We start from the raw sequence: 57671 nt of genomic DNA, 5'->3' as shown, positions 1-57671 counted from the left end.
GGATGATAATCAACGGAAATGAAGAAAGACGTTCTTACTCTATTTGTAATGCTCCAAGTGAAAAAGGCAATACACTGGAGGTACTGGTGAAATTATTGGAGGGTGGAAAGGTATCTGGCTATTTCAATGAGCATCTTCATATGGATGAAGTGCTGGAAGTAATGCCTCCGATGGGTGGTTTTAATACCTCTTATCACCCAAGCAATGTAAAAACTTATGTCGGACTGGCTGCAGGTAGCGGAATTACACCTGTATTATCCAATATTAAAGAAAGTCTTTATCAGGAACCTAACAGTAATGCTTATCTGTTCTACAGCAACAGAAGCATGAATCATGTTTTAAGAAAAGCAGAGATCGATAAGCTGGTTGAGCACTTCAATGGCAGGCTTAAAGTAGTTTATTTAGTGAGCCGTGAGAAACATGAAGATCCGGTTTTTGAAGGAAGGATTTCATCAGAAAAATTAGAACAGCTGTTTGAAAGATATACAGATATTGATGTAAAAGAAGCTACTTATTTTATTTGTGGTCCGTCAGAAATGATCAAAGGGATTGCAGATTATCTGAAAAAAGATAAAAAAGTACCTGCTATTCAGGTATTATTTGAATATTTCACTGCTCCGGATGAAGAAAATACGGAGGAAATGAGTGATGAATTCAAGGCGATTGCCAATATTGAAAGTATGGTAACGGTAATTATTGATGATGATGAATATTCATTCCATCTTAATTCTAAAAAAGAGAGTATCTTAGATAAAGCATTGAAAGACAATCTTCCTGTACCTTTTGCATGTAAAGGAGGTGTTTGTTGTACGTGTAAAGCACAGGTTTTGGAAGGAGAAGTTTTCATGGAGAAAAACTATGCGCTTACCGAAGAAGAAGTAGCCAGAGGCTATGTTCTTACCTGCCAATGTCACCCGACAACGAATGTGGTGATGCTTAATTATGATGTTTAAAAATTAATGTAACAATATAACAATGTACCAATATAACAATCATTGGTACATTGCTAGACTAATACATTGTTAAATTGAAAAAATTATGGACTTAGAAAAATTTGTTCAATACGTTCACGAAGAAAATAAAGTAGAACCAAAAGATGTAATGCCTGATGATTACAGGAAATTATTGGTTCGTCAGATTTCACAGCACGCCCATTCCGAAATTGTAGGAATGCTGCCGGAAGCCAACTGGATTTCCAGAGCACCATCATTGAGAAGAAAAATGGCTCTTTTAGCGAAAGTTCAGGATGAGGCTGGTCACGGCTTATATCTTTATTCTGCCACTGAAACATTAGGAGACGGAAGCATCCGAGCAGACCGAGATGCTACCTATGATGATATGCTGGAAGGAAAAGCAAAATATTCAAGTATTTTCAATTATCCTACCCTAAGTTGGGCAGATATCGGTGCCATCGGTTGGTTAGTAGATGGTGCGGCTATTATGAACCAGGTAATGCTGATGGGGAATTCTTACGGTCCTTATTCAAGAGCGATGGTGAAAATCTGTAAAGAAGAATCATTCCACCAAAGACAAGGATATGAAATTCTTATGGCACTATGCCGTGGTACAAAACAACAGAAAGAAATGGCTCAGGCTTCATTAAACCGTTTCTGGTGGCCGGCTCTGATGATGTTCGGACCTAATGATGACAGCTCACCCAACTCTAAAATCTCTATGAACTACAGAGTAAAAAGAGAAAGTAATGACAGTCTTCGTCAGAGATTTATCGATGTTACCGTTTCTCAGGCTGAGTTCCTTGGATTAACTATTCCGGATAAAGACCTGAAATGGAATGAGGAAAGACAGCATTACGATTTCGGAGAACTTCCCTGGGATGAATTCATGGAAATCTTAAAAGGAAACGGACCTTGCAACAAAAAGCGTATCGAAACAAAGAGAAAAGCGCAAAGAGAGAATGCTTGGGTAAAAGAAGCTGCGGCGGCTTTTGCAGAAAAACAACAAAAAGAAGTAATATAATAATGTAACAATATACCAATGTAGAAATGTAACAATCATTGTCATGCTGAGCTTGTCGAAGCATTTCATTGTTAAACTGGTACATTGATACATTGTTAAATTAATTTGATTATGGCAAATTTAGATATGTGGGAAGTGTTTATTCAGACTAAACCGGGATTATCTCACAAACACGTTGGAATTGTACAGGCACCAACAGCAGAAATGGCTTTGCAGAACGCAAGAGACGTTTATACAAGAAGAAAAGAAGGAACTTCAGTTTGGGTTGTTCCAAGTAAATATATTGTGACTTCGGAAGGCGTGGATAAAGAAGCTTTCTTTGATCCGGCTGATGATAAACTATATCGTCATCCAACTTTCTACGAGATTCCAAACGACGTAAAAAATATGTAATAAGACTTTTGAGATGATAGACAGATAGATAAAAGACCTTAAGGTTTACTTGTCTATTTTCTATCCATCTATCATCTATCCGTCTTTAAATTGATTAAACAATGAATCCATTATATAATTATTTATTAAAACTAGCAGACGACAGTTTCATTATGGGACAGCGTCTGTCTGAATGGTGCGGTGAAGGTCCTTACTTAGAGGAAGATATTGCATTGACAAATATTGCGTTGGATGAACTAGGTCAGGCGAATAACTTTTACGTTTACGCTTCAAGAGTGATTGACAACGGAAAAAGTGAAGATGATATCGCATTTTTAAGATATGAACATGAATATGTGAATGCACATTGGGTAGAACTTCCCAACGAAGATTATGCGCAGACTATTCTTAAAGTATATGTATTGTCAGTATATCAGAAACTGATGTATGAGGCTTTATCAAACTCTGCTAACGAAGAACTGGCTGCCATTGCTCAAAAGTCATTGAAAGAAGTAAGATATCACTATACTCATGCTGCATCATGGATGAAAATCTTTGCTCAGGGAACAGAAGAAAGTAAGTCCCGTCTGGTAAAAGCTATAGAAAATATCTGGGAATATACGAAAGGTCTTTTTGCTAAAACAGAAGGTGAAGATGATCTTGTTGCCTTGAATATTGCTCCCAATTCAGATGCGCTTTATGAAGAATTTCTTGCGATTACCAAGAAAGATTTTGCAGATTTTGGTTTAGAATATCCGGGAAATCCTTTCATGCAGCCAAAATCAAGAACAGGATACCATACAGAGTATTTCGGATATATCCTTTGTGAGCTTCAGTATATGCAGAGAGCATATCCGGGGTGTACATGGTAAGAAGTCATGAAGAAATTGCTTCTGGGAATATTGGCTTTTTTTCTTGCGGTGTATGTGATATTATGTATTGGTCTTTATTTCTATCAGGAGAAAATTATTTTTTATCCGGAAAAGTTACCCGAAAATTACAAGTTTACATTTGAAGGTGATTTTGAAGAAGTACCCATTAAAACGCAGGATGGAAAGCATTTGAGTTCTGTTTTATTCAAAGCTCAAAATCCCAAAGGAGTCATCTTTTATCTTCATGGAAACGGAGGATCAATAAAAAGCTGGGGAGTAGTAGCTCAGCTGTATCAAAGTCTGAATTATGATACTTTGATACTTGATTACCGGGGTTACGGAAAAAATGAAGATAAAATTAACAGTAAAGATCAGCTTTTTTCGGATGTTGAGAATGCTTACAAAGAGCTTTTAAAACGATATCCTGAGAATAGAATTATTATTATGGGATATTCTGTAGGAACAGGCTTCGCTGCAAAATTAGCTTCAGAGCATCATGCAAAACTGCTTATTTTACAGGCACCTTATTACAGTATAGAAGATGAAATGAATCAGAAATTTTCATTCCTTCCGAAGTTTTTACTGAAATATAATTTTGAGACTTGTGAATATTTAAAAACCGTTAAGTCACCAGTCGTTATTTTTCACGGTGATAAAGATGAGGTTATTAACTATAAAGCCTCTTTAAAACTTAAAAATAACTTTAAAAAAGGTGATCGTCTGATTGTATTAAAAGATCAGTATCACAACGGCATAACAGATAATTTAGATTATCAGAAAGCAATGAAAATAATCCTTGATTCTGATAAAAAATAAAATATGAATCAGCTTTTAGATTTATTAAAAACAATTCCCGATCCGGAAATTCCGGTCATTGATATTGTGGAATTAGGAATTGTAAGAGATGCACAGATTACGGGTGAAAATACCTGTGAAGTGATCATTACACCTACTTATTCCGCTTGTCCTGCCATGTTTACCATAGAGGAGGATATTATCAAAATGATGAAAGAAAACGGATGGGATGCAAAAGTAGTCACCAAGATGTTTCCGATCTGGACAACAGACTGGATTACTGATGAAGCGAGAGAAAAGCTCCGTGTTTACGGAATCACTCCTCCCGAAAAAGGAGCAGACGAACACCACATCGGAAAACCGAAAAAATGTCCGCGCTGTGGTTCCGAGAATACCAAACAGATCAGCAGATTTGGGTCTACTTTGTGTAAGGCCTCTTATCAATGCTTAGACTGCCTGGAGCCATTTGATTATTTTAAATGTCATTGATGAATAATCAACCCATACACAACAAATTTTACGGCTATGCAAAGCATAACGAAGGAATTGTTAGAATGTTAAATTATTAGACCGTTACATTGATTTATATTGTTAAATTAGTGCGTTGTTAAATAATAAATTAATAAAAACTATGTATACACAACTTGATATTGAAACGCATTTTGACGGTAAGCTGAAAATCGCATATCTTAATCAACCGGAAACGATGAACGCCCTTACAAAACCGGCTTTATCAGATCTTAGAGACTTTGTTAAAGAGTGCAGCGAAGACGAAACGGTAAGATGTGTTGCCATTTCCGGAAGAGGAAGAGCATTCTGCTCAGGTCAGAATCTGGACGAAGCTTTTGTAGTAGGCAAAGAACACCATGATCATGATATCATCAGAAAAATTGTGGTAGACTATTACAATCCATTAGTAATGGAAGTTACCCGTTGCAAAAAACCGGTTATTGCTTTAGTAAACGGTCCTGCAGTAGGAGCTGGAGCAATGTTGGCGTTAATCTCTGACTTCGTTCTAGCGAATGAGGAAGCATATTTTGCTCAGGCATTTTCAAATATCGGTTTGATTCCTGATACCGGAGGAACTTACTTCTTACCGAAACTTCTAGGTAGACAATTAGCCAATTATTTAGCATTTACAGGTAAAAAATTATCTGCAGAAGAATCTAAAGCGCATGGCCTTGTAGCAGAAGTGTTCACTGAAGAAGAATTTGTTCCGAAATCTATGGAAATCCTTGAAAGAATGGCAAACATGCCAACAGCAGCCATCAAGCTTACGAAAAAAGCATTTGCCAATTCTTATAACAACACATTAAAAGAACAGCTTGAACTGGAAGGTGATCTTCAGCAGGAAGCTGCAGAAACAGAAGACTTCATAGAAGGTGTAAACGCCTTTTTACAGAAAAGAAAACCTAATTATAAAGGAAAATAAGAACTAATATAACAATGTACCAATGTAGCAGTTTATCAATGAGATGCTTCGACAAGCTCAGCATGACAATGATTGTTACATTGTTACATTGATACACTGTTACATTATGAAATATGTAGGAATTATCGGTGCCGGAACCATGGGAATCGGCATTGCACAAGTAGCCGCAACGAACGGATGCAAAGTATGGGTTTATGACGCCAACGCAAAACAAGTAGAAACGGCAACGGTAGGTTTGGAAAAAACCTTGACCAAATTGGTTGATAAACAAAAAATTTCGGCAGAGAAAATGACTGAAATTTTAGCTAATATTTCCATTGCTACCGAATTGAAAGATTTCAAAGATTGTGAGCTGATTATAGAAGCCATTATCGAAAACAAAGAGATCAAAACCAAGGTGTTTACAGAACTTGAAAATTATGTTTCAGAAAGCTGTATTCTCAGTTCCAATACCTCATCTATTTCTATCACCTCTCTTGGTGCAGAACTAAAGAAGCCGGAGCGTTTCATCGGAATTCACTTTTTCAATCCGGCTCCATTGATGCCTTTAGTGGAAGTTATTCCATCCTTATTAACAGAAAAAACATTAGCAGAAAAAATTTACAACCTCATGAAAGAATGGGGGAAAACTCCTGTTATTGCCAAAGATATTCCCGGGTTTATCGTCAACAGAATTGCCAGACCTTACTATGGGGAAGCCCTTAGGATTGTTGAAGAAAACATTGCAACACCTGAACAGGTTGATGAAGCCATGAAAACGCTGGGGAATTTCAAAATGGGACCTTTCGAACTGATGGATCTTATCGGAGTTGATGTGAATTTTGCGGTAACAACTACTGTGTACAAAGATTATTTCTACGATCCGAAATACAAGCCGTCTTTATTACAGCAAAGAATGTCTGAAGCCAAACTTCACGGCAGAAAAACAGGAAAAGGTTTTTACGATTACAGCGAAGGAGCAGAAAAACCTGTAGCTCGGAAAGACGAAGCTTTATATCAACAGATCTTTTTAAGAATCATTTCAATGCTGATCAATGAAGCTGTTGAAGCCAAAAGATTAGGCGTTGCCAATGACGAAGATATCGAGCTGGCCATGCAGAAAGGCGTCAACTATCCGAAAGGTTTATTAAGCTGGGGTAAAGAAATCGGATATGCAAAAATCTCCGAAACCCTTCAGAATCTTTACGAAGAATATCAGGAAGAAAGATACAGACAAAGTCCCTTGCTTCGTAAATTATAAAATATACCAATGTATCAGTTTATTAATGGAACAATCATTTTATAAACATTGCTAAACTTATAGATTGTTAAATTGCTACATTTAAAAAAATAATGAATATAGATGAATTCAGGGCAGAGCTGGAGACCAGACTTTTAATTGAGAAACAGTATTTAACTCAGGAAGCTTCCTCCGTTGATGAGCAGGAAAGACTTGAGCTTTTAGGAAAATTTAATGAGAAATATAAAGAGCTGATCAAAAGATTGGCCAACGAAAATGGAATTGATTTAAACGAATCCTATCCCTTTGAAAATTCATCAGACTCAGAAAACCTTTCATACGGGCAGATTATTCTTGGGAAAACCATGAGTGTTTACGACAGATTATCAGATGAGCTGTATGAGGAAATAACAAACATATAATTAATAGAAATGAATCCAAGACAAGTAGCAGATTATATGTTCAATCAGGATTATTTTTCCCAGTGGATGAATATCAAGATGATTGAAGTAAAAGAAAATTACTGTTTAATAGAAATGCCAATCAAGAAGGATATGCTGAACGGACTGAAAACAGTTCATGGGGGAGTTACCTTTGCGTTTGCAGACTCTGCGCTGGCATTTTCTTCCAACAATACCGGAGATGCTGCCGTAGCATTGAACTGTATCATCAATTTTACCAAAGCAGGAAAGGAAGGCGATGTTTTCAGAGCAGAAAGTGTTTTGGTCAATGATACGAGGAAAACAGCTGTTTATGATATTCAGATTACCAATCAAAACAAAGAGCTGATTGCAAAATTTGTAGGAACAGTTTACAAAATCGGGAAAAAAGTAACCGAATTATAAAAAACTAATACCAGAAACCGGATTAAATAAAATGAAAAAAATATTAGTATTACTTTTCGGGATTTCAATCCTTGCAATCAATGCTCAGCAGAAAGTAAACGAATCTTTGAAAAATGAGCTTGACGAAATCATGAAGGTGGATCAGGGGTACAGAATGCTTTTTGATAACGAAACTACTTCGGAGAAAAAAGAACAGCTTTTGAAAGATCTGAATATTGACAAAGATGAATTCAAAAAGAAAAACTGGATGTTGGTGGCGGAACAGGATAGCCTGAACATGCAAAAAGTTGAAAGTATTATTGCTCAATATGGCTATCCCGGGAAGACACTAGTGGGAGAACCTACAAATCAGGCGGCCTGGTATGTCATCCAGCATTCTAATAAAATTGAAAAATACCTTCCTCTCATTAAAGAAGCAGGAAAAAAGAAAGAAATTCCGTTTACCTGGGTGGCCATGATGGAAGACCGGTATCTGATGGGTAAAGACAAGGAACAGATCTATGGAACTCAGGGAAAAGGCGAAATGACCAGAGATAAAGACGGAAAACAAATCTTTGTAAATTTTGTATGGCCTGTAAAAGATCTCAAGAATGTGGATAAAAGAAGAAAAGAAGCTGGCTTTGATTCTACTCTTGAGGAAAATGCCAAAAGAATGTTCGGAAAAGACTTCCAATATAAGCCCTACACTTTAAAACAGGCTTTAGAATTAAGAAATAAAAACAAATAAATCTGGTATTGTTACACTTTACTGGATTGTTATATTAAATAGCATTATGAACAACGTATACATCATAGACTATGTCAGAACTCCCATTTCAAAACTGCAGGGAGGATTATCAGAAGTAAGAGCCGATGATCTTGCTGCTATTGTTATTAAAGAAATAGTAGCAAGAAACCCTGAAGTTCCAGTTGAGGAAATTGAAGACGTTATTTTCGGATGTGCCAATCAGGCAGGTGAAGATAACAGAAACGTGGCCAGAATGGGGCTTTTACTGGCTGGTCTTCCTTACAAAATTGGAGGAGAAACAGTGAATAGGCTGTGTGCTTCAGGAATGTCTGCGGTAGCCAATGCATTCCGTTCCATTGCTGCAGGAGAAGGGGAAATTTATATTGCAGGAGGAGTAGAGCATATGACCCGTTCGCCTTACGTGATGTCAAAACCAAGTACTGCCTTCGGAAGAGACAGCCAGATGTTTGATACTACTTTCGGTTGGCGTTTCATCAATCCTAAAATGAAAGAAATGTACGGTGTTGACGGAATGGGGGAAACTGCAGAAAACTTAGCAGATATTCATAAGATCAACAGAGAAGATCAGGATAAATTTGCCCTTTGGTCTCAGCAGAAAGCAACTAAAGCTGAGGAAAGCGGAAGACTGGCAGAAGAAATTGTAAAAGTTGAAATTCCTCAGAGAAAAGGTGATCCGATCGTTTTCGAAAAAGATGAATTCATTAAACCAACTTCATCGATGGAAGGGTTGGCCAAACTTCGTCCCGCTTTCAGAAAAGAAGGAACGGTAACTGCCGGAAACGCCTCAGGAATGAATGACGGAGCCGCTGCTTTGATTTTAGCAAGTGAAGAAGCCGTTAAAAAATATGGGTTGAAACCCAAAGCAAAAATCCTGGGATCTTCTGTTGCAGGTGTAGAACCAAGAATCATGGGAATAGGACCTGTAGAAGCCACTCAGAAATTATTAAAAAGATTAAATCTTTCCCTTGAAGATATAGACATTATTGAACTAAACGAAGCATTTGCAGCACAGGCATTGGCTGTAACAAGAAGCTTAGGGTTGAAAGATGACGATGCAAGAATAAACCCGAACGGAGGTGCAATTGCAATCGGTCATCCACTTGGAGTTTCCGGGGCCAGAATCGTAGGTTCTGCAGCATTGGAACTTCAGAAGCAGGATAAAAAGTATGCATTGTGTACCCTTTGTATCGGTGTCGGACAAGGATATGCAATGGTCATTGAAAAAGTATAATTAATTTGAAAGTGAGCTAATTTGAAAATGTTGAAAGACATTATTAATTTTCAGATTATCTCATTCTCAGATTTTCAAATTAAAAAAATGAACATCTACTCATACCACGGGATTCGTCCCATTATAAAGCCCTCCGCCTACATTCATCCGCAGGCAGTCATTATCGGGAATGTTGAAATAGGAGAGGAAGTATATATTGGTCCCAATGCGGTCATTCGCGGTGACTGGGGTAAAATTATTATTAAAGACGGAGCCAATGTACAGGAAAACTGTACCCTTCATGTTTTCCCGAATATAGAAACGATCCTGGAAGAATCTGCACACATCGGACACGGAGCGATTATTCATTCCGGACATATTGGAAAAAACTGTCTGATTGGAATGAATTCCGTTGTAATGGACAAAGCCTATATCGGCGACGAAAGTATTGTCGGAGCATTAGCTTTTGTACCAGCCAATTTCACGTGTGAACCAAGAAAACTGGTGGTAGGAAGCCCCGCAAAAGTGATCCGTGATGTTTCTGATGAAATGATTCGCTGGAAAACAGAAGGAACAAAATTATATCAGGAGCTGGCAAGAGAAGGAAAGGAAGCAATTCTACCTTGCGAACCGTTTACAGAATATGTTCAGCAGATCCCAACTAAAATTGTTGATTACAGTATTTGGGATGATATAAAATAATAACCATTACAATTAAATATGATTAAAAAAATTGCGCTTGCATGCAGCATAATGTTTGCGGTGGGGTGTACGTTATCAGCACAGATTGTTGCTACAAAACCGCTTACAATAGGAGAAGTGAGGACCATTAAGTCCAAAACCTTAAATGAAGACAGAACGCTGAATATTTATCTTCCACAGGGATATGATAAAACAAAATCATACCCGGTAATCTATTTATTAGATGGAAGTATGAACGAAGATTTTATTCATGTTACAGGCTTAGTACAATTCTTTAATCAGATGTATTCCATGCCGGAAACCATTGTGGTGGGAGTTGCTAATGTAGACAGAAAAAGAGATTTTACCTTTCATACGGATTTGAAAGACTTACAAAAAGACTATCCTACAACAGGACATTCAGATAAGTTTATTGCATTCGTTGAAAAAGAACTAAAGCCTTACGTGGAAAGTCAGTTTAAAACTACAGATAAATACCTTTTCGGTCAGTCTTTGGGAGGACTTCTGGCAACGGAAATCCTTTTGAAAAAGCCGGAAATGTTTGATAACTATTTTATCATCAGTCCAAGTTTGTGGTGGGATGATGAAAGCCTTTTAAAACAGGCTCCACAACTACTTTCAAAATCTCCGGATACCAAAAAGTTTGTTTATGTTTCTGTAGGGAAAGGAGAACATCCGGTGATGGTAAAAGATGCTGAAGCTTTCTATGATGTTTTGAAAAAAGCAGGAAAGAAAAACTGGACGTTGGAATATAAAATGATGGAAACAGACAATCACGCAACCATTCTTCACAGAAGTTTATATGAAGGATTGGTGAAAATGTTTCCCTATCAGGAACCTAAATAGATGAGTTGCAGTTGATGAGCACTCTGAAAAAATATTGGATCATAATACTGATTGTCATAATCATTGTGAATGCTTTAGGGTTTCACTTTGCAAAAGAATCAATAGGAATTTCAGATGCTTTGGAACATGTTGAATCAGATGAGGCAATTGCTAAGCTAGAGCGTAAAGATTATTTCTATACGTTATTTGTTGAAATTGTCATCATTTTAGACGGCTGGCTGGCGCTTTTTATTCCTTATCTGATTATTAGAAACTTTATTAAAAAGATTAATCTAAGCAAAAAGTAAAAAACTATATGGAAAAGTTAAAAAACTATATCTGCGGACAATGGGTAGAAGGTACCGGAAACGGAATCCCCTTGTACAACGCCGTTACAGGAGAACAGGTAGCTGTTTCCGATACAGAAGGGCTTAATTTTGAACAGGCTCTTGACTACGGAAGAACCGTAGGATATAAAAACCTTTCTTCAATGACTTTCTACGATCGTGGAGAAATGTTGAAAAAAGTAGCACTTTACTTACTGGAAAGAAAGAAAAAATACTACGACTTATCATACAAGACGGGAGCTACCCACATAGATTCCTGGGTAGATATTGAAGGAGGGTTCGGAACTTTCTTTACTTATTCCGGATTGGCAAAAAGAATGCTTCCTAACACTTCATTTTGGGTAGATGGTGACACTCAGAAGATTTCTGCTAACGGAACATTCCTGGGAACACATATCTTAACGCCAAGTGAAGGAGTCTCAGTACAGATCAATGCTTATAACTTTCCGGTGTGGGGTATGTTGGAAAAATTATCCACTTCCTTATTGGCTGGAGTTCCTTCTATTGTAAAACCATCTCCTTTTGGATCTTACCTTACCAATGCAGTGTTCCAGGATATGATTGAAAGTGGAGTATTACCTGAAGGAGCTATTCAGTTAGTGTGCGGAGAACCTGGAAATATTTTAGATTTTGTTCAGGATGGAGATTCTGTATTGTTTACAGGTTCAGCAACTACAGGAAGAAAATTAAAATCACTTCCGTCTATTGCAGGAAATGCGGTTCGTTTCAATATGGAAGCAGATTCCCTGAACTGTTCAATTCTTGGATTGGAAGCAAAACCGGGAACACCTGAATTCGATCTGTTCATCAAAGAAGTTCGTAACGAAATGACGACAAAAGCAGGACAGAAATGTACTGCAATCAGAAGAATCATCGTTCCTGAGCATTTAATCGGTGATGTTCAGAATGCTTTGTCTAAAGCTTTAGATCAGACTAAAATCGGTAACCCACTAAGCAGAGAAACCAAAATGGGATCTTTGGTGGGAAGGCAGCAGTATGATGAAGTTTTAAGAAAAGTAAATCTATTAAAATCAGAAACAGAACTTGTCTATGACGGAAAACATGAACTGGTAGATGCCAACTACGAAAACGGTGCATTTATGAGTCCGAAACTATTCCTGAACGACAAGCCTTTCGAAAAAAATATCTCTCACGATGTAGAAGCTTTCGGGCCGGTATCCACATTAATGCCGTACAAAGATGCTGAAGAAGCTGCTGCACTGGCCAAAAGAGGAAAAGGAAGTCTGGTAGGATCTATCGTTTCCCATGACGAAAACTTTATCGCCGAAACTTCATGGAAAATGGCCTCTCAGCATGGAAGAATCTTTGTATTGAACAGAGATAACGCCAAAGAAAGCACAGGTCATGGTTCTCCACTTCCGACACTGATGCACGGAGGTCCTGGTAGAGCGGGAGGCGGTGAAGAAATGGGCGGTTTAAGCGGTCTTCATTTCTTCTTACAGAAAACAGCTATTCAGGGTTCACCGGATGTTCTGAAAGCAATAACTAAGATTTATCAGCAGGGAGCTGAGAAAAAATTCTCAGACAAACATCCTTTCCAGAAATATTTTGAGGAAGTGGAAGTAGGAGACTCTCTGGAAACAGCAGGAAGAACTGTTACTGATGCCGATATCGTTAATTTTTCCAATGTTTCATGGGACCATTTCTATGCCCATACAGATGCAACAAGTTTAACAGGTACTATTTTCGATAAGACTGTTGCTCACGGATATTTTATCCTTTCAGCAGCAGCAGGACTATTTGTTTCAGGTAAAAAAGGACCTGTAATTGCTAATTACGGATTGGAAGACTGCAGCTTCTTCAAGCCTGTATACGCCGGAGACACCATCACGGTTTATTTAACAGCAAAAGAAAAAATCAACAGAGGAGTAAAAGGAAGAAATATTCCTTCAGGTGTTGTAAAATGGCTGGTTGAAGTTGTAAACCAAAGAGATGAGGTAGTTTGCGTGGCAACAATTTTAACACTGGTAGCAAAACAATCTCCTTTCATTGATCTGAATTTGAAAAATATTCAGAAAATACTGAATGGATTAACAGAAAGTACACCTGCACTTTGGGGAAAAATGTCTCCTCAGCAGATGTTAGAACATCTTGAACAGGCAGTATTGGTAAGCTTTGGAGAGCCCGAAGCAGAAAAATGCTTTACTCCAGAAGAAAATCTTGAAAAATGGCAGGATTCTCTTTACAACCACAGAGCAATGCCAAAAGAATTTACAGCTCCATTCCTTCCGCAGGACGGTTCACTTCCGGAACCCAAACATAAAAATCTGGAAGCAGCAAAACTGTCATTCATGGATAACCTGAAGAAATTTGTGATCTACTATAAGGAAAACCCGCAGGCAGAGCACATGAATTACGTTTTCGGAAAACTGAATAAAGAAATGTGGGAACTGATGCACAAAAAGCATTTTACACACCACTTCCAGCAGTTTGGATTGATTTAATTCAAAATAAAATATAAATTTAGAGTCCCTTCCGGTTTAAACTGAAAGGGACTTTTTAATAACTCCTGCCAAGGTTTGAAACCTTGACAAGGGTAATATTATTTTATATTTTCAAAGTTCAAAAACACAAAATGAAAATGGCAGATATTAGAACAGCTCCAATTGAAGCAAATTGTTTTTACCACATTTATAATCGGGGTATTAATGGTGAAGTTATATTTAAATCAGATCGGAATTATTTGTACTTTCTCAATAAAGTGAGAGAATTTCTTACTCCTGTATGTGATGTGTATGCCTATTGTCTTATGTCTAATCATTTTCATATTTTGGTTAAGATCAAGTCTGATTTTGAATTGAGTAGTTTTGTTAAAGAACAGAATTTTGACAAGGTTATAAAAGGAGGTCTTCATTCTCCTCATAATATTTTCTCAAAACAGTTCGCTCGGATTTTCAATTCCTATTCCCAGGCTTTTAATAAAGAAAATAAAAGACATGGCGCTCTTATTGAATCTCCATTTAAAAGAAAGCTGATTACATCGAATAAATATTTAATTAATACAATGATTTATATCCATCAAAATCCACAAAATCATTTGGCTCTTCGATTTCCAGAATATGCTTTCTCTTCTTATCAATCTATTTTGAATAAGTCAAAAACATTATTAAAAAGGGATGAGGTTCTTGCATTATTTGACGATAGAGAAAATTTTATATTGTCACATCAAAAAGTGATTGATTTTGATGGCGAATTTTAGTTTAAAAGTCCAGCTCATCCTTGTCAAGGTTTAAAACCTTGACAAGGATGTTGGTTGATTGTAATGTGTTTTATTTCAGTTGGTTGTTTTGTTTTTATTTAAAAATTACTAACTTTAATAGGCGAAATCCGAAAAGCATACAGAGTAGGAGAGAACATCAAAACAAACCACTATGAAAAACTTAAAAAAACTTTCAAGACATGAGTTGAGATCTCTTAAAGGAGCCGGGCCAAACTGGTCTTGTACTCTTAACCCTTGTCCTCCCGGAACATGTTGTCTTCCCGGAAGATGGCCTAATATTGCCAGAGCATGTTATATATGTGCGGATTCTTAGATTTTTTTAACTTAAAACAATACACAAAGCTGCTACTATTCGTGATTGGCAGTTTTTTTTATATTTTTTCTTAAACTTAAAATATCCGTACATTAAAATGGGTAACGCGAATATCTGAAACAAAAAAACAAGCAGTGAGGGAATTCCTTCCAGATGATTTGCATTAGCTTTTATAAGGAGCTGCTTGCCAAGCGGTCCGTTCGAGAATATCAGAATATTAAACAAATTCCAGCCCAGATGAAGACCTATAGGAAGGTACAAAGATTTTGTCTTAGCAAAGGACACTGCGAGCATCCACCCAAAAATAGAGGTCATTACAAAAATAATTACCATCTGAAAAGGATTTCCGAATGCACTATAAGAAAACCAGTGGTAGACTCCGAAGCAGACAGCAGATAAAATGCAGGCTTTTGTTGTTCCCCATTTTTCAATAGCAAGATATAGCAAAGCCCCTCTGAAAAGTAATTCTTCAAACAAAACAGACTTTACAATCCACCATAAGCTCATCAATGCTGCAGAAAATGATATTGGCTTATTCAGTATCCAGCTGTTATTGATAAAGGATGTTGTCAAGATTTGATAAACGCTGCATACTACAGCTGCCAAAAGAAAACCTATGCTCAGGTTAATCAATCTTGCCTGGCTGGGTTTAAATCCTAAAACAGAAAGGTCCTTTTTTGCGATGAACCTCAGGAGAAGCCACGAAATGATAAGCTCAATAATGATTCCAATCATAGGTTAGAAGTTTTAATTGAATAAGTGTTATCTTATTGAAAACGAATATAATAAAAAACGGATGCGAAAAGTTTCTTTAAAATATTTATCGGTCAAGACTTTAAACCTTGACAGGATGATGATAAAAGGTTTGAGCAACAGGATAATTTTGTTACTTTACAATAAAAATGATTTCATGGATAGAACTTTTGCGGATCATGTGATAGATTTCAACAAAAACCTTAGTTACACAGGAAATCTTCCTGATGATTTTCAAGTCCTGAATCCTTATCTGGATAATCCTGAGACGTTGAAGGTGATGGAAGAGTTTTATCATAAATTCTACGATGATTCAGCTAAGAGGAAATTCATCATCGGAATCAATCCCAGCCGCCATGGTGCGGGAGTAACCGGAGTTCCGTTTACCGATACAAAAAGACTGGAAAATGTCTGCGGAATCAAAATGAAATCTGCCCGTACCCATGAAGTTTCTTCCGTTTTCATGTATGATATGATTGAAGACTATGGTGGTACTGATCTTTTCTATAAAGATATTTATATCAATTCTCCATTTCCGCTGGCTATTGTAAGAAAAACAAAAAATGGCTGGCTCAATGCTAACTATTATGATGATAAAAAACTCTTCAATTCAGTCAAAGACTTTATGATCGAATCTTTGAAGAAGCATATCAGCCTTAATCTGGATACCTCAGAAGTTTTTGTTCTGGGTAAAAAGAATGCCGAATTCATTTCAAAATTAAACAAAGAAACCCAACTCTTTGAGACGATGACCGTTCTGGAGCATCCAAGATATATCCAGCAGTACAAATCAAAAGAAAAACAGCTTTATATAGACAAATATATTTTAGCTCTGAAAAAATGACAAAATCCCTTCGTTAAAAGGGATTTGTCATTCATGAATTAGAATCTTTGTGGGATATGGAACTTATAAAATTTCCTGATATTAGTTTTTAATGACTTTGGTAGATTCTGTTGCTGTTTTAATAATATAAACCCCTTTTGGAATCTCTGAAATATTAACCTCATTATTTCCTTTTTGAGTTTGAATAGTTTTCAGCAATTTACCATCCAGGTTGTAGATCTTAGCTTCACTTGCTTTTTCTGTTGTAATAGAAAGAGGTCCGTTGGTTGGATTAGGATAAACAGTCAGGTCTTTTTTAATGCTTTTAGTTTCCGAAGTCCCCAGTACAAGATTGCTGTCTTTTACCCAGGTGAAAGCATCCAAACCTACATATCGGAAAGCTCCGTTCGCAGTGATTTGTAGCTCATCAATCACAATGTTTGAATAATTCTGACCATTTAAGTTGGTAAGATCAATTAAGGTGTATCCATTTGTGCTGCCTAAGCTGGTTGCAAATCCGGTAGTTTTTGTTTGCGTGAATTTTGTTACACCGCTTAGTTTTCCGGTTACAGTAAGTGTTCCTGCTACATTAAGATCCAGGTTCAATGCAGAAAGAAACATCCAGAATCTGTTTACTTTAAACAAATTAGATGTGGTTTTGATGCTGAATGTCGGCGGGGATTGTGAGTTATTCGAATTGTCGATGTACCTGTTATCATTTGCTGTTCCACTCCAGCCGGTTCCCGGGAAATTCCCCTGAATATCAAAAACACTTACATGTGAAATGATATTAAAGATGACTCCATTATCGGTGAAGCTGGTACTTCCGTGCGATTCCGTTTCAAATTGTTCTGTACTGGTCTGCCCGAATGAAAAAATTGAAATGAGCAGACTACAGATTGCTAAAAAAGTAGTGCTTTTCATGATATTTGGTTTTAAATGTTAGGTTATGGTGTGGATATTAATCCCTTGGCGGATAAATACCTTCAACACAAATGATATAATTTAAGCCTAGGTAAGGAGGCATATTATTCAACGGTAAGCCTTGCCCTGTATAAGAAATACTTAACGGATTGATAGTTGTATCAGGGTTGGCATCATTCACGAAACTCGGTACTGCATTGAAATCTCTTCCCACTTGCGTTCCTGAAATGGCAATTGTTGAGGTAGCTGTAGGAGTAGATGAATTAGCATTCTTATTCGCTACTTTAAGCTGAAATCCGGCCCCTATACTTGGGAGGTTCGATGATAAAAGAGTATTTTGTGTTGTACCGGATACGATTCCCAAAGGATAACTTTCGCCGGAGTTTACATTCCCTGCTCCCAAAGCCATACGTCCTTTTAAGTTAGGCAGGGCAAAAGTAGTGATACCGTCTCCACCGTAAGTTGTTCCTAAAATAGAAAATAAAGCAGAATTTCTTGAGATGCTTATTAAGCTTCCATCACAAAACATCCAGCCTCTAGGTGCGAAATTTCCTGCAAATAATTTTACGATTCCAATGTACTCGTCCATGATAATATGTTTTTAGTTTTTTAGATTTCTTACTCTTTTTACAGGCTTTTCAGATTCCGCCTTTTGGTTATTAATTCTTAGTTCAAAGGAACAATTAATAAAAGGCAGGTACTAGAGTAGAAAATACCAAATTAAAAACTCCGTATTTCTACGTAATAATGTCTTGAATTTTGCGGGTTCGGAAAAGAAAATTTATACTTTAAGTTTCTCTGAACGAGCTGTATTTCGTATTTTTGTAAGAATCCAATAAAAATAAAAATGAGCGAATTTGTAGCATCAGAAATTAAAAATAATATTGCCGAAATCAGTTTCGGAACACCTAAAAGTAATTCTCTTCCAGGAGCAATTTTGGAAAAACTGGCAGAAACTATCCTTGAAGAGGGGGCAAAAGAAGAAGTGAAAGCTATTTTAGTGAAAAGTGCAGGTGAGAAGGCTTTCTGTGCAGGAGCAAGTTTTGACGAGCTCTTAGCCATTGAGGAACTTGAAGCTTCAACACAATTTTTCGGAGGTTTTGCCAAAGTTTTAAATGCAATGAGAAACTGTGGGAAAATTGTTGTGGTAAGAGTACAGGGAAAAACTACCGGCGGCGGAGTAGGAATTGCCTGCGGGGCAGATTATTGTTTTGCTACTAAAGACTCGGCTCTTGCACTTACAGAAATCAATCTTGGAATTGGCCCTTTTGTAATCGGCCCTTATGTTGAAAGAAAAATAGGTAAGTCACAATTCTCCGCAATGGCCATTGATGCAGACTTCAGATCTGCTGAATGGGCTGAGCAGCATAATATTTATCATTCGGTTTCAGATACTATTGAAGAAATGGATGAAAAGCTGGAGAAATTTTTGCAGACTTTAGCATCCAGAAGCAGTGATGCTTTGGCATTAATTAAAAAAGTTTCATGGGAAGGAACAGATCATTTCAATGAATTGATGCCGGCAAGAATTCACATGAGTGCCAGTCTTATTCTTGAAGCTTCTGCAAAGAAAAATATTGAATCTATTAAAGAAAGGTTAAGGGCTAAATAAGGTATAAAAATAAAGGATTTTAATCCAAAAGCTATCCGTAGAAATTTTTGTTTTTACGGATTTTTTGTGCATTATTATATGTCAGGATACAGGTTTTAGCTTTTCCGCTGCTTATAAAACAATAAATAAATCGTGATGAGAATTATTTCCAGAATTTTAAAAAAAACTTGGAAAATTGAAAATAAATCATAACTTTGTAATTCAAAGTTCTTTTTATGGATTCAAAAAACTATCACGAAGACTTATCGCATATCCGTTCTATGATGGAGCGGTCCTCCAGATTTATTTCGCTAAGTGGTTTATCCGGAGTTGTTGCGGGCTTAACGGCTATTATCGGTGCTGTATATGTGTACTGCGTTTTTCAGAGGGAAGGAATCAGTTATTTTGATGGAGACAGAAACATTCTTGGGCCTGCCATGGTGAAAGAACTTGTGATGATTGGGATTGTTATTCTGGTAATTGCAATCCTCAGCGGTTATCTTTTTACAGCTCATAAAAGTAAAAAGAAAGGTTTGAAGATCTGGGATGCTACAACAAAGAGACTTTTGGTTACCTTTGCAGTGCCTTTGGCAGCAGGTGGTGTCTTTTGTCTCGCTCTGCTTTATCATCATCTTTTTGTTTTCATTGCTCCGGCTACTCTTATTTTTTATGGATTGGCTCTGGTAGCCGCAGAACGATATACATTAACGGACGTAAAGTATTTAGGATATCTTGAGATTATTTTAGGACTTGTTTCTTTGTTCTTTTTAGGATGGGGATTACTGTTTTGGGCCATTGGTTTCGGTGTTCTGCATATTGTGTATGGATTGATCATGCACAAGAAGTATAAATAATGAATGAGGTTTGATTTTGCTATTGAGTAGTGAAAATCGGAATAATAATCAAACATATTGCATTTTAGCAGTGTTTCAGAATAAATAAGATAAAGTAAAATGATCAAAATAAATCAGCTCAATAAAGAATTCGAAAGCCGTGTAAGACTGGGTATTATGTCCGTTCTTATGGTTAACGACTGGGTTGATTTTTCTGAAATGAAAAGCCTGCTCGAAATTACAGACGGAAATCTTGCCAGCCATAGCAATGCGCTGGAAAAAGCAGGCTATATCGAAGTAAAGAAGGAATTTGTCGGGAAGAAACCTAAAACGTCTTATCGTGTTACACAGAGCGGAAGGCAGGCGTTTAATGAGCATTTAGATGCACTTGAAAAATTATTGGGGCGATAGTCCTATATTTTTTTGAAAATTAACTTTGAATTACAAAGTACTTTATATATTTAAATTAAATAAAATGATGACACAGAAACAAAAAACAATCGCCATTTATGCCCTTCCATTGGCTATACTCTGTATTCCCTTGGTTGGAAATCTATTTTCTAAGGAAGTGAACTGGTCAGGAGCAGATTTTCTTATTGCAGGAGCTTTGCTTTTTACAACCGCTTTTCTCATCAATATAGTTAGAAATAAAATCAAAAAGCAAAATCAGAGAATGCTGGTCTGCATTTTTATATTACTAGCTCTGGTACTTATTTGGGTCGAATTAGCCGTAGGAATCTTCGGAAGTCCGTTTGCTGGAAGCTGATCAACCTTTTTTATTTATTAAACCTTGAAATAATGAAAGATCAAAAAATTATATACTTCGGAAGATTCATATTCGGATTATTCTTTTTAGCCGGAAATACCTGTCTTTTCGGGTACATTCTAACAAAAGAATATTGGTTTGCAGACTCAGGATTTCTACTGATTACTTATGGAACTATATTCAATATTATTGTCCTATCAGTTTTGTTGATATATGCTGCTGCAGACCGGTCTGCAAGTAAAGCCTGTTTACAGTCGGCGGGGTTAATTCTGATCAATATACCCATAGCTATACTTTATACCATAATAGGATGCAATCTTGTTATTTTTAATTAATTCACTATGAAAAAAATACGTGTTCAGTTTCTGCTTTTTGTGTATGATAAAACTCAAAAACTATACAGAAAATATTTCAAAAAGAAAAAAAGGCAGTGGCAGTTCAATGAAAAACAACTGCTGGAGTTTAAGGAAGATTCTTTAGGACGAAAACTGGGAGAATTTTATAGAAAACACGGTTTTTCGATGATCCCCAAAATGGAAAATCATGATGTACACCATCTGATTACAGGTTGTGGAACCAACTTCGAAGATGAAATTGCCATGCAGTATCTGCTCCTTGGAAACGGTAAACTCAATGCACATCTGCTGGCCGCAATCGTATTGGGAACAATTATACTGCCTGAGTATGCGAAAATTTATATCAAAGCGTATAAAAAGGGACAAAATATGAGAACCTTTCATCACTGGGATTTTGAAGAGCTGCTATGGCAGAATTATGAGCATGTGAAAGATTTTATTCAACAGAAAGAAACGATAGTTCTTCATTAAAATTAAAAATAATGGAAAAAATAAAATTCAGTCCACTAGGGGAGAAGACATTTTTAATCTCATTTTTGCTGGGTACCTCTTTGCTGCTTTTATTTTGGATTACAAAAGCTGAATTTCTCGTGATACTCGGATTTTACTATGTGGTGATCGCGGTAGTAGTGAATCTGTTAATCACTTTATATGAATTGATGGAATTCCTGAGTGATATTTCAGAAAAGAAAAGGAACGGAAACTCTGTCCTTCTATTGCTGCTCAATATCCCTGTTACTTTTTTATACCTCACCCTATTCTTTAATTTTTGCTAATCTCTATCTCTGTAAATTAAATCTTTCAATTCTTTCAATCTTTTAAATAATTAACCTCATGAAAACATATCATTATATATTTCTTACAGCCATTCTCTTTGTCATCGTCTTTTATGATCAGGAGTTGGGGCTTAATCTTGGAATTCTTGGAATTGTCTACGCATTATTAACACTTTTCAGGACACCTGCAAAAAATAAAACAGGAATACTATATGGTCTTTTTGCGACAAGTATTCTTTCCAGCATTGCATTTGCCTGGTTTGGAGATTTTACATCCTTTATTGCAGTAGTGAGCTCGTTGCTTTTGCTGGGATATAAATCAAAGAACAGAAGGCTGAAGATTCTCTTTTTAATTCCGGTTTTTATCGTGAATAGCTGTACTTCCTTCTGTCGTTTTTTTAGCTTTGATGAATGGCTGCCTAAGAAAAATTTTTCAGGATTTTGGCAAAAGACATTGGCTTTCTTTTTGATTCCGCTGGTGTTTGTTTCCGTTTTCTTTGGAATATATTCTGCAGGAAGCGACCATTTTGCAGCCCTTTTCACAGATTATGAGCTGGATATTAATCTATGGCAGGTATTCTGTCTCTCTGTGCTGGGATTCTTTATTGCCTTTAATTACTGGAATTATGCGGTGGAAAAGTTAATCTATAAAAACAATCATGTTCTGGATAACGAGTTCCGCAAAGAATCCCGGATTCCCAAGGCTACTTATTCTTTTCTTGATCTTGATGCAGAAAGAATAAGCGGAATCATTTCTTTTGTCTTGCTGAATGTTTTATTGGTATTCTTTATTATTACCTATAATTATGAACAGTTTTATGAAGTTGTAAAAACACCTGTTCAGCTTTCAGAAGAAACCCATGAGAGAGTAAACGCTGTTATTATGTCTATTGTCATGGCAATTCTTGTGATCATGTTCTACTTTAAATCAGGATTTAATTTTGATCCGAAAGCAGGTTCACTGAAAGTATTAGCCAAAATATGGATTTTCCTCAATGCTGTTCTTGTTGTTTCCGCAGCTCTTAAAAACTATGAGTATATTATTAATTATGGATTTACCTATAAAAGGCTGGGTGTTTTTGCTTTCCTGCTGTTATCATTAGTTGGTCTGGCGTTGACTTTTATTAAAATTCAAAAGCAAAAAAGAAATATTTTCCTTGTTAATACAATGATCTGGTATTTTTATGCAACTGTCCTTGTGTGCAGTTACTTCAACTGGGGTGGTTTTATTACTTCTCAGAATATGAAACGAAAGGATTTTGCGGTCAACTATCATGTAACTTCCATCAATTTCAGTGAAAAAGCACTTCTGAAATATGCGGATGAGAAAAATGATCAGAAACTTAAAAAGATCTTGCAGGATAAGGTGAAAAACAAAACATCCAAAAACTTTCTTTCAAAGATTTTATATTATCAGACTATAAAATAAAAGATCACGAAAAACTTTGTAGAACCATCAAGATTTAAAATTAATGTATTGTTGATAATGATGACCATATTCTGTTTCAGTCTTTCTGCTTTCAGATACTATATCAGTGATACAAAAGTGTTTTTGTTTCTCAACTGGAACCTCTTTTTGGCGTGGATTCCTTTATTATTAAGTTCTTTTGTTCTTGCTTTTAATATCAGAAGTAAAATCTCGCTGGTCTTTATTATTATAATCTGGATTTTGTTCTTTCCCAATTCTCCCTACATCCTGACAGATCTTTTTCATCTCAGAGCAAGAAATTCAATCCCGGTCTGGTATGATCTCATTGTGATTCTTTCTTATGCATGGACCGGCCTGATCTGCGGATTTATTAGCCTTAATGATATTGAAAAACGACTTTCTGATTATGGGAAAAAAAATAGTATCAATGGAATTATCGTATTTTTTCTTTTCATGAGCAGCTTTGGAGTTTATCTTGGCCGTTTTCTGAGATGGAACAGCTGGGACGTACTTAATAATCCTTTCGGCCTGTTCTCTGATATTGTAGTGAGATTTATTTATCCGATGGAATATACCAAAACATGGGGTGTTACTCTTTTGATGGGAATTATGCTCAACTTCATGTACTTTACATTTAAATGCGCTGGCATCAATGAAGAAAAAGAATTGAAGCCGGGAGACAAATCATTAAACGGATTGGAACAGTTTTAGCATTTAAATGAGCTCAGCATAATCAATGTTGATCCATTCTTAAAATAATTATTATGAAAAAAAGCTTATTGTTAATTCCTTTGATTATTGTTGCCTGTAAAAAAGATACTGCTGTGACAAACGTTCCGGAGAAGGATTCTACAGTGGTAACAGAAATGCCGGATTCTGTGGTAAAAACAGATTCTGCAGCATTAAGAAAGAAAGACTCCATTATTAACAATGCTCCGGCCACTAAGGAAGTTCTGCGAAAAGGGGTGATGAGAAATGAAAAAGACGGACAGATCATAAGAACGGCGGATGCTAATCAGCTGCCTTTTACCATTGGAGAAGAATTTACAAAAGATGATCAGGATTTTATTTTAAAACTGACCCACTACGACCGCCCGAACATCAAAGCAAAAATTTCTACCAAAGAAAAGGACTTCAATATCCGGTTCAATCAGATCAGACTTCCAAACGGAAATTATGATGGGCCTTTCGGAAGAGAAATCACCTATGATACTCCCGGAAAAGGTGAAGTATGGCTGATTATCGGGAAAAGTAACATGGCTTCCGGAAATACAAAAGGAAGTTTTACGGTAACGGTGGAATAAAATTCAATCAATTTGGTATAATTTCTGCAAACTAACCTTTAAGTTTAAAATTTTAAAATTATGAAAAATATAGTTCTAACAGCAATGGCCGCTTCAGCTGTACTCGTAAGTTGCGGAACCGTACAGTCGCTGGTTCAGAATACATTTCCATACACAACGAATGTTTTGGTGTCTACGGGAGTTCCTGCAGATAAAGAAGTTTCTTCCACTGCAACAGCTACCAATGTACAGACCTGGTTCGGAGGAAATAACAATGCAAAAATTAAAGACGTAAGAATTTCAGATGCGAAAATCTCTGTAGCTTCTCCTTCAGGAGGAAATCTGAGTGCTTTCAAAACTGTAAAAATATACGTTTCATCCAACGGAACAGGAGAAAGACTCATCGCTTCGCGTTCCAATATTTCCACCAATTCTTCCAGCTTAAATCTTGATCTTAATGATACCGGATTTTTGGATGAAATTGTAAAAAGTTCTGGTTTAACAGTAAGAACAGTGTACGAGCTGAAAAATCAGACCTCTTCAGATATGAACATCAAAGTAGCGCTGAATTTCAGCAGTGTTCCTGCGCAATAAGTGCAAAAAAAATACTATCTAAAAACCCTCTTGCAGTATTCTGTAAGAGGGTTTAATGTGAAGTAAAATGTATATAAAATCTTATTTTAGAGTTTTGTTAATTTCTCAACAACCCTTCTCTGTCCTTCATTAATATTAATAATATACTGACCTGTAGGCAATTGTGAAATGTCAATTTTTTCATTTGTTAAAACTGAATTTTTGATAACCGTACGACCCTGAAGATTAATAATCTCTACATCCAGTCTTTTATTTTCCTTGCTTTGAATAGCAATAGAGCTGCTGGACGGGTTAGGATAGATCTTAACTTCCAATGCCGGTAAAGCTGTAACAGGTGTTGCCAATTTACTTTCCAGCTGAAGAATCGCATTCTTCACATTGGGAAGAGGTCCGATCTTTTGGCCGGTCACAGTTCCTCCCTGAGGAATCCCCGTTGAAATTAAAAGGTTTTTCATCGCTGAAGGGGTTAAGTTCTGACCTGTAGTCTGACGATAGTAAGACTGGATCAAAATAGCCGCAGAAGATACCACCGGCGTAGCAGAACTGGTGCCGCTGAAATAATTATAGGTTCTGTTGTTATCATTGTCATATTTCGCATAAGACCCATAACCTGCTGCCATCACACTGCTTCCCCAGCCCTGTACATCCACTCTGTTTCCATAAGTACTGAAACTTAATTTTGAATGGGTAGTATTGGGAGATCCTGCTCCTACAATGATAGCTCCGCTGTTTCCTCTCGCAAGATACGTAGCATAAAAAGGGTCATCCAGGTTCTGATTCCCGTTACCTGCCGCTGCGATAATAATGATTCCTGAATCAGTAGCAGCTTTTGTAAGATCCCAGATTACTTTATCATATTCTGCAGGACAATATTGCCCGTCTTTTCCGCCAGTCTGCATTTCATATAAAATAATATCGCCCGCCTGAGAAGCGTTGATGGATCTGCTCACGGCAGAAGCTCTGTTATAACCTACTGTCGTCCATTCCATATATCCTTTTATTTCAGAAGTATTGTAGGCTGCTCCCGTAAGACCAATATTATCTTTTACAGAACCTAAAATACTTACTACTGCCGTTCCGTGATCTCGGTAATTATTATTGGCCAGTCCGGCATTCGGAGAATATCCCGGTTCCAGTTGTATGGAGTTTTGATTAGACAGCATCTCGTGAGTTTTATAGAAACCATATTCTACATCCCGCACACGGATATTCTGTCCTGTGATTCCTCTGGACCATGCATATTTGGCGTTGATTCCCGGATTGTCATTCAGGTAGGTTTGCAGGCTTTCCAGATCAGGAGTTGCTACAAAAGCATTTACCAAAGGTGGTTCGATAGGTTCGGCACTCATTACAGAAACATATTCTATTTCAGGAAACCTCTCCAGAGTATGGATGATTTTTTCTGAAGCTTCTTTATTTTGAAGGGGAATGTCAGCCTTATAAATTCTTTTCAGCTTTTCCACAGACTCCCCGGAATTACCAATGGCTTTGCTGCTTCTGGCCATCTCATCGAGTTTGCTGTCCGTAAAATCCAGATCATACTTAAATGAAATGTGGTTTTCTCTTGAAAATCTTTCGAGGTCAGCATTTCTGCTGAAAGCCGTTTTTTCAGAATTGATGCCTTTTGAAAAGCAGACGTAAATAATTGAATTGTGATCGTTAGCCATTTTGGGCTGGCTGTCCTGTCCGAAAGACAATGTAGAACAGAACGCAAACAATGCGAAAAGATTGATTTTTGTTTTCATATAATTTTGTTAAATGGTTGTGAATCAGTTTTGATTTACATCAAAAATAACAATAAAATAAAAACAAATCACATTTTTGTGAATTTAATTTTAAAATTTTCATTCTTTTCTTTTGTGTAAAGGATTTCTTTACTTACGAAAATAAACGTGACAGGTTTTCAAAACCAGTGAGGGTTAAGAGCGCATATTTTATACGTACTCATCAAAAAAATACGCTTCATAAATTGAAGCGTACCGAGTGTATTTTACACATTTGTTTTTCTCTGCTTAGTTTTTGGTGATAGAATCCATCACAATGGTAACCGGTCCGTCATTGACCAGGGAAACTTTCATATCTGCGCCAAAGATTCCGCTTTCTGTTTTTAATCCCGATTTGGCTATTTCTTCTTTAAAATAATCAAAAAGCGGTATAGCTTTATCCGGTTTTGCTGCCTTTATGAAAGAAGGTCTGTTACCTTTTTTATAATCTGCAATTAATGTAAACTGACTGATGCAAAGAATTTCTCCTGAAATATCCTTCACAGACAGATTGAGTTTGTCATTTTCATCTCCAAAGATTCTAAGATTTAAAAGCTTCTGTACAAGCCAGTCTGCATCAGCTTTTTCATCATTTTCATCTATACCTGTCAGCAGCATCAGTCCTTTCCCGATTTCACCCACAACTTTTCCGTCTACTTGTACGCTGGCTTCGGAGACTCTTTGTATAACGATCTTCATCTTATAATTTTAATAATAAACATTTAAGGTTTTACTTGCTGCATCATAACTGTAAGGATAAGTTTTAGGCGGCAGAGATGTTTTTGCACCTGATTCCGGCTGCCCGGTACTTAAAATCCATCTGGTATTATCCTCAGGACATATAATGGCAATATTATCTTTTACTTCAAGAGTTGTATTGTTACCAGGACATATATGCGGAGCATTTCTGTCATAGACTTTAAATCCGTTGGCTGTCCGGACAATAATCAACCCTCTGGTTCCTGACTGTTGCTCGTTCACATAAATCCAGCCGTTGATATTGTTCAAAACGTAGTAAGCAGGCAGGTTTAAATTAAGTGATACATTGATAGGAACATTGGGAAAGCAGTTGACGGTATCTTCTCTGCTTCCACATGAGTTTATAGTTAAATTACTGAAAATCAATAAACTGAAAATGGATAAGATTGAAAAAGTTTTTTTCATTTCAATTTAAATTTTTATATATTTGTAAAAATTAAACGATTACAACACGAAAACATTGTCCGGCAAATGTCGGATTATTTTTTTATACTAAAACTAAATTTTGAAAATTATGGCAAGCTATGTAACTAAGGAGGGCCTAGAGAAAATGAAAGCTGAGCTGGAACAGTTGGAAACTGTGGAGAGACCAAAAATTACTCAGCAGATCGCAGAAGCAAGAGATAAAGGAGATTTATCGGAAAATGCAGAATATGATGCGGCTAAAGAGGCTCAGGGGATGCTTGAAATGAGAATTTCCAAGCTGAAAGATGTTATTTCTACTTCTAAAATTATAGACGAAAGCCAATTAGATACTTCAAAAGTTTCAATCTTAACAACAGTGAAACTTAAAAATAATGCTACCAAGCAGGAGCAGGTATTTACATTGGTACCGGATAATGAAAGCGACCTGAAGACAGGGAAGATTTCTGTGAATACACCTATCGCAAAAGGCCTGTTAGGAAAAGCTATTGGTGAAACTGCTGAAATTACTTTACCCAACGGAAACAAACTGTCTTTCGAAGTATTAGACATTTCTTTATAGTCTGATATCCCTTTCTATTTCTAAACTTCTAAATATCTAACCCAAACTTCTGATAAAATGAGCACTATATTCACGAAAATCATTAATGGCGAAATTCCCTCTTATAAGATTGCAGAAAATGAAAACTTTATTGCATTCTTAGACGCAATGCCTTTGGTGAAAGGACATACTTTAGTTGTACCTAAAAAAGAAGTGGATCTGATTTTTGATCTTGAAAGTGAAGAATACAAAAACCTTTGGGGATTTGCCCAAGAGGTAGCCAAGAAGATCAAAACTGCAGTTCCATGTGTGAGAGTAGGAGTAGCAGTGGTGGGACTTGAAGTTCCTCATGCACACATCCATCTGATTCCTTTAAATAAGATGGAAGACATGAATTTCAGAAATGAAAGATTAAAATTAACGAACGAAGAATATACAGAGATTCAATACTCAATTATTAATTCTTAACAACCAGAAAATCGTAAAAAAGTAATTTTTTACGATTTTCTTTAACATATACATATATTATATCATATGAACTCAAACCAATGTTCTTTCTGCGGCAGAAAAAGAAATGAAGTACAGATGCTGATTTCCGGGCAGAATGGTTTTATTTGTGAAAATTGTATAGAGCAGGCACATGCGATCGTAAAAGATGGTGCATCCAAAACAGGATATTCACCTGCAGACAGCATGGATGAGCTTAAAAAACCAAAAGAGATCAAAGAATTTCTTGATCAGTATGTAATTGGACAGGATCAGGCAAAAAAACAGCTTTCAATCGCTGTATATAATCATTATAAAAGATTACTTCACGCCCAGGACGAAAACAGGGAGGTGGAGCTTGAAAAATCAAATATTATCATGATAGGGGAAACCGGAACAGGTAAAACCCTTTTGGCGAAAACGATTGCCAGAGAGCTTAATGTTCCTTTCTGTATCGTAGATGCTACTATTTTAACAGAAGCCGGATATGTAGGAGAAGATGTTGAAAGTATCCTTTCAAGACTTCTTATGGTGGCAGATTATGATGTGGAAAAAGCTGAAAAAGGAATCGTTTTCATTGATGAGATTGATAAAATTGCCAGAAAATCAGACAACCCAAGTATTACAAGAGACGTTTCCGGAGAAGGAGTACAGCAGGGATTGCTGAAACTGCTGGAAGGAAGTATTGTGAATGTTCCGCCGCAGGGAGGAAGAAAGCACCCGGATCAGAAATACATCCAGGTTAATACTCAGAATATCTTATTTATTGCAGGAGGGGCTTTTGACGGAATCAAAGAAATCATCGAAAGAAGAATGAACAAGCAGGCCATCGGGTTCAGCTCTGAAAAAATCAATAAAACTGACGAAGACGAATATATATTAACAAATATTAATGCAATTGATCTTCGTACTTTCGGATTAATTCCCGAACTTTTAGGAAGATTTCCAATTATCACTTACCTTGATAAACTCACCAAAGAGACCCTGGTAAGAATCATGAAGGAACCTAAAAACTCTATTGTGAATCAATTTGTGGAACTTTTCAAAATGGATGGCACAAATTTGGTTATTACAGACGGAGCCATTGAAAAAATCGTAGAGGAAACTATTGAAAAAGGACTAGGTGCAAGAGGTCTTAGAGGAACCACCGAAAAAGTTCTAGAAGACTACATGTTTTCAATAGGAGAGGAGAAAGAAATTATCCTAACTGAAGATAATGTTTTGATTAATAGATAAAAAATTTTTTTTTTAAGAAAAATAATAATACCTTTGCGGGTGAAGATTGTATTAACACACAAATAATTTATACAATGAGAAAAAGTTTATTTGCTATAGGTCTTTTAGCAATTAGTTATTCTGTTCAGGCGCAGATACTATGTCATGTTGACACTAATGCTAATATGTATGTGAGCGAAGGCACCCTAGTTTATAGCGGTGGAGGTGTACAAACAAAGGGTAATGGCCTTTTGGACGTGCATGGAAATATTATGGTTGTAGGATCTGGTACAGATGCTTTTAAGACAATTAATGCTGCCGGAACAGGTGATAAAACTGACGGCGGAAATATCATCTTAAGACTGAATACCCCTGCTTCTTTTGCTACTTCCACGTATGGCCAGCTGTACATCGATGGGCTATCCCAGTCCAACATTACTGGTATTGTAACCAAAGAGTACAGAACTACAAGTAATGGTAGTGGTAATTATTTCCAACAAGTTGCTTTGCCTTTCTATGGTAAAGCTTTAAGCTCATTATCTACTGAAGTTGGTAAGACTTTCAATACGGGTAGATACAGCAATCCGATTCTTAAGTGGGACAACGCTAATGCAGTTTCTGCACATTTTACAAATTTAGCAACTACAACTACTGATGGTCCGGGATATTATATGCTGAAAGTGACCAATAATGATTGGAACCCAAGCGCACCTGCAACCGGAACAGTATTCAATATTAACGGAAAGCCATATGCTCCGTTAGCTGGAACTGTAACATTGCAGAATGCCGGAAAGTCTAATGTGGGAGCTTCCAATGTTGTATTCGGAGCTGGTGGTAACGCTGTGAATTCTTATAACGAAAAGTACAACACTTATCTTGATGATATATTTGAAAGTACTAATGGGAATAATTGGACAGTAACATTTGGTCAAAATATCTATCAATTTGGTAATCCCTTCTTTACCAATTTAGATTTATCTAATATCGGATATACTGAAAGTGTTACCGGATCAGACGGAAATGCTGTAAAAAATATCTGGGGTGTTGAGTATGACCCGGGTACAGTTGTTACACTTTCTGGTGGTTCTACGTATGCTACAGGTTCTAAAATTGTTACTTTTGTTACTACAGGTGATGGGGTTGCTCCAGCTGTTGGAGATGTTGATAATGTAGTAATGAAACCTATGCAGTCATTTAAAATAAAGTTAAGAGACAATACAGCTCAGACTTTAGATTTTAATACACTGAGAAGATTCAAATCAACAGCAAGAGCAGCAGGTACTCCTAACGGTGTAAATGCAGCCAGAATGGCTGGTAAGGGTACAAACAGTACAGTGAAACAACTTGGGGTAATTGGTCTTGATGCTAATGGTAAGGAGATTGCCAGAACATACTATGCTGTTTCTCCATCTTTCACAACAGGACACCAGGTTTCTACAGCAACAACAGTTCAGGCTTCAGCAGGTGCCAGAATCATTGGTACTTACGAAGAAGCACTGAATGGTGGATATGATAACAATTATACTAATTATTGGTTATATATTAACGAAGCTAATGAGAGTAACTTCCAAGGTAAAAATGTTAAGTTAGTTAACTATAAACTTGATCAGGTTAAATCTTATAAGTTCGAGATCAGAGAAAATGCAGAACTTATTCCTGCTGGAACACACCAGCTATCTTCAGGAATTGGTTTCTACTATAAAGCGGAAAATGGAAATTTAGTACAGGTGAAACAAGGAGATGTTGTAGCGGTAACAAATGAAGAAGCTAACCTGTATTATGGTGAGCCAAGTAATATTACTTTGGCTGTTGATAAAACAGCTCCTAGTGTTTCCAGAACACTTGTTGTTTACGATCCATCAGTTACAAATTACATTGTTAGATTTGATCCAAAATGGAAAAAAGCGGACATTCAAGTTTATGATATGAGCGGTAAACTGGTAATCTCTAAAAAAGCGGTTGAAACATCCCGAGATTTTGTAATCGAGCTTGATGGCTCAGTTAAAAACTCTTACATTGTAAAAATCGTTTCTGATAAAGGAGAAACTGTTAACACTAAAATCTTAAAATAAGCACATATGAGAACTATTAATAAACTAGTCCTGGCGTTTTTCCTGTTTGCTGTATCATTAGCAAATGCCGCTCCACCACAACCAGCAATCCCAATTGGAGGTGGTACCGGAGGAAATGGTACAGGATCGCCCGCCTCACCAATTGATATGTATGTATATGTACTTGGTATCGTAGCAATTGGATTTATTGTTTACTTTACAAAAAAGTACAAAAGCGTAAAAGCATAAAATTTTATTAAAATAATATTAAACTCTCTGATTAGTCAGGGAGTTTTTTTATTTTTACTATATGAAAAAAATTTATATGCTATCTGCAGTTTTAACTGCATTTGCTCTGCAGGCTCAATTTACTGTTACAATTCAGACTCCGGCAGATTTTAAAGATCAGGACGCTATTTTATATACATTAAACGGATCAAAAGACATTATTGTTACTAAAGAACAGAGTAAGAATAGTACGTGGACTTTTAAATATCCGGGCCATTATATGGGGATGATGAAAGTCTATTTCCCTGGCTCCAATAATACCGTAAGCTTTATTTCTGAAAATAAAAATGTCAACTTTAAACTGGATATTCAAAATAATAAAGTGAAGGATGTTATCTATCTGGATGAAACCAATAATCTGATGAGTAAACAACAGGAGGGCTCCCAAAAGAAAGAGCTTATTTTACCGGCTTTAGCGCAGATTAAAGAATACTATAAAGATAATACCGACTTTGGAAAAGCGTTGAAAACAGAAATTGACAGGCTTTCCGGTGCATCAAACTCTATTGATGCAGCGCAACACCCGTTTATTGCTTATTACAATACGAATTACAACAAGTTCCTTTCCAATTCTCCTGATTCCGTGAAAAAAGCAGATCAGGAAGAAATAATCAACTTTCTGGACAAATCCGGTGATATGCTTGAAAGCTCATCATTACTAAGACCTTTGTTGGTCGCTTATCTGAATTCAGGAGGGAATACAAACGTTACGGCGTCTGTTGATAAGTTATTGGATCGTTTAAAAGTAGAAACTCCAAGAGGGCAGACTGTATTGTCAGAATTGATTGATATTTTTGATGTCTATCAGATGGATGAATATAAGAGTAGATATCTGTCTCTTGCCAAAAATCTTAAGTGTACCATTAACGATAGACTTGCTTCTACGTTGAAATCGAACGCCAACATTGAAATGGGGGCGGTTTTCCCTAATTATAAGTTCCAGTCACCTGTTAATACCACTGCCAAATCATTACATGATATTAAAGCAGATAAAAAGGTTGTTGTCTTCTGGTCGTCCACATGTTCACACTGTGAAAGTGAACTTCCGAAACTTCTGGAAAAATACAATGACCTGAAATCAAAAAATATCCAGATTGTAGGACTGTCTTTGGATGTGGATAAGAATTCATATACCAAAAAAATCGCTGCATTTCCCTGGGTGAATGATTCAGAATTGAGAGGATGGAACAGCAGTTACACAGATTTGTATAATATTCATGCAACTCCGACGTATTTTATTTTGGATGCTAACAATAAGATAATCAGCAAACCAGATCATGTTGGAGATGTTTTAGAATATTTTAAGGTAAAATAATTTTGGAGGTAAAGAAATATTTTCTATATTTGCACCACCAAAACGGCGAGGTAGCTCAGTTGGTTAGAGCGCAGGATTCATAACCCTGAGGTCACGGGTTCAATTCCCGTCTTCGCTACAATAAACCGCAATCATTGATGTAGTGATTGCGGTTTTTACTTTTAAAAGAATTAATACTTTACTCTTTAATTCTTTCAACTCAATTTTATTTTTAATAATTTAAGTCTTCTGATGGAGTATTAAGGGAATAATTATACTTTTCAGCGCTGGTACTGAGATCATTTATTCGTCTGACGTTATTATCTCTTTTATATTCGCCTTTTTGCTGTCTTTTTTTGATGATCTTATTGTCAGTAATAGGAAATCCTTTGTTTCGCTGAATTATGGCTGTAATGGCCTGTATAAAAGGAAAAGTATATTGCGTTTCCGGAAAATAGGATCATAGAAGTGGGCATCTTAAAAATAAAGAATAAAAAACCGTCTTACGCATCTGTAAAACGGTTTTAATGTTTTTTAAAAGCTTATCAAACCTGATATCCGAGCAGCTTTCTGATCTGATAGAAGAATCTTTCAATCAGTCGCAGATCCTGTGTGACAATCTCTGCACTGCCTCTAAGCTCTTTATCGAATGTAAGTGTTTTATTGTAGCTCGTTTTTAATCCTTTTGGCAAAATCACATCTACATAGTAGTTTCCTTTATCATCAGGAATCAGGGAGATGTTCTGTACTTTTCCTTCGATGATACCGTACTCCTGGAATCTGTAGTTATCCAGTTTAATCAGAACTTTTTCACCTGGAGTTATTTTTCCTGAGTTTGTTGTAGGTACGGACATTCTGCCCACCAACTGCTCTTTATTTTTAGGAAGAATAGAAAGGATAGGTTCACCTACCTTTACGAATTGATTCTCGCCAAAAAACTGCTGAAAACTGGCAACACCGTCTGTGGATGAGATCACCAGATAGTTCAGCTCCCACTGTTTCAAAGATTTTCGCAGCTGTTCAAGAAGCTGCAGGGTTTGTGACGAGTAGGTAATTCTGTCTTTTTCTGTGTTAATGGCAGTTCCGCTTTTGGTTTTATTCAGGTTGGAGATCCCTTCATCCATTTGTGATATGGAAATTTTAATATTCTCAAGATTTTGCTGAGCCTGAAGATATTTAATTTTTTCGTTTTCAAGTTCCATAGCAGAGATAACACCCTGATTAAATAGTTCCTGAGACCTGTTGAAATTTTTCTTAGTCAGATCATACTTTATAGACTCCAGGTTTTTCTGCTGTTTTAACGTGGCAATTCTTACTTTATATTCTGAAATACTCTGATTGGCCGCCAGATTTTCGGGAGCGTATGGCTGTAATCTTGTAAAAAGGGCTTCGTCCTGAAATGCTTTTGCGAAACTGTTGTACTCACCCTGTAATTCACCAAGCTTAAATCTTGAAGCCTGGGCAATAGGGAAGGAGTATAATTGATCGGGGGTGATGGAGTCTACCAGCTTTTTAAGCTCTAAAATATCCTTATAGTTGGCTGCAGACTGCATCACCATCAGGACATCATTTTTTTTAACTTGCTGGTGGTCTTTTATGAATATTTTTTCAATTTTAGAGCTGGTTCGTGCTTCTATTTTCTCCGGAGGATTCTGAGAAGTTACAATAATAGGAGCTGGCACAAATTCCGGATATTTTATAATGTAGCTCATTAAGAGAATCAACAGCAGGATAATAAATATCACCGTATTTCCCCAGCGGATCATCCAATGCGGCGGCTGGGTAAGAATATCCTGTACGCTTTCTGAGCGGAGTTCAATATTGTCTAAAACGTCTTCTTTCATTGTTATGTAGTAAAATTTCCCCCAATATTTCAGGGGGAATATAATTTAAATAATTGGGCAGTTCCCGTCATACCATGATGGTGGCGAAGTGTCTGCATCCGGCGGGCATTCAAAGTGCTTTATGCGGCATGGTACCCAGCTGCCTAGACACCAGGATCCACAGCAGTTGTTGTCTGGAATAATAACACCTCCGCTGACAAATGTCAAATCTTTTCTCGAAAGTTTTTTAAGATTTTTCATGATTACTATTAGTTTTTATTTTTCCTACTCTGTAAGCTTTTCGGATTCCGCTATATGGTGGCTTTATCTTGGTTAATTTCCTAATTCAAGCTGATTTCTTACCAATCTGTAATATTCTCCTCTTAAGTCTACCAGCTCAGCATGGCTTCCTTCTTCTACGACTCTTCCCTGATCCAGTACAATGATTTTGTCTGCATGTCTTACTGTGGAAAGTCTATGGGCAATCACCACTGCTGTTTTGCCTTTGAAGAACTGCTCAAGGTTTTCCATGATCACTTTTTCATTATTGGCATCCAGTGCAGAGGTAGCTTCATCAAACAAAATATATTCAGGAGCTTTATAAACAGCTCTTGCAATGAAAAGTCTCTGTTTCTGGCCACCACTTACTCCAACGCCCTCATTTCCGATTTTGGTGTTATAGCTTAATGGAAGACTTTCAATAAAATCTTTGATATTGGCTATTTCTACAGCGCGTCTCAGCTTTTGTTTATCTATATGATCTTCACCAACAGCAATATTGTTGGCAATGGTGTCATTGAATACATATCCTTCCTGCATGACAACACCGCAATGATCCCTCCAGTATCTTGGAGAAATATTTTTCATATTGGTATTTCCGATTCTGATTTCACCCTGATCAGGATCATAAAACTTCATCAGCAGTTTCAATAAAGTTGTCTTTCCACTTCCACTGGCTCCTACAATTGCTGTCGTTTGCTGATAAGGTATTGTAAGGCTGAGATTTTCAAAAACCGGAACATCGGAACCAATATACCTGAACGACATATCTTTTATTTCAATATCTTGTTTCGGAACATCGGTAACATATTGCTCATTCTTATCTTCTTCATCATCTTTATCGTGGATTTCTCCCAATCTTTCAAGAGAGATTTTAGCATCCTGTGTCTGCTTGATAAAGTCGATAAGCTGAAGAAGCGGGCTGTTCAGCTGTCCGATGATATACTGAACAGACAGCATCATCCCCAAAGTAAGGTTTCCGCTTAAAACAAGTTTAGCAGAAAGAAAACTCACCAGAATATCTTTCATCTGATTGATAAAATTACCTCCCACAGACTGCCATTGTTCTAAGGATAGAGATTTTATCCTGATTTTAAATAGTTTTACCTGAAGGAATTCCCAGTCCCATCGTTTTTGTTTTTCAGCATTATGCATTTTGATTTCCTGCATTCCGTTGATAAGCTCGATGACTTTACTCTGCTCCTGAGATACCTGAGAGAATCGCTTATAATCAAGTTCTTTTCTTTTTTTCAGGAAGAAACTGATCCATCCGATATACAATACTGCTCCAACAAGATAAACAAGGAAAAGCCTGTAATCATAAAACAGTAAGACAATACTGAAAATGATAAGGTTCACCAGTGAGAATAATGTATTCAATGAAGAACTTGTAAGAAGCTGTTCAATTCTGTGATGGTCATTAATTCTCTGCATGATATCTCCTGTCATCCTGGTATCAAAGAAACTTATCGGAAGTTTCATCAATTTAATAAAGAAATCGGAGATGATCGAAATGTTAATTCTTGCTGAAAGGTGGAGAAGAATCCAGCTTCTTATGGTTTCAATTCCCATTCTTCCCAGAAATAACATAATCTGTGCAAGCAAAACCACATAGATAAAATTAATATCCTGGTTCTGGATGCCGACATCTACAATACTTTGGGTAAGAAAAGGAAATATAAGGGAAAGTAAACTCCCACCTAAAAGTCCGATCGCAAGCTGTATAACAAGTGTTTTGTACTTTAGAAGATATTTGGAAAGGAATGTAAAACTTGCCTTACTTTCTTCTGCATCAAATTCTGTTTGAAAGAATGCAGGAGTAGTTTCAAGGATCAGGACAATTCCCTCTTCTGTATTTTCGTTGGCATTTTCTCCAATCCAGGACTTGATGAATTCTTCTCTGGTATAAGTGATCAGTCCATAGCTGGGATCTGAGATATATACTTTGTTATTTTTGTCAATTTTGTATACAACTACAAAGTGATTTTTATTCCAGTGTGCTACACATGGAAATGGAACTTCTTCTTTGAGGGTATTGAAATCGATCTGGACTCCCATTGACCGGAATCCCAGATTTTCTGCGGCATCACTCAGCCCAAGAAGGCTGCTTCCTTCACGGGTGGTTTCGGAGAGGTTACGAATCTGCTGCAGGGATATACTTTTACCATAATACTTACTTACGATCCTGAGACATGTAGGACCGCAGTCTTTGGTATCTGGCTGCTTATAAAAAGGAAACTTTTTTTTCAAAACTACTACTCATTATAAAATGCCGCCAATAGATGGCGACATTTTTGCTTTAATTCAATTATAATTCAATGAAATGGTAAACTGGAAATAGTCCCATTGATCACCGTTTTTCTACTCTTTTACATCTTTTCAGATGGTTATTTTGTTTTTCCTAAGATAGTGAAATTTTTAAATGAAGAAGATTTATTTGCTAAATCTCATCATCCTCGATTAATTCATCAATAAAGAAGGTGATATCTTCGCGATCATACTTATCCGGGAACTGATATCCGTTGATGATAAAGATAGGCGTAAAGCTCAATCCTGCATTACTGTTTTCTTTAGACATCTCTACCAGCGGCTCCAGATTTTCTGAGTTTACTTTTCCTCCGGAAAGAGCATTGATTTTGCCTTCATCCTTGGTTTCAAACCATTCTTCAACAGCGTGTAAAAACTCTTTTTCAGGTTTGTTATGATAAATATGAGTTAAATCTGAAATAAGCTGTGTATATTTTTCTGGAGCTCTGTCCGGGCTGTAATTGAATCTCATCTGCAATGAAATATCATCAGGATATTTCTCCAAAAGTCCTTCCACCAACTTATGCGCATCTTTACAGAAACCACAGTACGGGTTGGAAACGATAGAAATGCGAAGCTTGGCATCCCTTTTTCCAACAGCAAAAGTTTCAGTATCCTGAAATTTTATTTTTGGATTTTGTTCCATCTGATTTTTGAAAAGGTCATAGTTTCTTTTGAATCTGAGATTTTTTGCATTCGATTTTTGCAGCGTTTCTTTTTGCTCAAGAAGAGTATTGAAATAAATAACTGCCGAAAATACAAGAGCCCAAAGAATAACAGTCAATAAAAGAGTTCCCACACTGAATGACAGATTCTCGAAAAATAAACTGCTTACTACGATCTGGACTACAAGAATTGAAATGATCAAAAGACATACTCTGCAGAATGTTTTTTCTATAAATACCTGAATGTACAGAGAGTACCCGATGGCAAGTACAGAAACGAATGTAAATCCTTTTACAATATAAGCCGTAGCTGGTAAGAACAGACCTAATACAGCGAGTCCTGTAAAATAAATCAGAGAAAAATCTGCAAATTTTAAACCCAGAATACTGGTTTTATCCTGTTTTATAATTTTATCACAGGAGTTGGCTGTCTGGCTTGCTGCTGCACCTCCGCCTCCGCATATACTTCCGATAACCGTAGAGGTGTTTCCGAATTTCTGGTTGAAAATTTCCAGAGAAATATAAACTCCTGCTAACGAAAGAAGATTGAATATAGCTTCATAGATGCTTTGGCTTATCAAAGAATAAGCAAGAACGGCAGCAAAAATAATATAAAGGACCGGTTTGAAATTGAATGTCAGTTTGCTTTCTGCATTTTCTGTTTTTTCAAACAATAATACAAAGTCCGTTGATTTATTATAAAGCTCCTCTTTACCGAAAGTTTTTGCTTTTTCCGAATATACTGAATAATTGCTTCCTGACTTTTTTACAAGAGAGAATGAATTCTCAACAATGGCAATAAATTCCTCCGGAAGTTCGTCCCAATATTCTTTGTCAAGTTCATAAGCGTCATTTTTTACCCCCATAAAGTTGAGTGTGTCACTGAATGCCAGTGCAGATGGGTAATTGGGATGAGAGTTGAACTGGAAAATAAATTCCTGTTTATCTAGTTTTAGATGGTTGATTAGTTTGTCAAAAATCATATTAATATTTTTATCTAAAATACACAGATGTTTTAAATATACAAAAAAAAATCTCCTTTATTAGTGAGATATAAACGGATGTTGGTAGATTTTATTTGATCTTCAGTATTTTATTTCTTGAATCCGGATACGAAAGCAGTTCTTGGAATATGCCTTTTGTATTATTCTTTGAGTAATTGATGTTTTACTATTTTAAGCGGGATTATTTTAAGAAGGAAAGATCCATTTCCCACAGGCAGGTATTCTAAAGTTTTCATGGTTAAGCGTACATTAAATGTTGCCTGTAGGAAGTAAAAGGATCTATTAGAAAAAGTATTTCGTGTTTTTACCTGAGACAAAGATGCATTCATAACTCTGGGAATGCAAGAAAGGGATGTCGGAATTGATCAATTTTGGATAATCTATTATCCGTTCCTGTAGGATTGCGTTGATGGAATGAATTAAGAAAATAGAAAAGTGTACCATTATGCCTTTACAGGAATATAACACAAGGTCCTTTACTATTTCGATTGATTTTTATGGAAATGTAATACTTGATAATCTTTGTGGACTTTAATTCAAGCTGGGATTATTTGTCAACATATCTGATGCTAAAGAGCTTGGGAGATCATATGGTATAATGGCAGTTATGTGGAAATTCCTATTTTGAGACAATAAACGGAATCGATATAAAAATGAATGGATTTTTATCTGAGAATATCCTGGATTATGAAGTTCAGATTTTTGGAAATATCATATAAAATACTGAGGATAACTCCAACTTTAAAACATAGGAAATAATGCTTAGAAGTAATGTTTTTTATGTAAACAAATGTTTTATTTTGTTATTATTTTATAGCTTGTAGTGGGTTTTGCGCTTGTTTTGTTTATTAAATTTCGATATTCTATGTGATTTTTAACAAACAGAAATGAACTCAAAAAAACTTAAAAAATCATAAAGTTTTCATAAAGTTTTAAAAAAGGATAGAAATGTTTTTGTATTTATAAAATATGTCGTACTTTTACATCGCCTTGAATGAGGGAACAAGTCAAGGTAATAAATTTTTTTTCATCATTTGTGTTTTTAGAATCGTATCGCCTGATACGATTCTTTTTTTATGTTTTCTCATAGCTTAAGAGAAGATCAATAAAGTAAGAATAGGTAACAGAGCCTTCCTGCTGATTACTTTTCAGAAACAGGTTGTTAGTAAATCCAAAGAATTCATCAAGCCATCCCTGATGCTGAAAAATAAAACTTTTTTCATAAGCACGGTCCCTTTTCATGGCGGGAGAATACTGGTGAAGAATATTCTTTACAAATTCAGGATCTTTCTCCACAATAAATCTTAAAAGACTTTTTAAAGTGAAAAATTCAGTACTGTATCTCAACTCAGGATTACCGGAATGAATGCCTATTAAGTACCCTATAAAATTAGCTTCCTGCTCTCTGGCAAAGCCAAGCTGATGTGAACTTTCGTGCGCTGTGGTGAAAGGGATTAAAGTATGAGGCAGCTCAGCATTGTACTGGGCTTCAGCTGTAAAAGGATTATAATAGCCTAGAATTCCTGTAAAGCTCATTACATTTTTGAATAAACTAGGCTTGATGTCCAGTATCTCCGGAGCTTTTTTATCGGAAATATAAGAAGGCAGCTTGGTCTGCTGATTCAGGATTTCCTTTTGAATAGATGTAAGGTTTGTGATTATAAATACTCCGTTGCTGTCCTCCTGTGTATACTGTCGTGTTGCCTTACACTTTTTAAGATAAACAAGAGCCAGTTTTTTTGCTTTTTCTATATCCGGTTCATTCTGGCTGGAAAGTTTTTTAATAATAGGAACCTGAAAATACAGCATTCCCCAAAAGATCTGATAAATAAAATAAAAGATATTCATGACGATAAGAATTTTTCTCATCGAATCACTTCTTTGCTGCTTTTTGAATAAGGTGATGAAACAGTATAAAAGAAAAGCTCCCAGCACAATATAGATCAAATCCCCGACAGAAAATGGAACCCAGCTGAACAGCACCTGATGAAGCTCTTTCTGAAATTCAAAAAAGCGTTCAAAAAAAGAAATCATTATTTTGGATTTTGAAAATCCATAAAACAAAAGAAATTGGGCAAGTAATACACCTGCCCAAAATCTTTTTTTCTTATATATATTTGTTGTTATATTAATGACCACTGCCTTTAGATATTTTATCAAGATCAATGCCCTGGGCTTTCAGAATCCCACTTACACGGATCGCATAGAATGCAAGATAAGCAAAACAAATAACCCCTACGATATAACTGAAATGAATATTGGTAATATCTGCAACATATCCCTGTATAACGCTTACAATACCTCCTCCCATAATCATCATGATAAGGTATCCTGAACCCTGGTTAGTGTGTTTTCCAAGCCCGTTGATAGCCAATGCGAAGATACACGGCCATAGCGTAGAGCAGAAAAGACCTACACTGGTAAATGCATATACAGATACCATTCCTGTAGTAAACATCCCTATAAGTAGAGCGGTGATCCCTGCCAGAGAGAAGATCAGAAGCATTCTTGCCGGGTTTCCTTTGCTTAAAATATCACAGATAATCATTGCGATAATGATAAATCCATATACATAGAACGGAGAAAGATCATGATCGGCAATAGCGTTTACCAATAAAAATACACCGAATGCAAGATAAGGAGCTAAGAATCTTAAGATCTTTTTGAATCCTGCATTGACATCAAATGCTTCTACAGCACCTGTCCAACGGCCAATCATTAATGATGCCCAGTATAAAGAGATATAAGGTGCTACCTCTTTCGTTTCAAATCCCAAGCTTTTTTCCATATAAGCAGGAAGGTTACTGGCTGTGGAAACTTCTACCCCTACATAAACAAAAATAGCGATCATTCCCATCACCAGCTGAGGATACTGGAATGCTGACTTTCTATGTTCTCCCGGAGTTGCATCATCGGTGTCCTCAGTGTTTGTTGGAGTTACTGCAGGAAGAGAAGAGAATTTAAGCATTAAAGCTACCAGAGCAAAAGCTGCTCCTAATATCAGATAAGGTGTTTTTACACTTTCTATACTTGCTTCCGTGTTGGCAGCACTTGCAGATCCAAAAATAGCAAATGCAACGATAAGCGGTCCAATAGTAGTTCCTAAGTTATTAATCCCTCCTGCCATTGTTAGCCTCTGAGATCCCGTTTCCGTAGGACCTACTTCAATAGCAAGCGGATTAGCAACAATCTGCTGAAGAGAGAATCCTAAACCTACAATAAATAACCCTGAGATCATTAAAGGGAAAGAATGCATATTGGCAGCCGGGTAGAACAATAAGGTTCCCAATGCGGAAATCAGAAGCCCCACAATAAGACCATTCTTATATCCGATTTTATTGATCAAATCCTGTTTAAGGCTCTTTGATACAAGCATATAAATTAAAGAACCTACAGTATACGCTACATAAAAGCAGATCTGTACAAGCATACTTTCAGTTTGGGATAGATTGAAGGCTTTTTGAAAAACAGGGATCAGAATATCATTACTGGCTGCTACAAATCCCCAAAAGAAGAATACAGTAACCAACGGAATGAATTGGGCCCAATTGGTTTGTTTAGAATAATTTGACATATTTATTATAGATTTCACAAACAAATATAACTATTTCCTTTCAACGGAATACCTGATTAAGGTTTTTTTTATTGTCTCATAAGCCTCTGCTTTTGAGTCTTTTGGAGAATCTGAAGGCTCAATGATGCCATTGTAATATACCTTTACCCTTCCGGGAAAGCCTTTTGAGTTTTCAAAAGGGAACATTTCTTTAAGTCCCACAAAGGTATAAACAACGATAGGAGAATGATGTTTTGAAGACAGTATAAATGCACCGTCCTTAAAATCATCCAGGATAATAGAAGTGTCATCCGGCACACCGCCTTCAGGAAAAATCGCGATACTGTTACCTTCTTCCATCTTCTCTGCACATCTTCGGTAAACATCTGCACGGCTTTTTGCACTCGCTCTGTCTACCATTACACATATCCTTTTATATATAGTTCCGAAAATAGGAATCTTAACCAGTTCTTTTTTTCCTACAAAACAAATCGGATGATCAGGAAACAGAATACATACAAGCATGATATCCATAATAGACGTATGATTGGAGATAAAGACATAAGGGATATTTTTATCTTTTTCCTGTTCCGAAAGTTTAATCAGGTCATATCTGAAACCCATTCCGTAGAACATACCGAAACACCATAGCCTGACCAGTTTATAGCCGTATTTATAATGCTTTTTATTAAAGGATAAAATGTAAACCGGGATCCCAATAATAACTGTCAGAAAAAATGCCAACAGCAGCAACCAGAATCTCCAGAGATAATTTAAAATTTTTGTCACAGCCTAACCGTTAAAAATTACTTTCTTTTTTATCGAATAATTCAGAATGGAAACCAGCAATATTGCTGCAATTTTACTGATCATTTCCGGGCTCAAGGTATAAAAAAATAAATTGATATTATCTTTAAATACGAAACTGTAAAATACCTGGAAAAAACCTAAGCTGAGTAATGTTGAAAAAAAAGATACTACCATAAAATAAGCAAATTCTTTTCTCTTCGAATGTTTTCCCCTTTCAAATACAAACCAGATGCTCAGAAAATAATTGGTAATAATCCCGCAGCTCGTGGAAAAAATGTTGCTTAAAGGATAGTGTACTCCGTAGAAATTGGTTTCCTTTACAAAGAAGTGCGGAAGATAGGTGCTGAAAATCTTAAAGCTTCCTATTTCTACAATGGCACTCAGTCCTCCTGCAATGATGAAGAACAAAACCTGTTTCTGGCGTAAGAGTATTTCTTTCATTTAATAAGTATAAAACTAAACATCTTTGTACATATCGGACAGTCTGCCAGGCTGATTTATCTCTCACAATATAAACACCTTAGAAAATTTCTTCTGTTTATAACGGTTTTTAAATCCCAGCAGTTATACCGCTTGACAATATGAATATGCAAATTTATAACTATATGTTAAACACTGAAAAAAGTTGTTAAAATATTTTTTTTAATAAAAATTATTTCTAATTTTAATATTCAGAATGATGTAATAAAGACCTGATAATAAATTCATTTTCAACTCCTTGTGTTGATGGTTTTTTCTATCTTGTAGTGCACGGTTAAGAGCATATACTCCAACTTTTTTATGACCCAATTATTAATAATATTTGTATGAAACGTCAAAACAAATACAGAAAATTCCAGCTTCAACAGAAAAATATTGAGGCTCTTGAGAAAGAAAATTCCCGCTTCAAAAGAGTGTATTCAGAGTATGAAAATATGTCAAACGAATTGTGGAATCTTGAAAACTCCACTGGCGATCCGGTGCCTGATGATTTTATCAATGCAATGGAATTACAGACTTCCTATCTTGAAGATGAAATAGAAGATTGGCTTTTACAATTCAACGAAAAAAAAACACAAATCAAACATTAATGATTTTAGACAGCTTCCAGGTTGTTTTTAAATGCTAATTGAAGATAAATTCATAATTTAGCACCCTTAAATTAAAATCTAAAATATGGTTGCTATTGTAGATAGTGGTTCTACTAAAACGGATTGGGTAATTCTTGATGACTTTAAAAAAGTTTTTCTGAAAACAGAAACCATCGGTTTCAATCCGAATTTTATCAACAGAGAACTTATCGCTCCTGAAATACAGAAAAATAGCAATCTGATATCGGTTAAAAATTCAATTACCAAAGTCTTTTTTTATGGTTCCGGATGCGGAGTGAAAAAAAACTGCGAAACCATAGAAGAAGAGCTGACAAAAGTTTTTGGAAAAGCAGAGATTATTGTGAAGGAAGATCTGATGGCTGCAGCCTATGCAGCATACAGTGGAAAACCTGCTATCGTGTGCATTCTCGGCACAGGATCTAATTCCTGTTTTTTTGACGGTGAAAATGTGAAGATAGAATTGCCTTCGCTGGGATTCCTGATCGGGGATGAAGGAAGCGGCAGTGCTATCGGAAAGCAGCTGGTACGCAGATATTTTATGAAAAAACTGCCTGCGGATCTTCATAAAGAATTTGAAGCAGATTATCAGCTTACCGTAGAAGATGCATTGAAAAACATGTATCACACGCCGAGACCCAATGCATATCTGGCGAATTTTACCAAATTTGTAATCGAAAGAAAAGATCATCCTTATTTCAAAGATATGGTTTTTGAAGAAATGAAAAGTTTCTTTGAATACCAGGTTCTTCCTTATGAGGAGGCGCATGATGCCGAGATCAATTTTATTGGCTCCATCGCTTATTATTATGAAAATATACTACGTTCTGTAGCTGCAGAACTTAATTTAAATGTGGGACATGTTGTGCAGAAACCAATTGAAAGCTTAGTAGATTACCACATTAAATATATACTTTAACAAAAAACAAAATTTTATGTCAAGTAACAACAATCGTGACGAAAAGAACTTTAGCCAGGCAGCGCTAGATTATCATAAAGCAGAACCCAAAGGAAAAATTGAAGTTATCCCGTCAAAGCCACACTCTTCCCAAAGAGATTTATCATTGGCTTACTCTCCGGGAGTAGCGGTTCCTTGTATGGAAATTCATGATAAGCCGGAAACTGTATATGATTATACGGGAAAAGGAAACCTGGTAGCAGTCATTTCTAACGGTACTGCCGTACTTGGACTGGGAGACATCGGTGCTGAGGCTTCAAAACCGGTAATGGAAGGGAAGGGACTATTATTCAAGATCTTTGCAGATATCAACGTTTTTGATATTGAGATCGATGAAAAAGATCCGGATAAATTTATTGAAATCGTAAAAGGAATTGCTCCTACTTTCGGAGGAATCAATCTTGAAGATATTAAAGCTCCTGAAGCTTTTTATATAGAACAAAGACTGAAAGAGGAGTTGAATATTCCTTTGATGCACGATGACCAGCACGGAACAGCCATTATCTCAGCAGCTGCGTTGATCAACTCTCTGCAGATTGCCAATAAAGATATTGATAAAGTAAAAATGGTGGTGAACGGAGCTGGTGCTGCAGCTATTGCATGTACCAAGCTTTATATTTCATTAGGACTGAAAAAAGAAAATGTCCTGATGTGTGACAGTAAAGGCGTAATCAATCATAAAAGAGAAAACCTTACTCCTGAAAAATTAGATTTCATCGCTCAGACAGATATCGAAACATTAGAAGATGCTGTAAAAGGATCTGATGTTTTTGTCGGATTGTCAAAAGGAAATGTAATGACTCCTGAGATGTTGCAGAGCATGAATGAAAATCCTATTGTATTTGCTCTTGCCAACCCTGATCCGGAAATTGCTTATGATCTTGCACTGGAGACCCGTAAAGATGTGATCATGGCTACAGGTAGAAGTGATTATCCTAACCAGGTCAACAACGTATTGGGATTCCCTTATATCTTCCGTGGAGCATTGGATGTACAGGCTACAGGAATTAATGAAGCCATGAAACTCGCTGCGGTACACGCTATTGCTGATCTTGCAAAAGAACCGGTGCCGGAAGCTGTAATTTTAGCATACAATGTTCAGAACCTTCAGTTTGGAAGAGAATACTTCATTCCAAAACCATTTGATAACAGACTGATCACAAAAGTATCAAGCGCTGTGGCAAAAGCAGCTATTGAGAGTGGTGTTGCCAGAAAAACCATTACGGATTTTGACGAATACGAGCACCAGCTTTTAGACAGAATGGGTAGAGATGAAAGATTGGTAAGAATGATGCAGAGCCGTGCGAAATCCAATCCTAAAAGAATTACCCTTGGAAATGCTGAAGAATACAATGTTTTGAAAGCTGCTCAGATTCTTTATGAAGAAGGAATTGCTTACCCAAGCCTTTTAGGAGATAAAAAATACATCAAGGAGCAGATGGAGCGTTACGGAATTACTCTGGATGTTCCGATCATTGATCCAAGTGATGACGATCAGAAAGAAAACAGAAAAAAATACAGAGAAACTCTTTGGAAACTTCGTCAGAGAAAAGGAATGAACGAGTACAAAGCGAAAAGATATGTACGCCAGAGAGACTATTTCGGACCTTTGATGCTGAAACATGGTGATACAGACGGACTTATCGTAGGATTCTCTAAAAACTATACTTCCGTTTTACGTCCTGTTTTAGAAGTGATCGAAAAAGATAAGGGAGTCGATAAAGTAGCGGCCATGATGATGATCTTGTCTGAAAAGAAACCTATTTTCTTCGCAGATACCTCTATCAACCAAAACCCTACAGCAGAAGATCTTGTGAATATTGCTAAAATGGCTGAATTTACAGTAAAATCTTTTGCGATTGAACCAAGAATTGCAATGCTTGGATTTGAAAACTTTGCTGCGATTTCTGAAACTTCCAAGAAAGTAGCGAAAGCAGTAGGAATCCTTCATGAAAAATATCCGAAAATGGTTGTGGATGGTGAAATTCAACCTGATTTTGCAATGAACGCAGACCACCTGAGCGATTATCCATTCTCAAAATTAGGAACTACTCCTGCCAACACATTCATCTTCCCGAATCTGGAAAGTGCAAACCTTTCTTACAAAATTCTGAGAGGTATGAAAGTAGCACAGGTTATCGGACCTATCTTAATGGGATTAAAGCAGCCGGTACACGTACTTCAGATGCGTTCAAGCGTTGATGAGATCGTAAACCTTGCTACCATTGCTGTTCTTGATGCTCAAAGAAGAGAGAAGAAATAATACAGAACTGATGGCATCACTCGAAATAAATAATCCATCTTTCTTATTTCAAAATTGACACTTTAAACCGTGTACAGATAGTAAAAAGGCTCCATATTTTGGAGTCTTTTGTTTTTCTGTTAATTCCTTGAATTCTTATTTAAAATTTAAGTTAAAAATCATTCGTACATCAAATGAAAACATTAATTAGTTTAAATTGCTATATTTGGGAGTTTTAAAAATTAATAATGATATTTTCTTTACAAGGCACTGTTCAAGAACTTACGCCTACTTACGCTGTCATCAATGTTCAAGGAGTTGGTTACTACGTGGGAATCAGTCTGATGACCTCACAGACGCTGGTTTTGAATCAGCAGACCTTTTTATTTATTCAGCAGATCATTCGTGAAGATGCTCATCTTCTCTTTGGATTTAACACACGTTCAGAAAAAGAAATGTTCAATCTGTTAATAAGCGTTAATGGAGTAGGAGCTGTTTCAGCATTGATTCTGTTGTCAACATTGAGCCTTGATGAGATTGCTTCGGCGATACTTTCCGGAAACAGTGCATTGATCCAAAAAGCAAAAGGAATTGGTGCAAAAACTGCCGAAAGGATTATCGTGGATCTTAAAGATAAAGTACAGAAATACAGCGATCCAAACGCGAACATTTCTGTGATGGTGGATAATAAAATTAAGGAAGAATCGTTATCTGCATTAGAAGTTTTAGGCATTCCTAAACGAACAAGCGAGAAGATTGCGGATAAAATTATCAAACAAAATCCAAACATCTCGGTAGAAGAATTGGTTAAACAAATCTTAAAAAACATTTAACATTTGGTGGCGAATATTAAGCATCTTAACATATATTTGTTCCTGTCGTTCCTGTGTATGTCTGTAAATGCCTTTGGGCAGGCACAGAAAGATACAGCGATCATAAGAAAACAATATGAAGTGGCCGACCCTACGAGGTATGAAGCCTATTACGACATAAAAACCGGGATGTACTATGTATATCCAAAAATCGGAAATACCATTACAGGTCCTCCTACAGCCATGTCTCCGGAAGAGTATAAAGAATATATGCTTGCCAGCCAGACAAAGGCCTATTACAAGGAGAAATCTGATAAATATAATCTTCTCTTCAGAAGAGACAGATCTGATGCCAGAAAGAAGGGGCTTATTCCTTCATTACAGATCAACAACAAGCTTTTTGAAACCATTTTCGGTGGTAATAAAATTGAAATCATCCCTTCAGGATACGCATCCCTGGACTTTGCAGGACTTTACCAGAAAATAGATAACCCAATGATCCTGCCTCAGAACAGGACCAGTTTTACCTTTGATATCGATCAGAGAATTCAGTTGGGATTATTGGGAAAAGTAGGGGAAAACCTTCAGTTAAAGGCCAATTATGATACCCAGAGTGGTTTTGCTTTTGAAAACAGAATGAATCTTGTATGGCAGGCAAAAGGAAGCTGGAAAGATCTTCAGAGTAAAGGTCTTGGGAATGTAGATAAACCCAACGAAGGAGGAGAGGATAAAATCATCAAAAGAGTTGAATTTGGTAACGTAAACATGCCGCTTTCAACCAGCCTTATCCGTGGTTCACAATCGCTGTTCGGGGTGAAAACAGAATTCCAGTTAGGAAAAACATTTGGAACAGTAGTTCTTTCCCAGCAGCAGGGTGAAGCCCGTAATATTGTAGTACAGGGTGGTGGTGTGATGAACAATTTTAAAGTCAATGCCATTGACTACGAAGAAAACCAGCACTTCTTTATAGGACATTATTTCCTGAACAAATATGATGATGCCTTACTTAATTATCCGCAGATCAACTCAACCATCAACATTACCAGAATGGAAGTCTGGGTATTGGATCAGGGGAACAGTAATCTGGCATATCAGAAAAGTATTATCGGGATCAGAGACCTGGGAGAAGGTCCTGGAGGAGTTACGCTGCCGGATAACTCGCTGAACGGATTGTATGATGAAGTATCACAAGTAGCTGGAACAAGAGAAGCTGGGAAAAATTACAATGCTCTTTTTCAGGGGCATGTCTTCCCGGGAACACCTACTCCCTACAATAACGGAGAAGAATTTGTTCTTGCTACAAAAGCGAGAAAGCTGAATGCTAACGAATTTATCTACCAGCCACAACTGGGATATATTTCATTAAACCAAAAATTGAATGACCAGCAGCTTTTAGCCGTTTCGTACTCTTATACTGTTAATGGAAGTAATAAAGTATACAAAGTAGGGGAATTTTCTGAAGAAAGCCCTGTGCTGATCACCAAGGTATTGAGAGTAAATAACAAGGTGAACACTCAATCTCCGATGTGGGATCTGATGATGAAGAATATCTATTCTATTGATGCGGGACAGGTATCTCCGGATGGCTTTATCCTTAACGTATATTACAGAGATCCAAAAACAGGAGGTAAAGTAAACTATCTTCCGGATACTCCTGTAAAAGATCAGAATTTACTGAAGTTATTTAACTGGGACCGTCTTAATATGAATGGAGATATCCAGAACAATAAAGATGGAAGTAAAGGAGACGGTATTTTCGACTTTGTGAATGGGATTACCATCAGACCGGAAACAGGAAGAGTCATCTTTACCAAAGTACAGCCTTTCGGTAAATTTCTGGAAGCAAAATTAGGAACAAGTGATCCTCAATATATATTTCAGGATCTTTATACCAAACAAAAACAAGAAGCTTCCCAGAGTAACCTTACACAAAGGTATACCATGGAAGGGCGTTACAAAGGTGTTCAGGGACAAGGTATTTCTTTAGGAGCTGTAAACGTTCCTCAGGGATCAGTAAAAGTGGCAGCAAACGGAGTACAGCTTACGGAAGGCGTAGACTATACAGTAGATTATATGCTGGGTACGGTTACGATCATCAATGAAAATGTAAAACAGTCCGGACAGGCCATCAATATTTCACTGGAAAATCAGTTGACATTTAATACCCAAAGAAAAAGATTCTTAGGATTAAATTTAGAAAGAAGATTTAGTGAAAACTTTATCTTGGGAGGAACGGTGATCAATTACTCAGAATCTCCATTGACTCAGAAAGTAAACTTCGGGCAGGAAGCGGTAAACAATACCATGGCAGGGATCAACCTGATGTACAACAATCAGGCCCCTTATCTTACAAGATTTGCCAATAAACTTCCTATGGTAAAAACTGAAGCTCCATCCAACTTAAACTTTAAGATGGAAGCAGCTTACTTATTACCTGGATTGAATAAAGGAACAAATAATCAGTCTTATATTGACGATTTTGAACAAACAACCTCTAAAATATCATTAAAAGAGCCGGCAGCATGGAGTTTAGCTTCAAAACCGGAAAAAAATAAATTACCGCCATTTAACACAGTGCCTGGCAATGATGATCTAACAAGCGGATATGGAAGAGGATTATTAACATGGTATAACATCGACCCTAGATTCTGGGGAGTTGGAGGGAAAGCACCTGCAGGAATTACACCGCAGTCTGTATCTAATCACGCTTCCAGAAGAGTACAATATTCGGAGATTTATAATAACAGAGATTTCGTAGCAGGAGAACAAACCTTTACGAATACTTTTGATATCTCTTATTTTCCGAAAGAAAAAGGACCGTACAACGTAAATCCAGTAACAGAACAGGCACAAAGCAGATGGGCAGGGATTATGAGATCAATCAGTGTTCCGAACTTTATTACTTCAAACATTGAGTATGTTGAATTCTGGATGATGGATCCTTACGCAGATGGTAAAACGCTGGGTACTGATCCAAAACTTTTACTTCACTTAGGAAACGTTTCGGAAGATGTATTGAAAGATGGAAAAATGCAGTATGAAAACGGACTGCCAACGCCAGGTACACCATCTTCTACAACGAATTCAAATTGGGGAGTACAGCCAAAACAGCCGCCAATCTTATATGCATTCTCTACAGAAGGAGAGGATAGGAAAGTACAGGATGCCGGATATGATGGTCTTACCTCGGACCAGGAAGCCATGAGATTCGGAAATACGTTTGTAAATCCGGTAACCAATATTGCAGACCCTGCAGTAGATGACTTCGTATTCTATCTTTCGGATAAATTTACAGGAAGTCAGGCAGCTTCAGTAGTGGAACGATACAAATATTTCAGAAATCCGGAAGGAAATTCAGAAGCAAACTCTCTTAACGTAGCTTCACAAACTCCGGATGTTGAAGATATCAATAAAGATTACAACCTGGATCAGACTGAAAACTATAACCAATATGTTATAAAGCTTGATCAGCCAAGTTTGTCACTTGGAACGAATAATATTGTAGATGTAAAAACAGTAAAAGCAACATTCCAGAACGGACAGAGTTCAGATGTTAAATGGTACCTGTTCAGAATTCCTGTAGCGAATTATGATCCAGCTGAAGGGACAGCAGAGCCATCTGTATTGAATAATGTAAGGTTTGCAAGATTGATGCTGGCAGGATTTGATCAGACCTCTACTCTGAGATTCGGAACAATGGATCTTGTAAGATCAGACTGGAGAAAATATACCAGTAAAATTGCCAGTGTAAATGTTCCAAATTCCGACGAAGGAACGGGAACTGTGACAGATCCTAATTTTGAAATAGGAAGTGTAAATATTGAAGAAAATGCATTGAACCAACCTCCATATGTATTGCCTCCAGGAATTGACAGACAGGTATTGAGTGGAAATGCAGGAGCTCAGAGACAGAATGAAGCATCACTTTACATGAAAGTGAAAGACCTTAAAACTGAGGCAAGAGGTGTATTCAAAAATACGACGTTGGATATGAGAAGATACAAAAAGCTGAAGCTGTTTGTACATGCTCACGATCCATTGAACAGAGTGATTGGATTGGATGAGAATACCAAATTCTTTATTCGTTTCGGAAGCGATGCTACTGATAACTATTACGAGTATGAATCATCTTTAAGAATGACTCCTACAACAGCAACAGCTCCTATGGAGATCTGGCCAATGGAAAACGAAGTTGATTTTGATGTTCAGAACTTTGTAGATGCAAAGATCAGAAGAGATAAATCTGGTGTTGCTATTACAAATAGAACCGTTGACACAGGATATCAGGAACCTTATAAAAATATTTATATCAAAGGTAGACCAAGTTTAGGAAATATTACCACCATTATGATTGGGGTAAGAAATGCAGATCCAAGAACAAACTCTACCATAACAAGAGTTCTTTGGGTTAACGAAATCCGTCTTTCTGAAATTGAGAATGATGGTGGATATGCAGGAAATGCCAGCTTAAACTTCAATATGGGAGACCTGGCAACAGTGAATGCCAATGCCTCTTATACATCGGTTGGTTTCGGAAATATCGATTCAAAACCTGCAGAAAGAACACAGTCTACTCAATCCGCATTCAGCATCAATACGGCGATCAATGTAGATAAATTCCTTCCGGAAAAAACAGGGGTGAAAATTCCTTTAAACTATTCTTACTCGCAGACTATTGAAGATCCAAAGTATAATCCTCTGGATACCGACGTAGAATTCAATAAGGCACCGAACAAAGAGCAATTGAAAAAAGTAGCGAGAACCTATACTCAACAGAGAAGTATTGGTGTCGTTAACATGCATAAAGAAAGAGTAAATCCAAATAAAAAGCCTAAGTTTTATGATATTGAAAACGTATCAGTAACTGCTGTTTATAACGATGACTATTTCAGAGATATCTATACCAAGAGAAATTACAGACAGTATCTGAGAGGGTATATTGATTATAACTACACCTTTAAACCGTGGGTACTTAAGCCTTTCAACAAGATGATCAGTGATACAGCAAAATCTACGAAGTATCTGAGATGGGTAAAAGAATTCAATATCAATCCAATTCCTACAAGAATCTCTTTCAGAACTGAAATCGACAGAAACTACAACGAGCTTGAGTTCAGAAATGTGGAAGCAATCCTTAATGGTGATATGAACAGTAATTTCGATGCCATTAGAAACAGAAACTTCTTCTTTGGATGGCAGTATGGATTAGGATTCAATTTTACAAAATCATTAAAACTGGAAATCAATTCCGCAACCAGAACATTAAATGACAATCTGGATGTAAATTCGATGGACAGCAAATCGATTTTCGGAAATATATTCAGAGCAGGAAGGCCGGTATTGTATAATCACAGAGCACAGTTAAACTATAAGCTACCATTCCAATATTTGCCTTATCTGGATTTCATTGATGCAGAAGTAGGATATGGATTTACTTATAACTGGGCGGCGAGGTCTACATCATTGCTTGGATTTACTGATCCTAATACAAATCAGACCGCAAGTTTAGGATCCGTTGGACAAAATACCAATGTGATTCAGGCAACAGCTTCTGCGGATCTTCCGAAGTTCTTTGGCCAGTTTAACTATTTCAAAAATATTAATGCCAAACTTCAGAAACGCAGACAGGAGATGGACTCTCTGAATAATGTGTATGCGAAACAATGGGAGAAAAACAGATACCGATATAAAAAATATAAATTTAAGAATAAGCTTACTCCACTTCAAAGTGCTGCATTCTTCTTAACTTCCTTTAAACAGTTAAACGTAAGTTACAACGAAACGAATGGAACAGTACTTCCGGGATTAATATCAGCACCAAACTGGTATGGATACGGACAGACATTGGGAGGTCCGACACTGGGATTCCTTTTAGGATCACAGGCAGATATCAGAAGAACAGTAATGGAAAACGGATGGGTAAGTAATTCAAATTATATGACAGATCCGTATGTAAGAATGTCGACCAAAGAGCTGAGAGCAGACCTACAGGTGATGCCTATGAATGACCTGAGAGTAGATCTTAATGTGTTGCATACCTTCAACAGTAACTTCTCGCATACAGGATTTAACTATACCAATGGTGGTGTTCCTGATACGGATTTTACGTTTGCCAGCGAAATGATAACGTATTCCAATACTACGTCGCTTCTCAGCACATCATTTAAAGATGGACAGGCAGTTTATCAGGCGATCAGAGAAAACGCAAGAGCGCTTTCTCAACAATTGGGAGGTCCTGGGGCAGTATTGGATAATAACGGATTTGCAAAGCATTACAGCATTGGAAATGCCTATGTATTAATCCCAGCCTTTAGAGCAGCGATGGAAGGAAAATCTGTGTCACCTATGGGTAACCCTAAAAAAGCAGGATTCCCATTGCCAAACTGGAGAATTACCTATTCTGGATTAAAAAATATCCCGATCATCAGCGGGCAGTTCACAAAGTTCGATATCTTACATGCCTATACTGCCACGTATACGGCAACAGGTATTCAAAGTAACGTAGATTATCATGGTAACCCGAACGGATATTATCAGACAGTGGATGATGCCGGTAATGTGAAAAAAAATGATGGAGATAAGATTAACCCATATACATTCGCACAGGTGGGATATGTAGAATCTTTCTCACCGCTTATCGGAGTAGATGTTACCATGAGAAACAATATGCAGTTTGGAATACAGTATAACAGAACCAGAATGATGGTACTGGGATTAGTCAACCAGACACTTACCGAAGATGCGAATACAGAGTATGTAGTAAGACTTGGTTATATTGTCAGAAACTTCAGACTAGGAACAGCCAACATCAGAGGAAGAGGAACAAGAGGAAAAGGAAGTGATCTTAACATCAGAGGAGATATTTCATTAAGAGACAGTAAAACATCCATTATGAATATCCTGTTGAATGATGCTCAGGTTACCGGAGGACAAAGATTGATGAACATCAAACTTTCAGCAGACTACAATGTTTCCGAGAATCTGAATCTGAGAGTGTTCTACGAACAGATGACCTCAAAATATAAGATCTCCACAGCATTCCCGCTGTCTACGGTCAGAGCAGGTATCTCAGCCACATTTACATTCGGAGATTCCGGAGGTGGATTCTAAAAATAATACAAACGTAAAAGTCCTTCAGTTTTGAAGGACTTTTTTTATATCCAATATTTGAAGCTACTATATTTTTGAATACATTTGTACAAAATAAAAATTTAAAAATGAACACACCATCAGAATTAAAGTACACGAAAGATCACGAATGGATCAAGATCGAAGGTAACGTTGCTACAATCGGTATTACAGACTTCGCACAAGGAGAACTTGGAGATATCGTTTACGTTGATGTAGATACTGTAGATGATGATCTTAATGGAGGAGACGTTTTCGGAAGTGTAGAGGCAGTAAAAACTGTTTCAGATCTATTCTTACCTATTTCAGGAAAAGTTATCGAGTTTAATTCAGAATTAGAAGATCAGCCTGAACTGTTAAATACAGATCCTTATGGAGACGGATGGATCATCAAATTGGAAATAGCTGATGGAGCAGATCAGTCAGAGTTACTTTCTGCAGATGATTACAAAGCGATCATTGGATAAGATTTCAAAAATATTTAGTAAGATACTGCCCATTTATTGGGCATTTCTTACTTATATGCTTCTCAAGCCGGGAGAAGAAAACCATGAATATTGGTTCATGTTCAGCGGTATCGACAAGGTTTTGCATGTAAGCATATTCGCAGCACTGGGTTTCTCTTTCATTGCTGCTTTTCCCAAAATAAAATTCTCATACTTTGTCCAGATCATCCTTCTCTATGCTTTCCTTACAGAAATCCTGCAGGAAGAAATGGGATTGGGAAGATCGATGGAAACTTTGGATATCGTAGCAGATACCATTGGATGCTTATTAGGATATTATACCTATAAGTTATTAATCAAGCGTTTCTTTTAACACGCCTTTCAAATCATCACGATTTTATATCCATTTTTTATTCTCTCTTCACCAGTACATTTAAGCTTTTTCATCCTCCAACCCTCCAACTTTCCAACTCTCGAACTTTTTTCAGGAGCTATTTCCTGCTATCCATTCCTACTCCTCGCGCCCACGCACTCCAACGCTGTCACCCTGAGCGAAGCCGAAGGGTCCCCCCCCAAAAAAACCACCCACCCTCCGAAGCAAGCTGCGGGGTAACCATTTCTATCAGGGCTAGGGTAGGAGTCGTTAATGATAAGTGGTTAATGATGAATGATGAATGATGAATGATGAGGTTCTGGTTATTGAGTTTCGA

General features: G+C 36.8%; 56 protein-coding genes and 1 tRNA gene (1 of these 57 running past the window's edge). 44 read left to right on the top strand and 13 right to left on the bottom strand.

What is annotated here, in order from left to right; translation table 11 throughout:
- From FFS26_RS14020 to FFS26_RS22535, 18 genes are all read left to right on the top strand, one after another.
- Positions 1-953, top strand: partial view of a 2Fe-2S iron-sulfur cluster-binding protein gene (locus FFS26_RS14020; RefSeq protein ID WP_110010671.1) — the 3' portion only. It extends 133 nt beyond the left edge of the window; the window shows 953 of its 1086 coding nt (coding positions 134-1086); its start codon lies off the left edge, out of view; the stop codon is at positions 951-953.
- An 85-nt stretch (positions 954-1038) separates the two neighbouring features.
- A complete protein-coding gene (gene paaA / locus FFS26_RS14015; protein ID WP_110010672.1) occupies positions 1039-1977 on the top strand; it encodes a 1,2-phenylacetyl-CoA epoxidase subunit PaaA in 939 nt (312 codons plus the stop codon).
- A 111-nt stretch (positions 1978-2088) separates the two neighbouring features.
- Complete coding sequence (paaB, locus tag FFS26_RS14010; protein ID WP_002981782.1) at positions 2089-2370, top strand: 1,2-phenylacetyl-CoA epoxidase subunit PaaB; 282 nt, start codon at positions 2089-2091, stop codon at positions 2368-2370.
- Between the two features lie 101 nt (positions 2371-2471).
- Positions 2472-3221 (top strand): 1,2-phenylacetyl-CoA epoxidase subunit PaaC, encoded by a 750-nt coding sequence (paaC, locus tag FFS26_RS14005; protein ID WP_137905313.1) that lies wholly within the window; start codon positions 2472-2474, stop codon positions 3219-3221.
- A 6-nt stretch (positions 3222-3227) separates the two neighbouring features.
- Positions 3228-4037 (top strand): alpha/beta hydrolase, encoded by an 810-nt coding sequence (locus FFS26_RS14000; protein WP_137905312.1) that lies wholly within the window; start codon positions 3228-3230, stop codon positions 4035-4037.
- Positions 4038-4040: 3 nt separating this feature from the next.
- Positions 4041-4505, top strand: a complete 465-nt coding sequence (gene paaD, locus FFS26_RS13995; RefSeq protein WP_137905311.1) for a 1,2-phenylacetyl-CoA epoxidase subunit PaaD — start codon at positions 4041-4043, stop codon at positions 4503-4505.
- A gap of 142 nt (positions 4506-4647) precedes the next feature.
- A complete protein-coding gene (locus tag FFS26_RS13990; protein WP_110010675.1) occupies positions 4648-5448 on the top strand; it encodes an enoyl-CoA hydratase/isomerase family protein in 801 nt (266 codons plus the stop codon).
- Positions 5449-5554: 106 nt separating this feature from the next.
- Positions 5555-6688: a 3-hydroxyacyl-CoA dehydrogenase NAD-binding domain-containing protein gene (locus tag FFS26_RS13985; protein WP_137905310.1), complete on the top strand. Its 1134-nt coding sequence runs from the start codon at positions 5555-5557 to the stop codon at positions 6686-6688.
- Positions 6689-6780: 92 nt separating this feature from the next.
- Positions 6781-7089, top strand: a complete 309-nt coding sequence (locus tag FFS26_RS13980) for a hypothetical protein (protein WP_137905309.1) — start codon at positions 6781-6783, stop codon at positions 7087-7089.
- Between the two features lie 9 nt (positions 7090-7098).
- Complete coding sequence (locus tag FFS26_RS13975; protein ID WP_034695815.1) at positions 7099-7512, top strand: PaaI family thioesterase; 414 nt, start codon at positions 7099-7101, stop codon at positions 7510-7512.
- A gap of 31 nt (positions 7513-7543) precedes the next feature.
- Positions 7544-8239: a DUF6624 domain-containing protein gene (locus FFS26_RS13970; RefSeq protein WP_110010678.1), complete on the top strand. Its 696-nt coding sequence runs from the start codon at positions 7544-7546 to the stop codon at positions 8237-8239.
- A 46-nt stretch (positions 8240-8285) separates the two neighbouring features.
- Complete coding sequence (gene pcaF / locus FFS26_RS13965) at positions 8286-9491, top strand: 3-oxoadipyl-CoA thiolase (RefSeq protein WP_110010679.1); 1206 nt, start codon at positions 8286-8288, stop codon at positions 9489-9491.
- A gap of 87 nt (positions 9492-9578) precedes the next feature.
- A complete protein-coding gene (locus FFS26_RS13960; protein ID WP_137905308.1) occupies positions 9579-10172 on the top strand; it encodes a transferase hexapeptide repeat family protein in 594 nt (197 codons plus the stop codon).
- Between the two features lie 18 nt (positions 10173-10190).
- Positions 10191-11018 carry an alpha/beta hydrolase gene (locus FFS26_RS13955; protein ID WP_137905307.1) on the top strand — a complete coding sequence of 276 codons (828 nt, stop codon included), beginning with the start codon at positions 10191-10193 and terminating at the stop codon, positions 11016-11018.
- 14 nt (positions 11019-11032) lie between these two features.
- Positions 11033-11305: a hypothetical protein gene (locus FFS26_RS13950; RefSeq protein ID WP_110010681.1), complete on the top strand. Its 273-nt coding sequence runs from the start codon at positions 11033-11035 to the stop codon at positions 11303-11305.
- 8 nt (positions 11306-11313) lie between these two features.
- A complete protein-coding gene (paaZ, locus tag FFS26_RS13945) occupies positions 11314-13809 on the top strand; it encodes a phenylacetic acid degradation bifunctional protein PaaZ (RefSeq protein ID WP_110010682.1) in 2496 nt (831 codons plus the stop codon).
- A gap of 131 nt (positions 13810-13940) precedes the next feature.
- Positions 13941-14564, top strand: a complete 624-nt coding sequence (locus FFS26_RS13940; RefSeq protein ID WP_228406533.1) for a transposase — start codon at positions 13941-13943, stop codon at positions 14562-14564.
- Between the two features lie 172 nt (positions 14565-14736).
- Complete coding sequence (locus FFS26_RS22535) at positions 14737-14898, top strand: bacteriocin-like protein (protein ID WP_171006316.1); 162 nt, start codon at positions 14737-14739, stop codon at positions 14896-14898.
- 6 nt (positions 14899-14904) lie between these two features.
- On the opposite strand, the gene FFS26_RS13935 is transcribed toward FFS26_RS22535, so the two are convergent.
- A complete protein-coding gene (locus FFS26_RS13935) occupies positions 14905-15633 on the bottom strand; it encodes a CPBP family intramembrane glutamic endopeptidase (RefSeq protein ID WP_137905306.1) in 729 nt (242 codons plus the stop codon).
- A 175-nt stretch (positions 15634-15808) separates the two neighbouring features.
- Between FFS26_RS13935 and FFS26_RS13930 the strand changes: the two genes are divergently transcribed.
- Complete coding sequence (locus tag FFS26_RS13930; protein WP_137905305.1) at positions 15809-16495, top strand: SMUG2 DNA glycosylase family protein; 687 nt, start codon at positions 15809-15811, stop codon at positions 16493-16495.
- An 81-nt stretch (positions 16496-16576) separates the two neighbouring features.
- Here the strand turns inward: FFS26_RS13930 and FFS26_RS13925 are convergent, their stop codons facing one another.
- Both FFS26_RS13925 and FFS26_RS13920 read right to left on the bottom strand, forming a co-directional pair.
- Positions 16577-17398, bottom strand: a complete 822-nt coding sequence (locus FFS26_RS13925; RefSeq protein WP_110010684.1) for a T9SS type A sorting domain-containing protein — start codon at positions 17396-17398, stop codon at positions 16577-16579.
- A gap of 37 nt (positions 17399-17435) precedes the next feature.
- Positions 17436-17987: a phage tail protein gene (locus FFS26_RS13920; RefSeq protein ID WP_110010685.1), complete on the bottom strand. Its 552-nt coding sequence runs from the start codon at positions 17985-17987 to the stop codon at positions 17436-17438.
- A 258-nt stretch (positions 17988-18245) separates the two neighbouring features.
- On the opposite strand from FFS26_RS13920, the gene FFS26_RS13915 reads away from it, so the two are divergent.
- The 11 genes from FFS26_RS13915 to FFS26_RS13865 all read left to right on the top strand — a co-directional run bounded on the left by FFS26_RS13915 (position 18246) and on the right by FFS26_RS13865 (position 25026).
- Complete coding sequence (locus FFS26_RS13915) at positions 18246-19010, top strand: enoyl-CoA hydratase/isomerase family protein (RefSeq protein ID WP_137905304.1); 765 nt, start codon at positions 18246-18248, stop codon at positions 19008-19010.
- 215 nt (positions 19011-19225) lie between these two features.
- Positions 19226-19843: a hypothetical protein gene (locus FFS26_RS13910; RefSeq protein WP_137905303.1), complete on the top strand. Its 618-nt coding sequence runs from the start codon at positions 19226-19228 to the stop codon at positions 19841-19843.
- Between the two features lie 99 nt (positions 19844-19942).
- Complete coding sequence (locus tag FFS26_RS13905; RefSeq protein WP_110010688.1) at positions 19943-20233, top strand: winged helix-turn-helix domain-containing protein; 291 nt, start codon at positions 19943-19945, stop codon at positions 20231-20233.
- A gap of 64 nt (positions 20234-20297) precedes the next feature.
- Positions 20298-20588: a hypothetical protein gene (locus tag FFS26_RS13900; RefSeq protein ID WP_110010725.1), complete on the top strand. Its 291-nt coding sequence runs from the start codon at positions 20298-20300 to the stop codon at positions 20586-20588.
- 32 nt (positions 20589-20620) lie between these two features.
- Complete coding sequence (locus tag FFS26_RS13895; protein ID WP_110010689.1) at positions 20621-20923, top strand: hypothetical protein; 303 nt, start codon at positions 20621-20623, stop codon at positions 20921-20923.
- Positions 20924-20929: 6 nt separating this feature from the next.
- A complete protein-coding gene (locus FFS26_RS13890; protein ID WP_137905302.1) occupies positions 20930-21415 on the top strand; it encodes a Coq4 family protein in 486 nt (161 codons plus the stop codon).
- A gap of 11 nt (positions 21416-21426) precedes the next feature.
- Positions 21427-21720 (top strand): hypothetical protein, encoded by a 294-nt coding sequence (locus tag FFS26_RS13885; RefSeq protein WP_137905301.1) that lies wholly within the window; start codon positions 21427-21429, stop codon positions 21718-21720.
- Between the two features lie 58 nt (positions 21721-21778).
- A complete protein-coding gene (locus tag FFS26_RS13880; RefSeq protein WP_137905300.1) occupies positions 21779-23149 on the top strand; it encodes a DUF4153 domain-containing protein in 1371 nt (456 codons plus the stop codon).
- 57 nt (positions 23150-23206) lie between these two features.
- On the top strand, positions 23207-23860 hold the full coding sequence (locus FFS26_RS13875) for a DUF1361 domain-containing protein (RefSeq protein ID WP_137905299.1): 654 nt from the start codon (positions 23207-23209) through the stop codon (positions 23858-23860).
- 53 nt (positions 23861-23913) lie between these two features.
- A complete protein-coding gene (locus FFS26_RS13870; protein ID WP_137905298.1) occupies positions 23914-24453 on the top strand; it encodes a hypothetical protein in 540 nt (179 codons plus the stop codon).
- Positions 24454-24513: 60 nt separating this feature from the next.
- Positions 24514-25026, top strand: a complete 513-nt coding sequence (locus FFS26_RS13865; RefSeq protein ID WP_137905297.1) for a hypothetical protein — start codon at positions 24514-24516, stop codon at positions 25024-25026.
- An 86-nt stretch (positions 25027-25112) separates the two neighbouring features.
- Here the strand turns inward: FFS26_RS13865 and FFS26_RS13860 are convergent, their stop codons facing one another.
- The 3 genes from FFS26_RS13860 to FFS26_RS13850 form a co-directional block, all read right to left on the bottom strand.
- Entirely contained in the window at positions 25113-26771 is a 1659-nt protein-coding gene (locus FFS26_RS13860) for a S8/S53 family peptidase (protein WP_137905296.1), read from the bottom strand.
- Between the two features lie 267 nt (positions 26772-27038).
- Positions 27039-27488: a D-aminoacyl-tRNA deacylase gene (gene dtd, locus FFS26_RS13855; protein WP_137905295.1), complete on the bottom strand. Its 450-nt coding sequence runs from the start codon at positions 27486-27488 to the stop codon at positions 27039-27041.
- A gap of 9 nt (positions 27489-27497) precedes the next feature.
- Complete coding sequence (locus FFS26_RS13850) at positions 27498-27953, bottom strand: hypothetical protein (protein ID WP_137905294.1); 456 nt, start codon at positions 27951-27953, stop codon at positions 27498-27500.
- A gap of 109 nt (positions 27954-28062) precedes the next feature.
- Here FFS26_RS13850 and greA point away from each other — a divergent pair, with 109 nt between their 5' ends.
- The 7 genes from greA (at position 28063) to FFS26_RS13815 (ending at position 33985) form a co-directional block, all read left to right on the top strand.
- Positions 28063-28533: a transcription elongation factor GreA gene (gene greA, locus FFS26_RS13845; RefSeq protein WP_002981731.1), complete on the top strand. Its 471-nt coding sequence runs from the start codon at positions 28063-28065 to the stop codon at positions 28531-28533.
- Positions 28534-28590: 57 nt separating this feature from the next.
- Entirely contained in the window at positions 28591-28980 is a 390-nt protein-coding gene (locus FFS26_RS13840; protein ID WP_137905293.1) for an HIT family protein, read from the top strand.
- 66 nt (positions 28981-29046) lie between these two features.
- On the top strand, positions 29047-30234 hold the full coding sequence (clpX, locus tag FFS26_RS13835; RefSeq protein WP_137905292.1) for an ATP-dependent Clp protease ATP-binding subunit ClpX: 1188 nt from the start codon (positions 29047-29049) through the stop codon (positions 30232-30234).
- Positions 30235-30308: 74 nt separating this feature from the next.
- Entirely contained in the window at positions 30309-32285 is a 1977-nt protein-coding gene (locus tag FFS26_RS13830) for a T9SS type A sorting domain-containing protein (RefSeq protein ID WP_137905291.1), read from the top strand.
- 6 nt (positions 32286-32291) lie between these two features.
- A complete protein-coding gene (locus tag FFS26_RS13825; protein WP_137905290.1) occupies positions 32292-32513 on the top strand; it encodes a signal peptidase in 222 nt (73 codons plus the stop codon).
- Positions 32514-32574: 61 nt separating this feature from the next.
- Positions 32575-33867 (top strand): TlpA family protein disulfide reductase, encoded by a 1293-nt coding sequence (locus FFS26_RS13820; protein WP_137905289.1) that lies wholly within the window; start codon positions 32575-32577, stop codon positions 33865-33867.
- Positions 33868-33911: 44 nt separating this feature from the next.
- Positions 33912-33985, top strand: a tRNA-Met gene (locus FFS26_RS13815).
- Between the two features lie 406 nt (positions 33986-34391).
- Here FFS26_RS13815 and FFS26_RS13810 read toward each other — a convergent pair.
- The 7 genes from FFS26_RS13810 to FFS26_RS13780 all read right to left on the bottom strand — a co-directional run bounded on the left by FFS26_RS13810 (position 34392) and on the right by FFS26_RS13780 (position 44728).
- Positions 34392-35690: an HlyD family secretion protein gene (locus FFS26_RS13810; protein ID WP_171006315.1), complete on the bottom strand. Its 1299-nt coding sequence runs from the start codon at positions 35688-35690 to the stop codon at positions 34392-34394.
- Positions 35691-36002: 312 nt separating this feature from the next.
- Complete coding sequence (locus FFS26_RS13805; RefSeq protein ID WP_110010705.1) at positions 36003-38198, bottom strand: peptidase domain-containing ABC transporter; 2196 nt, start codon at positions 38196-38198, stop codon at positions 36003-36005.
- A gap of 190 nt (positions 38199-38388) precedes the next feature.
- Positions 38389-39903, bottom strand: a complete 1515-nt coding sequence (locus FFS26_RS13800; RefSeq protein ID WP_110010706.1) for a thioredoxin domain-containing protein — start codon at positions 39901-39903, stop codon at positions 38389-38391.
- A 1095-nt stretch (positions 39904-40998) separates the two neighbouring features.
- Positions 40999-41958, bottom strand: coding sequence for a DUF3810 domain-containing protein (locus FFS26_RS13795; protein ID WP_317129464.1), 960 nt, complete (start codon positions 41956-41958; stop codon positions 40999-41001).
- 94 nt (positions 41959-42052) lie between these two features.
- Positions 42053-43498 (bottom strand): MFS transporter, encoded by a 1446-nt coding sequence (locus FFS26_RS13790; protein ID WP_110010708.1) that lies wholly within the window; start codon positions 43496-43498, stop codon positions 42053-42055.
- 30 nt (positions 43499-43528) lie between these two features.
- On the bottom strand, positions 43529-44266 hold the full coding sequence (locus FFS26_RS13785; protein ID WP_110010709.1) for a lysophospholipid acyltransferase family protein: 738 nt from the start codon (positions 44264-44266) through the stop codon (positions 43529-43531).
- Positions 44267-44269: 3 nt separating this feature from the next.
- The gene (locus FFS26_RS13780) at positions 44270-44728 is read right to left on the bottom strand and encodes a GtrA family protein (RefSeq protein ID WP_110010710.1); all 459 of its coding nucleotides are present in this window, start codon (positions 44726-44728) and stop codon (positions 44270-44272) included.
- A 365-nt stretch (positions 44729-45093) separates the two neighbouring features.
- Between FFS26_RS13780 and FFS26_RS13775 the strand changes: the two genes are divergently transcribed.
- The 7 genes from FFS26_RS13775 to FFS26_RS13745 all read left to right on the top strand — a co-directional run bounded on the left by FFS26_RS13775 (position 45094) and on the right by FFS26_RS13745 (position 57334).
- Positions 45094-45357 (top strand): hypothetical protein, encoded by a 264-nt coding sequence (locus FFS26_RS13775; protein ID WP_110010711.1) that lies wholly within the window; start codon positions 45094-45096, stop codon positions 45355-45357.
- An 85-nt stretch (positions 45358-45442) separates the two neighbouring features.
- On the top strand, positions 45443-46294 hold the full coding sequence (locus FFS26_RS13770; protein ID WP_110010712.1) for a BadF/BadG/BcrA/BcrD ATPase family protein: 852 nt from the start codon (positions 45443-45445) through the stop codon (positions 46292-46294).
- Positions 46295-46310: 16 nt separating this feature from the next.
- Positions 46311-48596 carry an NADP-dependent malic enzyme gene (locus tag FFS26_RS13765; protein WP_110010713.1) on the top strand — a complete coding sequence of 762 codons (2286 nt, stop codon included), beginning with the start codon at positions 46311-46313 and terminating at the stop codon, positions 48594-48596.
- 227 nt (positions 48597-48823) lie between these two features.
- Positions 48824-49408: a Holliday junction branch migration protein RuvA gene (ruvA, locus tag FFS26_RS13760; protein WP_110010714.1), complete on the top strand. Its 585-nt coding sequence runs from the start codon at positions 48824-48826 to the stop codon at positions 49406-49408.
- A 57-nt stretch (positions 49409-49465) separates the two neighbouring features.
- A complete protein-coding gene (gene sprA / locus FFS26_RS13755) occupies positions 49466-56497 on the top strand; it encodes a cell surface protein SprA (RefSeq protein ID WP_110010715.1) in 7032 nt (2343 codons plus the stop codon).
- 107 nt (positions 56498-56604) lie between these two features.
- Complete coding sequence (gcvH, locus tag FFS26_RS13750; protein WP_047098621.1) at positions 56605-56982, top strand: glycine cleavage system protein GcvH; 378 nt, start codon at positions 56605-56607, stop codon at positions 56980-56982.
- Positions 56957-57334, top strand: a complete 378-nt coding sequence (locus FFS26_RS13745; RefSeq protein WP_110010716.1) for a VanZ family protein — start codon at positions 56957-56959, stop codon at positions 57332-57334. The genes gcvH and FFS26_RS13745 overlap by 26 nt, the downstream gene beginning before the upstream one ends.
- Positions 57335-57671 lie beyond the last annotated feature (337 nt).

Origin of the sequence: Chryseobacterium sp. 2VB (assembly GCF_005503635.1) — a bacterium.
GTDB classification, from domain to species: Bacteria; Bacteroidota; Bacteroidia; order Flavobacteriales; family Weeksellaceae; genus Chryseobacterium; species Chryseobacterium cupriresistens.
Note: the sequence above shows the minus strand (reverse complement) of the source record. Positions and strands in the feature narration are given on the sequence as shown.

What these genes read in the sequence shown, in the direction of transcription:
- FFS26_RS13940 (WP_228406533.1), top strand. Translation starts at nt 13,941, where the DNA reads ATGAAAATGGCAGATATTAGAACAGCTCCAATTGAAGCAAATTGTTTT.
- FFS26_RS13905 (WP_110010688.1), top strand. Translation starts at nt 19,943, where the DNA reads ATGATCAAAATAAATCAGCTCAATAAAGAATTCGAAAGCCGTGTAAGA.
- FFS26_RS13830 (WP_137905291.1), top strand. Translation starts at nt 30,309, where the DNA reads ATGAGAAAAAGTTTATTTGCTATAGGTCTTTTAGCAATTAGTTATTCT.
- FFS26_RS22535 (WP_171006316.1), top strand. Translation starts at nt 14,737, where the DNA reads ATGAAAAACTTAAAAAAACTTTCAAGACATGAGTTGAGATCTCTTAAA.
- FFS26_RS13980 (WP_137905309.1), top strand. Translation starts at nt 6,781, where the DNA reads ATGAATATAGATGAATTCAGGGCAGAGCTGGAGACCAGACTTTTAATT.
- ruvA (WP_110010714.1), top strand. Translation starts at nt 48,824, where the DNA reads ATGATATTTTCTTTACAAGGCACTGTTCAAGAACTTACGCCTACTTAC.
- FFS26_RS13870 (WP_137905298.1), top strand. Translation starts at nt 23,914, where the DNA reads ATGAAAAAAAGCTTATTGTTAATTCCTTTGATTATTGTTGCCTGTAAA.
- FFS26_RS13775 (WP_110010711.1), top strand. Translation starts at nt 45,094, where the DNA reads ATGAAACGTCAAAACAAATACAGAAAATTCCAGCTTCAACAGAAAAAT.
- FFS26_RS13955 (WP_137905307.1), top strand. Translation starts at nt 10,191, where the DNA reads ATGATTAAAAAAATTGCGCTTGCATGCAGCATAATGTTTGCGGTGGGG.
- sprA (WP_110010715.1), top strand. Translation starts at nt 49,466, where the DNA reads ATGTCTGTAAATGCCTTTGGGCAGGCACAGAAAGATACAGCGATCATA.
- greA (WP_002981731.1), top strand. Translation starts at nt 28,063, where the DNA reads ATGGCAAGCTATGTAACTAAGGAGGGCCTAGAGAAAATGAAAGCTGAG.
- clpX (WP_137905292.1), top strand. Translation starts at nt 29,047, where the DNA reads ATGAACTCAAACCAATGTTCTTTCTGCGGCAGAAAAAGAAATGAAGTA.
- FFS26_RS13810 (WP_171006315.1), bottom strand. Translation starts at nt 35,690, where the DNA reads ATGAAAGAAGACGTTTTAGACAATATTGAACTCCGCTCAGAAAGCGTA.
- paaA (WP_110010672.1), top strand. Translation starts at nt 1,039, where the DNA reads ATGGACTTAGAAAAATTTGTTCAATACGTTCACGAAGAAAATAAAGTA.
- FFS26_RS14000 (WP_137905312.1), top strand. Translation starts at nt 3,228, where the DNA reads ATGAAGAAATTGCTTCTGGGAATATTGGCTTTTTTTCTTGCGGTGTAT.
- FFS26_RS13800 (WP_110010706.1), bottom strand. Translation starts at nt 39,903, where the DNA reads ATGATTTTTGACAAACTAATCAACCATCTAAAACTAGATAAACAGGAA.
- FFS26_RS13920 (WP_110010685.1), bottom strand. Translation starts at nt 17,987, where the DNA reads ATGGACGAGTACATTGGAATCGTAAAATTATTTGCAGGAAATTTCGCA.
- FFS26_RS13895 (WP_110010689.1), top strand. Translation starts at nt 20,621, where the DNA reads ATGAAAGATCAAAAAATTATATACTTCGGAAGATTCATATTCGGATTA.
- FFS26_RS13885 (WP_137905301.1), top strand. Translation starts at nt 21,427, where the DNA reads ATGGAAAAAATAAAATTCAGTCCACTAGGGGAGAAGACATTTTTAATC.
- dtd (WP_137905295.1), bottom strand. Translation starts at nt 27,488, where the DNA reads ATGAAGATCGTTATACAAAGAGTCTCCGAAGCCAGCGTACAAGTAGAC.
- FFS26_RS13860 (WP_137905296.1), bottom strand. Translation starts at nt 26,771, where the DNA reads ATGAAAACAAAAATCAATCTTTTCGCATTGTTTGCGTTCTGTTCTACA.
- FFS26_RS13960 (WP_137905308.1), top strand. Translation starts at nt 9,579, where the DNA reads ATGAACATCTACTCATACCACGGGATTCGTCCCATTATAAAGCCCTCC.
- paaD (WP_137905311.1), top strand. Translation starts at nt 4,041, where the DNA reads ATGAATCAGCTTTTAGATTTATTAAAAACAATTCCCGATCCGGAAATT.
- FFS26_RS13970 (WP_110010678.1), top strand. Translation starts at nt 7,544, where the DNA reads ATGAAAAAAATATTAGTATTACTTTTCGGGATTTCAATCCTTGCAATC.
- FFS26_RS13875 (WP_137905299.1), top strand. Translation starts at nt 23,207, where the DNA reads ATGATGACCATATTCTGTTTCAGTCTTTCTGCTTTCAGATACTATATC.
- pcaF (WP_110010679.1), top strand. Translation starts at nt 8,286, where the DNA reads ATGAACAACGTATACATCATAGACTATGTCAGAACTCCCATTTCAAAA.
- FFS26_RS13935 (WP_137905306.1), bottom strand. Translation starts at nt 15,633, where the DNA reads ATGATTGGAATCATTATTGAGCTTATCATTTCGTGGCTTCTCCTGAGG.
- FFS26_RS13770 (WP_110010712.1), top strand. Translation starts at nt 45,443, where the DNA reads ATGGTTGCTATTGTAGATAGTGGTTCTACTAAAACGGATTGGGTAATT.
- FFS26_RS13790 (WP_110010708.1), bottom strand. Translation starts at nt 43,498, where the DNA reads ATGTCAAATTATTCTAAACAAACCAATTGGGCCCAATTCATTCCGTTG.
- FFS26_RS13915 (WP_137905304.1), top strand. Translation starts at nt 18,246, where the DNA reads ATGAGCGAATTTGTAGCATCAGAAATTAAAAATAATATTGCCGAAATC.
- FFS26_RS13795 (WP_317129464.1), bottom strand. Translation starts at nt 41,958, where the DNA reads ATGATTTCTTTTTTTGAACGCTTTTTTGAATTTCAGAAAGAGCTTCAT.
- FFS26_RS13900 (WP_110010725.1), top strand. Translation starts at nt 20,298, where the DNA reads ATGATGACACAGAAACAAAAAACAATCGCCATTTATGCCCTTCCATTG.
- FFS26_RS13765 (WP_110010713.1), top strand. Translation starts at nt 46,311, where the DNA reads ATGTCAAGTAACAACAATCGTGACGAAAAGAACTTTAGCCAGGCAGCG.
- paaZ (WP_110010682.1), top strand. Translation starts at nt 11,314, where the DNA reads ATGGAAAAGTTAAAAAACTATATCTGCGGACAATGGGTAGAAGGTACC.
- FFS26_RS13745 (WP_110010716.1), top strand. Translation starts at nt 56,957, where the DNA reads ATGATTACAAAGCGATCATTGGATAAGATTTCAAAAATATTTAGTAAG.
- FFS26_RS13880 (WP_137905300.1), top strand. Translation starts at nt 21,779, where the DNA reads ATGAAAACATATCATTATATATTTCTTACAGCCATTCTCTTTGTCATC.
- paaC (WP_137905313.1), top strand. Translation starts at nt 2,472, where the DNA reads ATGAATCCATTATATAATTATTTATTAAAACTAGCAGACGACAGTTTC.
- gcvH (WP_047098621.1), top strand. Translation starts at nt 56,605, where the DNA reads ATGAACACACCATCAGAATTAAAGTACACGAAAGATCACGAATGGATC.
- FFS26_RS13825 (WP_137905290.1), top strand. Translation starts at nt 32,292, where the DNA reads ATGAGAACTATTAATAAACTAGTCCTGGCGTTTTTCCTGTTTGCTGTA.
- FFS26_RS13925 (WP_110010684.1), bottom strand. Translation starts at nt 17,398, where the DNA reads ATGAAAAGCACTACTTTTTTAGCAATCTGTAGTCTGCTCATTTCAATT.
- paaB (WP_002981782.1), top strand. Translation starts at nt 2,089, where the DNA reads ATGGCAAATTTAGATATGTGGGAAGTGTTTATTCAGACTAAACCGGGA.
- FFS26_RS13930 (WP_137905305.1), top strand. Translation starts at nt 15,809, where the DNA reads ATGGATAGAACTTTTGCGGATCATGTGATAGATTTCAACAAAAACCTT.
- FFS26_RS13840 (WP_137905293.1), top strand. Translation starts at nt 28,591, where the DNA reads ATGAGCACTATATTCACGAAAATCATTAATGGCGAAATTCCCTCTTAT.
- FFS26_RS13990 (WP_110010675.1), top strand. Translation starts at nt 4,648, where the DNA reads ATGTATACACAACTTGATATTGAAACGCATTTTGACGGTAAGCTGAAA.
- FFS26_RS13820 (WP_137905289.1), top strand. Translation starts at nt 32,575, where the DNA reads ATGAAAAAAATTTATATGCTATCTGCAGTTTTAACTGCATTTGCTCTG.
- FFS26_RS13950 (WP_110010681.1), top strand. Translation starts at nt 11,033, where the DNA reads ATGAGCACTCTGAAAAAATATTGGATCATAATACTGATTGTCATAATC.
- FFS26_RS13910 (WP_137905303.1), top strand. Translation starts at nt 19,226, where the DNA reads ATGGATTCAAAAAACTATCACGAAGACTTATCGCATATCCGTTCTATG.
- FFS26_RS13865 (WP_137905297.1), top strand. Translation starts at nt 24,514, where the DNA reads ATGAAAAATATAGTTCTAACAGCAATGGCCGCTTCAGCTGTACTCGTA.
- FFS26_RS13780 (WP_110010710.1), bottom strand. Translation starts at nt 44,728, where the DNA reads ATGAAAGAAATACTCTTACGCCAGAAACAGGTTTTGTTCTTCATCATT.
- FFS26_RS13850 (WP_137905294.1), bottom strand. Translation starts at nt 27,953, where the DNA reads ATGAAAAAAACTTTTTCAATCTTATCCATTTTCAGTTTATTGATTTTC.
- FFS26_RS13985 (WP_137905310.1), top strand. Translation starts at nt 5,555, where the DNA reads ATGAAATATGTAGGAATTATCGGTGCCGGAACCATGGGAATCGGCATT.
- FFS26_RS13975 (WP_034695815.1), top strand. Translation starts at nt 7,099, where the DNA reads ATGAATCCAAGACAAGTAGCAGATTATATGTTCAATCAGGATTATTTT.
- FFS26_RS13890 (WP_137905302.1), top strand. Translation starts at nt 20,930, where the DNA reads ATGAAAAAAATACGTGTTCAGTTTCTGCTTTTTGTGTATGATAAAACT.